The sequence below is a fragment of the Enterococcus saigonensis genome (genome assembly GCF_011397115.1).
GTDB classification, from domain to species: Bacteria; Bacillota; Bacilli; order Lactobacillales; family Enterococcaceae; genus Enterococcus_C; species Enterococcus_C saigonensis.
In genome coordinates this window covers 2010837-2068507 of the sequence record NZ_AP022822.1, presented here as the reverse complement: position 1 = coordinate 2068507, position 57671 = coordinate 2010837, and the positions used below count along the sequence as shown (strand labels likewise).

At 35.9% G+C, this 57671-nt stretch carries 51 protein-coding genes, 1 tRNA gene and 1 other annotated feature (2 of these 53 cut by a window edge); of the genes, 40 read left to right on the top strand and 12 right to left on the bottom strand.

The window, feature by feature from the left end; genetic code table 11:
* From EsVE80_RS09805 to EsVE80_RS09795, 3 genes are all read left to right on the top strand, one after another.
* Nucleotides 1-650 carry the 3' portion of a GntR family transcriptional regulator gene (locus EsVE80_RS09805; protein WP_173103544.1) on the top strand. Its footprint begins 79 nt before the window's first position, so 650 of the gene's 729 nt are visible here — the last part of the coding sequence; its start codon lies off the left edge, out of view; its stop codon occupies nucleotides 648-650.
* Between the two features lie 48 nt (nucleotides 651-698).
* Complete coding sequence (locus tag EsVE80_RS09800; RefSeq protein ID WP_173103543.1) at nucleotides 699-1877, top strand: SIS domain-containing protein; 1179 nt, start codon at nucleotides 699-701, stop codon at nucleotides 1875-1877.
* A 151-nt stretch (nucleotides 1878-2028) separates the two neighbouring features.
* Nucleotides 2029-2877 (top strand): alpha/beta fold hydrolase, encoded by an 849-nt coding sequence (locus EsVE80_RS09795; RefSeq protein WP_173103542.1) that lies wholly within the window; start codon nucleotides 2029-2031, stop codon nucleotides 2875-2877.
* Between the two features lie 112 nt (nucleotides 2878-2989).
* On the opposite strand, the gene EsVE80_RS09790 is transcribed toward EsVE80_RS09795, so the two are convergent.
* The gene (locus EsVE80_RS09790) at nucleotides 2990-3586 is read right to left on the bottom strand and encodes a TetR/AcrR family transcriptional regulator (RefSeq protein WP_173103541.1); all 597 of its coding nucleotides are present in this window, start codon (nucleotides 3584-3586) and stop codon (nucleotides 2990-2992) included.
* 174 nt (nucleotides 3587-3760) lie between these two features.
* Between EsVE80_RS09790 and EsVE80_RS09785 the strand changes: the two genes are divergently transcribed.
* Nucleotides 3761-4642, top strand: a complete 882-nt coding sequence (locus EsVE80_RS09785) for an ABC transporter ATP-binding protein (RefSeq protein ID WP_173103540.1) — start codon at nucleotides 3761-3763, stop codon at nucleotides 4640-4642.
* An 8-nt stretch (nucleotides 4643-4650) separates the two neighbouring features.
* Complete coding sequence (locus EsVE80_RS09780; protein ID WP_173103539.1) at nucleotides 4651-6264, top strand: ABC transporter permease; 1614 nt, start codon at nucleotides 4651-4653, stop codon at nucleotides 6262-6264.
* 83 nt (nucleotides 6265-6347) lie between these two features.
* On the opposite strand, the gene sdaAA is transcribed toward EsVE80_RS09780, so the two are convergent.
* Together sdaAA and sdaAB are read right to left on the bottom strand one after the other, a co-directional pair.
* Nucleotides 6348-7220, bottom strand: a complete 873-nt coding sequence (gene sdaAA / locus EsVE80_RS09775) for an L-serine ammonia-lyase, iron-sulfur-dependent, subunit alpha (protein ID WP_173103538.1) — start codon at nucleotides 7218-7220, stop codon at nucleotides 6348-6350.
* Between the two features lie 13 nt (nucleotides 7221-7233).
* On the bottom strand, nucleotides 7234-7899 hold the full coding sequence (gene sdaAB / locus EsVE80_RS09770; protein WP_173103537.1) for an L-serine ammonia-lyase, iron-sulfur-dependent subunit beta: 666 nt from the start codon (nucleotides 7897-7899) through the stop codon (nucleotides 7234-7236).
* 224 nt (nucleotides 7900-8123) lie between these two features.
* Between sdaAB and EsVE80_RS09765 the strand changes: the two genes are divergently transcribed.
* The 11 genes from EsVE80_RS09765 (at nucleotide 8124) to nagB (ending at nucleotide 21603) form a co-directional block, all read left to right on the top strand.
* A complete protein-coding gene (locus EsVE80_RS09765; RefSeq protein WP_173103536.1) occupies nucleotides 8124-8849 on the top strand; it encodes a glucosamine-6-phosphate deaminase in 726 nt (241 codons plus the stop codon).
* Between the two features lie 309 nt (nucleotides 8850-9158).
* A complete protein-coding gene (gene rplK / locus EsVE80_RS09760; protein WP_173103535.1) occupies nucleotides 9159-9581 on the top strand; it encodes a 50S ribosomal protein L11 in 423 nt (140 codons plus the stop codon).
* A 101-nt stretch (nucleotides 9582-9682) separates the two neighbouring features.
* Entirely contained in the window at nucleotides 9683-10372 is a 690-nt protein-coding gene (rplA, locus tag EsVE80_RS09755) for a 50S ribosomal protein L1 (protein WP_173103534.1), read from the top strand.
* Nucleotides 10373-10426: 54 nt separating this feature from the next.
* Nucleotides 10427-10558 (top strand) — a sequence feature (ribosomal protein L10 leader region).
* A 36-nt stretch (nucleotides 10559-10594) separates the two neighbouring features.
* Nucleotides 10595-11098: a 50S ribosomal protein L10 gene (gene rplJ / locus EsVE80_RS09750; RefSeq protein ID WP_173103533.1), complete on the top strand. Its 504-nt coding sequence runs from the start codon at nucleotides 10595-10597 to the stop codon at nucleotides 11096-11098.
* 56 nt (nucleotides 11099-11154) lie between these two features.
* Complete coding sequence (rplL, locus tag EsVE80_RS09745; protein WP_173103532.1) at nucleotides 11155-11523, top strand: 50S ribosomal protein L7/L12; 369 nt, start codon at nucleotides 11155-11157, stop codon at nucleotides 11521-11523.
* Nucleotides 11524-12080: 557 nt separating this feature from the next.
* A complete protein-coding gene (locus tag EsVE80_RS09740) occupies nucleotides 12081-15707 on the top strand; it encodes a SpaA isopeptide-forming pilin-related protein (RefSeq protein WP_173103531.1) in 3627 nt (1208 codons plus the stop codon).
* Nucleotides 15708-17174, top strand: a complete 1467-nt coding sequence (locus EsVE80_RS09735) for a SpaH/EbpB family LPXTG-anchored major pilin (RefSeq protein WP_173103530.1) — start codon at nucleotides 15708-15710, stop codon at nucleotides 17172-17174.
* Between the two features lie 16 nt (nucleotides 17175-17190).
* Nucleotides 17191-19089, top strand: coding sequence for a SpaH/EbpB family LPXTG-anchored major pilin (locus EsVE80_RS09730; RefSeq protein WP_173103529.1), 1899 nt, complete (start codon nucleotides 17191-17193; stop codon nucleotides 19087-19089).
* Between the two features lie 64 nt (nucleotides 19090-19153).
* On the top strand, nucleotides 19154-20338 hold the full coding sequence (locus tag EsVE80_RS14005) for a class C sortase (RefSeq protein ID WP_173103528.1): 1185 nt from the start codon (nucleotides 19154-19156) through the stop codon (nucleotides 20336-20338).
* A gap of 99 nt (nucleotides 20339-20437) precedes the next feature.
* The gene (locus tag EsVE80_RS09720) at nucleotides 20438-20623 is read left to right on the top strand and encodes a CsbD family protein (RefSeq protein WP_173103527.1); all 186 of its coding nucleotides are present in this window, start codon (nucleotides 20438-20440) and stop codon (nucleotides 20621-20623) included.
* Nucleotides 20624-20901: 278 nt separating this feature from the next.
* Nucleotides 20902-21603 carry a glucosamine-6-phosphate deaminase gene (gene nagB, locus EsVE80_RS09715; RefSeq protein WP_173103526.1) on the top strand — a complete coding sequence of 234 codons (702 nt, stop codon included), beginning with the start codon at nucleotides 20902-20904 and terminating at the stop codon, nucleotides 21601-21603.
* Nucleotides 21604-21974: 371 nt separating this feature from the next.
* Here nagB and nrdF read toward each other — a convergent pair whose 3' ends face one another.
* From nrdF to nrdH, 3 genes are all read right to left on the bottom strand, one after another.
* Nucleotides 21975-22937 carry a class 1b ribonucleoside-diphosphate reductase subunit beta gene (gene nrdF / locus EsVE80_RS09710; RefSeq protein ID WP_173104186.1) on the bottom strand — a complete coding sequence of 321 codons (963 nt, stop codon included), beginning with the start codon at nucleotides 22935-22937 and terminating at the stop codon, nucleotides 21975-21977.
* A gap of 79 nt (nucleotides 22938-23016) precedes the next feature.
* Nucleotides 23017-25179 (bottom strand): class 1b ribonucleoside-diphosphate reductase subunit alpha, encoded by a 2163-nt coding sequence (gene nrdE / locus EsVE80_RS09705; protein ID WP_173103525.1) that lies wholly within the window; start codon nucleotides 25177-25179, stop codon nucleotides 23017-23019.
* Nucleotides 25180-25361: 182 nt separating this feature from the next.
* Nucleotides 25362-25586: a glutaredoxin-like protein NrdH gene (gene nrdH, locus EsVE80_RS09700; RefSeq protein ID WP_173103524.1), complete on the bottom strand. Its 225-nt coding sequence runs from the start codon at nucleotides 25584-25586 to the stop codon at nucleotides 25362-25364.
* A 333-nt stretch (nucleotides 25587-25919) separates the two neighbouring features.
* Between nrdH and EsVE80_RS09695 the strand changes: the two genes are divergently transcribed.
* The 3 genes from EsVE80_RS09695 to EsVE80_RS09685 are packed head-to-tail and all read left to right on the top strand — an operon-like array spanning nucleotide 25920 to nucleotide 28680.
* Entirely contained in the window at nucleotides 25920-26390 is a 471-nt protein-coding gene (locus EsVE80_RS09695; RefSeq protein ID WP_173103523.1) for a FeoA family protein, read from the top strand.
* 10 nt (nucleotides 26391-26400) lie between these two features.
* Nucleotides 26401-28551, top strand: coding sequence for a ferrous iron transport protein B (gene feoB / locus EsVE80_RS09690; protein ID WP_173104185.1), 2151 nt, complete (start codon nucleotides 26401-26403; stop codon nucleotides 28549-28551).
* A gap of 3 nt (nucleotides 28552-28554) precedes the next feature.
* Nucleotides 28555-28680: a FeoB-associated Cys-rich membrane protein gene (locus EsVE80_RS09685; protein ID WP_173104184.1), complete on the top strand. Its 126-nt coding sequence runs from the start codon at nucleotides 28555-28557 to the stop codon at nucleotides 28678-28680.
* Nucleotides 28681-28803: 123 nt separating this feature from the next.
* Here EsVE80_RS09685 and EsVE80_RS09680 read toward each other — a convergent pair whose 3' ends face one another.
* Nucleotides 28804-29229 (bottom strand): GNAT family N-acetyltransferase, encoded by a 426-nt coding sequence (locus EsVE80_RS09680; RefSeq protein ID WP_173103522.1) that lies wholly within the window; start codon nucleotides 29227-29229, stop codon nucleotides 28804-28806.
* A gap of 472 nt (nucleotides 29230-29701) precedes the next feature.
* On the opposite strand from EsVE80_RS09680, the gene EsVE80_RS09675 reads away from it, so the two are divergent.
* From EsVE80_RS09675 to EsVE80_RS09655, 5 genes are all read left to right on the top strand, one after another.
* Nucleotides 29702-30535 carry a PRD domain-containing protein gene (locus EsVE80_RS09675; RefSeq protein WP_173103521.1) on the top strand — a complete coding sequence of 278 codons (834 nt, stop codon included), beginning with the start codon at nucleotides 29702-29704 and terminating at the stop codon, nucleotides 30533-30535.
* Nucleotides 30536-30558: 23 nt separating this feature from the next.
* Entirely contained in the window at nucleotides 30559-31959 is a 1401-nt protein-coding gene (gene lacG / locus EsVE80_RS09670) for a 6-phospho-beta-galactosidase (protein WP_173104183.1), read from the top strand.
* A gap of 69 nt (nucleotides 31960-32028) precedes the next feature.
* Complete coding sequence (locus EsVE80_RS09665; protein WP_173103520.1) at nucleotides 32029-32349, top strand: PTS lactose/cellobiose transporter subunit IIA; 321 nt, start codon at nucleotides 32029-32031, stop codon at nucleotides 32347-32349.
* A gap of 23 nt (nucleotides 32350-32372) precedes the next feature.
* Nucleotides 32373-34100: a PTS lactose transporter subunit IIBC gene (locus EsVE80_RS09660; RefSeq protein WP_173103519.1), complete on the top strand. Its 1728-nt coding sequence runs from the start codon at nucleotides 32373-32375 to the stop codon at nucleotides 34098-34100.
* A gap of 168 nt (nucleotides 34101-34268) precedes the next feature.
* Complete coding sequence (locus EsVE80_RS09655) at nucleotides 34269-36632, top strand: glycoside hydrolase family 2 TIM barrel-domain containing protein (RefSeq protein ID WP_173103518.1); 2364 nt, start codon at nucleotides 34269-34271, stop codon at nucleotides 36630-36632.
* A 151-nt stretch (nucleotides 36633-36783) separates the two neighbouring features.
* Here EsVE80_RS09655 and EsVE80_RS09650 read toward each other — a convergent pair.
* Nucleotides 36784-36856: transfer RNA gene (locus EsVE80_RS09650), tRNA-Lys, on the bottom strand.
* Between the two features lie 410 nt (nucleotides 36857-37266).
* Between EsVE80_RS09650 and EsVE80_RS09645 the strand changes: the two genes are divergently transcribed.
* The 7 genes from EsVE80_RS09645 to EsVE80_RS09615 all read left to right on the top strand — a co-directional run bounded on the left by EsVE80_RS09645 (nucleotide 37267) and on the right by EsVE80_RS09615 (nucleotide 44514).
* Entirely contained in the window at nucleotides 37267-37833 is a 567-nt protein-coding gene (locus EsVE80_RS09645; protein ID WP_173103517.1) for a DUF1836 domain-containing protein, read from the top strand.
* Nucleotides 37826-38683 carry a DegV family protein gene (locus EsVE80_RS09640; RefSeq protein WP_173103516.1) on the top strand — a complete coding sequence of 286 codons (858 nt, stop codon included), beginning with the start codon at nucleotides 37826-37828 and terminating at the stop codon, nucleotides 38681-38683. Before EsVE80_RS09645 ends, EsVE80_RS09640 begins: the two co-directional genes overlap by 8 nt.
* A gap of 199 nt (nucleotides 38684-38882) precedes the next feature.
* The gene (gene yycF, locus EsVE80_RS09635; protein WP_173103515.1) at nucleotides 38883-39587 is read left to right on the top strand and encodes a response regulator YycF; all 705 of its coding nucleotides are present in this window, start codon (nucleotides 38883-38885) and stop codon (nucleotides 39585-39587) included.
* Between the two features lie 4 nt (nucleotides 39588-39591).
* Entirely contained in the window at nucleotides 39592-41430 is a 1839-nt protein-coding gene (gene walK, locus EsVE80_RS09630; protein WP_173103514.1) for a cell wall metabolism sensor histidine kinase WalK, read from the top strand.
* Nucleotides 41427-42752 carry a YycH family regulatory protein gene (locus EsVE80_RS09625; protein WP_173103513.1) on the top strand — a complete coding sequence of 442 codons (1326 nt, stop codon included), beginning with the start codon at nucleotides 41427-41429 and terminating at the stop codon, nucleotides 42750-42752. Before walK ends, EsVE80_RS09625 begins: the two co-directional genes overlap by 4 nt.
* A complete protein-coding gene (locus EsVE80_RS09620) occupies nucleotides 42753-43622 on the top strand; it encodes a two-component system regulatory protein YycI (RefSeq protein WP_173103512.1) in 870 nt (289 codons plus the stop codon).
* A gap of 88 nt (nucleotides 43623-43710) precedes the next feature.
* Complete coding sequence (locus EsVE80_RS09615; RefSeq protein ID WP_173103511.1) at nucleotides 43711-44514, top strand: MBL fold metallo-hydrolase; 804 nt, start codon at nucleotides 43711-43713, stop codon at nucleotides 44512-44514.
* A 55-nt stretch (nucleotides 44515-44569) separates the two neighbouring features.
* Here EsVE80_RS09615 and EsVE80_RS09610 read toward each other — a convergent pair whose 3' ends face one another.
* Nucleotides 44570-45214, bottom strand: coding sequence for an NAD(P)-dependent oxidoreductase (locus EsVE80_RS09610; RefSeq protein ID WP_173103510.1), 645 nt, complete (start codon nucleotides 45212-45214; stop codon nucleotides 44570-44572).
* A 104-nt stretch (nucleotides 45215-45318) separates the two neighbouring features.
* A complete protein-coding gene (locus EsVE80_RS09605; protein ID WP_173103509.1) occupies nucleotides 45319-45945 on the bottom strand; it encodes a CPBP family intramembrane glutamic endopeptidase in 627 nt (208 codons plus the stop codon).
* 203 nt (nucleotides 45946-46148) lie between these two features.
* Between EsVE80_RS09605 and groES the strand changes: the two genes are divergently transcribed.
* Both groES and groL read left to right on the top strand, forming a co-directional pair.
* Complete coding sequence (groES, locus tag EsVE80_RS09600) at nucleotides 46149-46433, top strand: co-chaperone GroES (RefSeq protein WP_173103508.1); 285 nt, start codon at nucleotides 46149-46151, stop codon at nucleotides 46431-46433.
* Between the two features lie 45 nt (nucleotides 46434-46478).
* A complete protein-coding gene (groL, locus tag EsVE80_RS09595; protein WP_173103507.1) occupies nucleotides 46479-48107 on the top strand; it encodes a chaperonin GroEL in 1629 nt (542 codons plus the stop codon).
* 107 nt (nucleotides 48108-48214) lie between these two features.
* Here groL and EsVE80_RS09590 read toward each other — a convergent pair whose 3' ends face one another.
* The gene (locus EsVE80_RS09590) at nucleotides 48215-48988 is read right to left on the bottom strand and encodes a MerR family transcriptional regulator (RefSeq protein ID WP_173103506.1); all 774 of its coding nucleotides are present in this window, start codon (nucleotides 48986-48988) and stop codon (nucleotides 48215-48217) included.
* A 301-nt stretch (nucleotides 48989-49289) separates the two neighbouring features.
* Here EsVE80_RS09590 and EsVE80_RS09585 point away from each other — a divergent pair, with 301 nt between their 5' ends.
* The 6 genes from EsVE80_RS09585 to EsVE80_RS09560 all read left to right on the top strand — a co-directional run bounded on the left by EsVE80_RS09585 (nucleotide 49290) and on the right by EsVE80_RS09560 (nucleotide 56341).
* Nucleotides 49290-49646, top strand: a complete 357-nt coding sequence (locus tag EsVE80_RS09585) for a DUF1827 family protein (RefSeq protein ID WP_173103505.1) — start codon at nucleotides 49290-49292, stop codon at nucleotides 49644-49646.
* Between the two features lie 207 nt (nucleotides 49647-49853).
* Nucleotides 49854-51335, top strand: coding sequence for a nicotinate phosphoribosyltransferase (locus EsVE80_RS09580; RefSeq protein ID WP_173103504.1), 1482 nt, complete (start codon nucleotides 49854-49856; stop codon nucleotides 51333-51335).
* Complete coding sequence (nadE, locus tag EsVE80_RS09575; RefSeq protein ID WP_173103503.1) at nucleotides 51335-52156, top strand: ammonia-dependent NAD(+) synthetase; 822 nt, start codon at nucleotides 51335-51337, stop codon at nucleotides 52154-52156. The genes EsVE80_RS09580 and nadE overlap by 1 nt, the downstream gene beginning before the upstream one ends.
* A 260-nt stretch (nucleotides 52157-52416) precedes the next feature.
* Nucleotides 52417-54210 carry an LTA synthase family protein gene (locus tag EsVE80_RS09570; protein WP_173103502.1) on the top strand — a complete coding sequence of 598 codons (1794 nt, stop codon included), beginning with the start codon at nucleotides 52417-52419 and terminating at the stop codon, nucleotides 54208-54210.
* Nucleotides 54211-54233: 23 nt separating this feature from the next.
* Nucleotides 54234-54980 carry a tRNA lysidine(34) synthetase gene (locus EsVE80_RS09565; RefSeq protein ID WP_173103501.1) on the top strand — a complete coding sequence of 249 codons (747 nt, stop codon included), beginning with the start codon at nucleotides 54234-54236 and terminating at the stop codon, nucleotides 54978-54980.
* Nucleotides 54981-55228: 248 nt separating this feature from the next.
* Complete coding sequence (locus tag EsVE80_RS09560; RefSeq protein WP_173103500.1) at nucleotides 55229-56341, top strand: glycerate kinase family protein; 1113 nt, start codon at nucleotides 55229-55231, stop codon at nucleotides 56339-56341.
* 122 nt (nucleotides 56342-56463) lie between these two features.
* Here the strand turns inward: EsVE80_RS09560 and EsVE80_RS09555 are convergent, their stop codons facing one another.
* A complete protein-coding gene (locus EsVE80_RS09555; RefSeq protein WP_173103499.1) occupies nucleotides 56464-57300 on the bottom strand; it encodes a LysR family transcriptional regulator in 837 nt (278 codons plus the stop codon).
* 146 nt (nucleotides 57301-57446) lie between these two features.
* Between EsVE80_RS09555 and EsVE80_RS09550 the strand changes: the two genes are divergently transcribed.
* Nucleotides 57447-57671: the 5' end (the start) of a TDT family transporter gene (locus tag EsVE80_RS09550; RefSeq protein ID WP_173103498.1), read on the top strand. The gene runs 741 nt beyond the window's last position; the window shows 225 of its 966 coding nt (coding positions 1-225); the start codon lies at nucleotides 57447-57449; its stop codon lies beyond the right edge, outside the window.

Genomic DNA, 57671 nt, shown 5'->3' with positions numbered 1-57671 from the left:
CGAATATGATGCTGCCTTCTGAACGGGAACTATCAGATGTGTATGGTTTAAGCCGCACCACTGTTCGTTTGGCGTTACAAGAATTGGAAAAAATTGGCTATATTTATCGCCAACATGGCAAGGGAACTTTTGTATCCGACTTGAAAGAGTCCAGTTTTAATTTGCAAAGTATGTATAGTTTTACTGAGCAGATGAAATCTTTGGGACGCCATCCTGAGACAAATGTTTTGGATTTTGAAACCATTGAAGCAAATAAATTTTTGGCAAACAAATTTAATGTCAAATTAGGAACAAAGTTAATAAAAATGAAACGTTTAAGAAGTGCCGATGGCGAACCCTTAATGCTAGAGAGAACTTATTTACCATTAAGTAAGTTTTTGTCTCTGACAAAAGAGGATTTAAATCATAAAGCATTGTACGATATTTTTCGTGAAGACTACAACGAGGTAGTTAAAGTGGCAGAAGAAGAACTTTTTGCTAATATTGCACGTCCAAAAGATGCACCATTTTTGGATATTCGTGAAGGCGCACCAGTTTTGACTTTAATGCGCAAAACTTATAATCAAGCGAATGAAATAATCGAGTTTACTTATAGTGTTGCCCGTGCGGATCATTTTCGCTATAAGATTGTGCACCACAATGGTAATTAGATAATTAACAAAAGTAAGACGGAATTTGTAAATTAAAGGAGGATTATAATGTTTCAATTGACAACAGCGGAGTTAAATAAAATGGGAGCAGAAATTACTACCCGCGAAATTAAACAGCAGCCCGAATTGTGGCAAGAAGCTTTTCATTACTACAAAGAAAATCAGGAAAGAATCAATACGTTTTTATCAGAGGTAAAAGATACTGCTCATGGTAAAATCCGTATTGTTTTTACCGGTGCTGGCACTTCGCAATATGTAGGAGATACGGTAAAACCTTACTTAAGTAAAGTGGGAGATAGTCGTAAGTTTATTTTTGAAAGTATTGGAACTACAGATATAGTTGCTTCACCAGCAGAATATTTACACCCAGATGACTGGACTATATTAGTATCGTTTGCTCGTAGTGGTAATTCACCTGAAAGTGTAGCGGCAGTGGATGTGGCTAATAAATTTGTTAAAAATCTACGTCATATTACGATTACATGTGCACCAGAAGGACAATTAGCAAAAGCGGCAGTGGAAGATGCGCATAATTTGTTATTGATGATGCCAGATCGTGCCAACGACCAAGGTTTTGCTATGACCGGTAGTTTTTCTTGTATGGCGCTAACTGCGTTGTTAGTTTTTGATGAAAGCCATGACCTCGCTCAAAAAGAAGAATACGTAAAAGCAATGGCAACATTAGGAAATGAAGCAATTGGTAGAGAAACGGAAGTACAAAAAATTATTGACTTAGATTTTGAACGTATCGTTTATCTTGGTTCTGGCAGTTTATCTGGTTTAACGCGAGAAGCTTCCTTAAAAGTATTAGAACTAACTGCTGGTAAAATGGCAACAATCTTTGATTCTTCCATGGGTTTTCGTCATGGTCCCAAATCATTCATTAACGATAAAACAATTATGTTTGTTTTTGTGAATAATGATGAGTATACGCGTCAATATGATATTGACATTTTAGAAGAGGTTCATGCAGATAAAATTGCACCATCTGTTTTAGGGATTACACAAAAAACAAATACATTAAATTTCAGTGGCGATAATTTTGTTTTTGAAACGAGTGATGTAAAACTACCAGATGGGTATGCGGCACTACCATTTTTAATTGTCGCTCAAACGGTTTCATTACTTTCTTCAATTAAAGTTGGAAATACACCGGATACGCCTTCACCAACAGGAACTGTTAATCGAGTTGTTAAAGGGGTAACCATTCATTCTTTTGAAGGGTAAACTTTATGGCGAATCTGACTCTAGTGTTCTTTCACTAGGGTCTTTTTTGTCTTGGAAAAGTACATATGAAGTATAAGTAAAGGATTTTTTATTACTAGTTTTTTCACCAATTGATTATATGGCGTATAATGCAAGTAGAGGAAGTGAAGCGATGAAAAAAATAATTGCGTTTGTTGTTTTTCTACTTATTTTAACTGGTTGTAGCGGTAATCAAAAAACAACGTCCCCTTCAGCTAAGACTCAAAGAAAGTTAGAAATTAATCTTACTAGTAAAAAAACAAAAGTACCAACGCTGTTTGTTCATGGTTATAGTGGTACTAAAAACTCCTTTGGGGGTATGTTAAAACGCTTTGAAAAAAATGGCTGGGGTAAAAAAGAATTAATAATGACTGTTACCTCAATTGGTTCAATTAGTACCACTGGAAGCCTCAGTGGTAAAGAGGATAATCCTATGATACAAGTTATCTTTCAAGACAATAAAAATACGGAGTGGTCACAAACCAAGTGGTTATACAATTGCTTGGCCTTTTTGAAAAAAAGAGGGGTTGAAGAAGTAAACTTGGTAGGTCATTCAATGGGAGGTGTTTCAGGCTTGCGGTATCTAATGAGCTACCCGAATGATATTTCGCAGCCCAAAGTTTTAAAATTTGCAGCAATTGGGGCACCATTTAACGATTTTTTAGATACAAGTAGTGCTCAAAACATAGCAGATCTATTAAAAAATGGTCCTAGTGAAGTTTCCAGTCGCTACCAAGATTACGAAAATTTGGCAGTCAATTTAGCTCAAGATACGAAGTTTTTACTTTTAGCTGGTCAATTGGATAAAAATACTTTTAACGATGAAATGGTACCAACTACGAGTGCATTAGCAGTAAATTCTTTATTAAAACAGACAAATGTTGTTACTACGAAAATCTTTTATGGACCCAAAGCACAACATAGTCAGCTCCACGAGAATGAAGCAGTGGATCAGGAAGTCGCTAATTTTTTATGGCCGTAATAAAGTGAAAAGCAAGAATTAGTTGGACATTATTGTGAATAGAAGTTCTGCAGGCGGATAAATTAAGCAAAATAAAAGGACAAGTCACACCCTTTGGCAGTGATTTGTCCTTTTATTTTTTTGGCGCTAATCCTTTTAGTAAAACTTCACTCCACTCTTTGATATAAGGTAACGCACGACTATAGATTGAAGGGTCCGCTATTCCAACAATCATTGATTCGGTGTAAATAAAGAGGAATTCATCGGTATATTTTGGATCAATAACGCCTTCTTTTCGACCTTGTTGGAATAAAGAAAAAAGAATCTCGTTGCTTTTATGCGTATAACTTTCCATGAACGCTGCTAATTCTTTGTCTTCTGTTTGCGAATAACATGCCATTAAATCCAGATAAAACTGCTGACTCACGCGGTCTAAACGATTGATTTTTAACTGTGTTAAGGCCGCAAAAGTGTCATTAAATGATTTTTCCTCTTGTAAAACAAGATCTGCTTCTCTTGCCATCTCTGCCATGAAGTTTTTGAAGACAGCTTTAATTAGATTTTCTTTTGAGTGGAAATATTTAAAAATTGTTGCTTTTGAAATTTTTGTTGCAGCGGTTACTTTATCGATCGTTAAAGCTTTACTACCTTCAGAATTATTCATTATTTCAAAAGCTGCAGCTAAAACATCTTGCTTTTTTTTTGCACTTCTTTTCTCAAAGCCGTTCAAATTGGCACCACCTTTTGTGATAAAGTACTACTTATATTATAGTAAATTAATTTTAAACTGCAAATTAAAAACAAGTTCAAAAGTATAGGTTTTTAATTGACATTTCTCATCAATATGCATAATATTGAACTCGTAGAAAGAAAATAGTTCAATTTTTAAAAAGGAGTCTTAAAAATGACGCAGTTGATTGAAATTACTAACTTACAAAAAAGTTTTGGAAAATTTCAAGCATTAAAAGATGTAAGTTTTACGGTTGCTCCAGGAGAAGTAGTGGGGTTTATTGGACCAAATGGCGCCGGAAAATCTACCACAATACGAACAATTTTAGGTATATTAAAAAAAGATGCAGGTCATGTTCAAGTATTTGGTAAAGATGCTTGGAAAGATAGTATAGAGATTCACAAGCGGCTGTCTTATGTTCCTGGTGATGTTGCTTTGTGGGGAAATCTAACAGGCGGTGAAATTATCGATTTATTCATGAAGTTACATGGTGGTGGTAATGTGCGAAAACGTGATGAATTGATTGGAAAATTTGAATTGGATCCTCGAAAAAAAGCTAAAAGCTATTCAAAAGGGAATCGCCAAAAAGTTGGATTAATTGCAGCTTTATCAGTTGATTCTGATCTTTATATTTTAGATGAACCGACTTCAGGACTAGATCCATTGATGGAAGCAGTATTCCAAGAAGAAGTAGAAAAAATCAAAAATGATGGCAAAGCGATTCTATTATCTTCACATATTTTAAGTGAAGTTGAACGATTAGCAGATAAAGTTGTTATTATTCGAGAAGGAAAGGTTGTCGAAACAGGAACGCTACAACAATTACGTCATTTGACACGTTCCACAGTTACATTGGTCGCAAAGGGCGATTTGACAAATTTAGCTGATGTTGCGGGTGTTTATGATTTCACTCAAAAAGGGATGGAAGTAAAATTTGCCATCGATAATAAAACGCTAAATACGATTTTAGCCACGGTGGCAAAATTGGACGTTGAAAAATTTGAAGTTGTACCGCCGACACTGGAAGATTTGTTTATTCGACATTATGAAGGGTGATGGCAAGGATGGCAGAGAAATTTTCGCAATGGACTTTATTATTCTTTCAGTTTTTTAAACGAGATTGGAAAAAAATTATTGTTTGGTTAATAGGATTAGGTGTATTTAGTGGCGGTTTTGTCTCAGCTTTTGAAGAACTTTCAAAAGGGCAAGGGTTAGCGGGAATGTTTCACACGATGCAAAATCCGGCTATGATTGCAATGATTGGGACAACACCGATAAATGACGCAAAAGTATATACTGTTGGTGCAATGTACGCCAATGAAATGTTACTGTTTTGTGGGATATTTGCAATGGTAATAGCAGCTTTACATGTTATTAGCCATACAAGAAAAGAAGAAGAACAAGGGCTAACAGAGCTGATTCGGTCTTTTCGAGTGGGACGTCAAGCCAACTCGTTGGCTGTTTTACTAGAAACAGTTTTAATTAATCTAATTTTAGGCATAATTATCGCAGGATTGATGGCATCGTTTGGTGCTACTAGTATTGATTTCAAAGGTAGCGTGTTATTTGGGTTATCCATAGCCTTAGCCGGTATCTTAGGAGCTGCTTTAGGCTTGTTATTTGCCCAAATTATGCCAACAGCAGCTGGCGCAACAGGAGCTAGTTTAAGTGTTATCGGCCTATTTTATATGATACGAGCGATGACAGATATCAGTAATGGAGATTTATCAAAATTAAATCCTCTGGGTTGGATCTATTTAACTTATCCATTTACAGAAAATAATTGGTTTTATCTTGTCATCGGCCTTATTTTTAGCTTTATAGTGCTACTGTTTAGCTTCTTTTTAGAAGGAAGACGCGATTACAATGCGGGCTATTTACCAGAAAAGGAAGGACGAAAAAATGCTAATCGAGCACTTTTGTCTGTGCCAGGCTGGTATATACGAATTAATATTGGCATGATAATTAGTTGGCTTATTGGTTTTGCGGTGATGGGAGCTGCCTATGGTTCGATTTATCAAGATATGCAAAGTTTCATGGAAGGTAACGAATTAGTAAAACAAATGTTTGTTCATTCAGGTGGCAGTTTAGCTGAGTCATTTACAGGAACAATTATGATGGTAATGATAGCGCTAGTAGTCATTTTACCGGTTGCTATTACAAATAAACTATTTACAGAAGAAAATAGTGGCCGTATGAGTCAAATGTTTTCAACCAAAGTCTCTCGCTTAAAATTATATACTACTAGTATTTTATTAGCCGTAGTCAGTGGTATAACAGGTATTTTTCTTAGTTCAGCATCTTTAGGGGTAACTGCAGTTAGCGTTATGAAAAAAAATGCAACGATGCCAATACAAGAATTTTTTGAAGCGGGATTTAATTTTCTACCGATTGTTTTGTTCTTTACAGGCATAGCTGCCTTTTGCTTAGGGGTTGCTCCTAAATTAGGGAAAGTTGTGTATGCTTATCTTGGGTATTCTTTTGCACTTAGTTATTTTGGTGGTATTTTAGATTTACCAAATTGGTTTAGTCATACTTCGGCATTAAAATGGTTGCCACAATTACCAGTTGCAGATTTCAATTTTACACGATTTATCGTGATAACATTAATTAGTTGTGGCTTATTCCTACTTGGCTTTATTGGTTACAGCCGCCGTGATTTACAAGAATCTGCTTAGTTTAATCAAAAAAGCATTGCGTTTGCAATTACACAAACACAATGCTTTTTTGCTGTATTCGATACAAAAAGAAGTAGTAACAGTTATTGTTGCTTAGCAAAAATTTCTTTTTGTAGACGCTGGGCAGTAGGGGTCATAGCTAACCCGCCTTCTGCTGTTTCCTTAAAAATAGAAGGCATTTGACGTCCAACTTGATACATTGCAGCCACTACTTCATCAGGTGGAATAACACTTTGGATACCTGCTAACGCCATATCAGCGGAAATAAATGCTTGAGAAGACCCCAGTGCATTCCGTTTCACACAAGGTACTTCTACTAAACCAGCAACAGGATCACAAATTAACCCCATCATATTTTTTAAAGTAATCGCAACTGCTTGAGCCGCTTGATGCGCACTGCCTCCGTTAGCACAAACCAAAGCCGCCGCAGCCATTGCGCTGGCAGAACCCACCTCTGCCTGACAACCTCCTTCAGCACCAGAAATTGAAGCATTATTGGCAATCACTAATCCAAAAGCCCCTGCGGTAAAAAGGAAGTTTACTTGTTCTTCGTGACTTAAATTTAATCGCTCACGCACTGCCAGTAAGACACCCGCGACAACTCCAGCGCTACCAGCAGTAGGTGTGGCGCAGATTAATCCCATTTTCGCATTCACTTCATTGACGGCGATACCATTTCTGACAGCTTTCAAAATGGTTTCACCACTTAAAAAATTACCGCTAGTTAGATAATCGTCCATCTTTTTTGCGTCGCCGCCAGTTAAACCCGTGACAGAAGTAACACCCATCACCCCTTCAGCAACAGAATTTTCCATCACAGTTAAGTTTCGTTCCATTAATGCAATAATCTGTTCTTTTTGACGCCCAGTAACTTCCATTTCAGTAGCAATCATTAAATCTGCAACAGAAGGATAATTTTTAGCTTGTTCTACTAAATCTGCAATTGTATAAAACATCCGATAATACTCCTTAATCAAAATAATTAACAGTATACATATATTCCAAGGATTTTAATTGCGCACAAATACCAGGTTGTGGCTCATCTACTTCAATAATCATAATAGCTTTTTCGCCCTTGGATTCTCGCGTGACGGTCATCGTACCGATATTTACACCTTGTTTAGACAAGATATTGGTAACTTTGGCAATCATGCCTGGCACATCTTGATGAACCGTAATAAAGGTGGGTGTTCCCATAGATAAGGAAATTTTAAAACCGTTTAATTCCGAGATTTGAATATTTCCACCACCAATTGATTTACCACTAACTGATAGGGTTCGATCACCTTTATGAAGAATCATCTTAACTGAGTTAGGATGTTCTGCCTTTTCACTTTTAGGAATAAAATAAACTTCCATGCCTTTTTCGTAGGCAATTTTTAAAGATTCCGCCAAACGTGTGTCATCTGGTTCCATTCCTAGTAAACCACCTACTAAGGCGATATCTGTACCATGCCCGCGATATGTTTTGGCAAAAGATTCATATAAATAAATGTCGACACTTTCAGGCTGTTCGCCGAAAATACTGCGAATGACTTTCCCGATTCTAGCTGCTCCAGCAGTATGGGAACTGCTGGGTCCAACCATAACAGGTCCGATAATGTCAAAAACACTACGATATTTTAGCTGTTCCATTGAAGGCACCTCGTTTCACTTTCTGCACTTGTAGTCTAACACAAAAATAACAATTTTTAAGCTCGTTTTTCTTATAAAAAAGATAAGTTTTTTGAAATATCAATCCGGCTTAGTTGCGCAATAATAGCAAAAAAAATCAGAAACTACAATTTATTTACATGGAATATCTGTTTTGCGCTATAATTAATTTATAAAACGTTTTCAAAAATGAAGGAGTGGTGTTAATGAAGTTAATTATTGAAAAAGATTACGAAACTATGAGTCAAACTACCGCCAATATTTTATTGGGATTGATGAGTGAAGATCACCGGGTCAATTTGGCTATTACAGCTGGCAATACGCCTAAACGTCTTTATGAAATTATGGTGCCGCAAGTAAAAGGGCGACCTTATTTTGAGAATGTTCATTATTATAATTTTGACGAAATCCCAATTGTGGGCAGTCAAGGCTATGGCATTACTATGCGTAATTTAAATGATTTGTATTTTTCACCCGCTAATATCAAAAAAGAGCAGTTACATCCTTTAGACGAAACCAATTGGCAAACACAAGATGCACGCTTAAAGGAAGCTGGTGGCTTAGATTTAATTTTAATGGGTATTGGTGAAGATGGTCATTTTTGTGGCAACATGCCTGGCTGGACAAAATTTGGTGCTACGACCTATGCTGTTGATATTTCACAAGCACAAGCAGCAAAAGAAGCTCTTGCAGCAGAAGTAGATGGAGATTTAAGGAAAGTCCCCAATGAATTTTACACGATGGGTCCAAAGAGCGTAATGGCGGCAAAGCGGCTCGTCATGTTTGCTAACGGAAAGAAGAAAGCTGCGATTGTTAAAAAAGCATTCTTTGGCGCAGTGACAGAAGCTGTTCCTGCTTCTATTTTACAGTTACATCCGAATTTGACACTCATTTTAGATACAGAGGCGGCTAGTGAATTAGCTGATAGATAATAAATTTGTTATAGATATCGAATTTATCAAACTAACTTCTAGAGACAATAAGTCAAAATCTTGAGAAATTTGAAAAATTATTTATCAAGATTTTGGCTTATTGCAAGAGAGTAGACTAAGTTTGTTAATCTTTTTTTGTTGCAATCTTTGCATTTTTTGTTATAATATTTCAGTGTGCGTAATTCGCGCTTATTTTGCGACACGCATTTTTTAATTGTGTTCTTTACTTTTAAGTAGTGACACAAGTACGTGGGAGGAGAAATATTCATCTCCAATTAACCACATCACGGACTCAAGGAGGTATGTCTCGTGGCAAAGAAAGTTGAAAAAATCGTTAAATTGCAAATTCCTGCAGGTAAAGCAACACCAGCTCCACCAGTAGGTCCTGCGCTAGGTCAAGCGGGTATCAATATCATGGGCTTCACAAAAGAATTTAATGCCCGTACTGCTGATCAAGCAGGTTTAATCATTCCAGTTGTGATTTCTGTATATGAAGACCGTTCATTTACATTTGTCACAAAAACACCACCAGCTGCAGTATTGTTGAAAAAAGCTGCCGGTGTAGAAAAAGGTTCAGGCGAACCAAACAAAACAAAAGTTGCAAAAGTTACGCGGGATCAAGTTAAAGAAATCGCTGAAACTAAAATGGCTGACCTAAACGCTGCTGACGTAGAAGCTGCTATGCGCATGGTCGAAGGTACTGCACGAAGCATGGGGATTACTGTAGAATAATTCTACACCCTGAGGAAGTAGCTTCTCAGTTTACTCGCTATTGAAAAATACGAGACACGTGGGAGGTTCTACCGTTATAACCACATCAAGGAGGAAACAAAATGGCTAAAAAAAGCAAAAAAATGCAAGAAGCATTGAAAAAAGTTGATACAACTAAAGCTTACTCAGTTGAAGAAGCTATTGCATTAGCAAAAGAAACAAATATCGCAAAATTCGACGCAACGGTTGAAGTAGCATACAAATTAAACGTTGATCCTAAAAAAGCGGATCAACAAATTCGTGGTGCTGTTGTATTACCAAACGGTACTGGTAAAACACAAACTGTTTTAGTTTTTGCTAAAGGCGAAAAAGCAAAAGAAGCAGAAGCAGCTGGTGCTGACTTTGTTGGCGACGACGACATGGTTCAAAAAATCCAAGGTGGATGGTTTGACTTTGACGTAGTTGTGGCAACACCAGATATGATGGCTACTGTTGGTAAATTAGGTCGTGTCTTAGGTCCTAAAGGTTTAATGCCTAACCCTAAAACAGGTACTGTTACAATGGACGTTACAAAAGCTGTTAACGAAGTAAAAGCTGGTAAAGTTACTTACCGTGTTGATAAAGCTGGTAATGTACATGTACCAATTGGTAAAGTTTCATTTGAAGATAACAAATTAGTTGAAAACTTCAAAACTATTAATGATGTGTTAGTGAAAGCTAAACCATCAGCTGCAAAAGGTCAATATATCAAAAACATTTCAGTGACAACAACATTTGGCCCTGGTGTTCATGTTGATCAAGCTTCATTTTAATTAAACGTAATTTAAACGTTGACTTGACTACCTTATCTGTGGTAAGGTAGTCAAGGTTAATAATTAACTGTACCGAAGACAGTAGGTGACGCAAGTCTTAATTTCCTACCGAGGACATTTATTGAAGAACATTCAATAGTCCCTCTATGTCTACGGTGACAAGGAGAGGCTTTTTTCTTTGCCTTAAATTCTTGTTCATCAAAATCAGGAGGTGAAATACAAGTGAGTGAAGCAGCAATCGCTAAAAAAGCGCAAATCGTTGACGAAGTTGCTGAAAAATTCAATGCAGCTGCATCTGTAGTAATCGCTGATTACCGTGGATTAACTGTTGAAGAAGTAACCAACTTACGTAAACAATTGCGTGAAGCAGGCGTTGAAATGAAAGTTATCAAAAATTCTATTCTTTCTCGCGCTGCAAAACAAGCCGGCTTAGAAGGTTTAGACGAAGTTTTCACAGGTCCTACTGCCGTTGCATTTAGTAACGACGATGTAGTTGCACCAGCGAAAATCATGGATGAATTTTCAAAAGACGCAAAAGCATTAGAATTAAAAGGCGGTATCATCGAAGGTAAAGTGGCTTCTTTAGAAGAAATCACAGCTTTGGCAAAATTACCAAACCGCGAAGGACTACTATCTATGTTGCTATCTGTACTACAAGCGCCAGTCCGCAATGTGGCTTACGCTGTCAACGCAGTGGCAGAAAGCAAAGATGGAGATGCAGCCTAAGCGCCGCATAATCTAAATAAAAAAATTACACAACTTAAATTGGAGGAAAATCAATCATGGCATTGAATATCGAAAACATTGTCGAAGAGCTAAAAGGCGCGACAATCTTAGAATTAAACGACTTAGTTAAAGCTATCGAAGAAGAATTTGGCGTATCTGCAGCAGCTCCTGTAGCTGTAGCTGCAGCTGGTGCTGGTGCAGCGGCTGAAGAACAAACAGAATTTACTGTTGAATTAACTTCAGCTGGCGACCAAAAAGTTAAAGTGATTAAAGCAGTTCGTGAAGCAACTGGCTTAGGCTTGAAAGAAGCTAAAGCATTAGTTGATGGCGCTCCTGCACCAATCAAAGAAGCAGTTTCTAAAGAAGAAGCTGAAGAATTGAAAGGCAAACTTGAAGAAGTTGGCGCATCTGTAACAGTTAAATAATTGATGATTATTTAAAAGCCGGGATCTTTTTAGGATCTCGGCTTTTTTTATTTTTGAAAATTGATGGACTAAATTCATAATTTAAAGAAATAGTCATTTAAATTATTGGAATTGTAAAACCATTTTAAATTATTAAGTGATGATAGCGAAGAAGATGATAATTAAGCAGATGTGATAAAACAGAATAAAAAAATAATATATAAATTAATTTATTTGTTATTTATTCTTTCGTATTTATAAAATAAATAGCTTATTTAAATGTAGATTATCAATTAATTTCATAATTCTTCAAAATAATACTTTAAATAGGTATTGTAATTATGGTGTTTTGTGAAGTATGATAGATAACGTTTTGCCTTTTTGAATTTCATTAAAAAACCTAATACTGTATGAACAATTTCTACATTAGAATTAGTAAAATAACTGATAATTTCTTTCTTTTTTTTAAAACAGCCGTTTTGTCATTATTCTAAAAAAAAATATTTTTTTGTGAAATTGTGAATATGTGTTTTCCTCCCTAGAATGAGGGTATCGTACTAGTCAAAGGGGTGGAAACGATGGAAAAAAAAGGATGGAAAAGGAAATGGTTTGTTTTTTGGGGATTAGTTACTATCTTATTACCTTTTGTGCAGTCATTTGCTAATGGCTATACAGCTATTGCGTTAACAACCAATGATGATAAGACTGAACAACAATTATTTGATAATGAATATGGAAAGGCAGCTGTTTATTATCAAACCCAAGAAGACCACATTGATTGGCAAATCAACATACATAAAAATGACAATAAAGGTCCAACACGATTGGTTTATTCAATGACAGATGTAGCAAAGAAAACGGCTATTGTGCCCACACTTGTCAAAGAAGAGCAATCAACCAATTTATTTGAAGTGAAAACAAATCAGAATGCTGCTGATTACGGTCACGTAGTGGAAAAAGAAGCTTCTATTACAATTAAAAATGATTTAATTAAATTTACAACACCAGTAGTTGAGGGAGTAAATTTAAAAATTATGTTCACTGATAATACCGCAGAAAATAAAGAAGAAACAGTATTTTCTAAAGAATATCCTATTACTGTAGCTAAAGAAAATGAAACAGAATCTACAACAGAACAAACTACTTCATCTTCAACTACTTCTAATTCTACTGTTTCTTCTAGTGAAACAGCAGAAGAAACGAGTGAAGATGTGACAAATTTAGGCGACGTGGATGAAGAGACGTTCAACTCAGCGAAAAAAGAAGCTGAGAAGAAATACGCAGAAATAGGAACTCCGCAGACGATTACACGAAGTGCCGCGGTGACAGATACATCAATTTCTAATGGAGCACAACCTAAATATAAAACTATTTCTTATGACTATCCATCTAACAAACTGATAAATAATGCGCCATCAGGGGTGTTTGTTAACGATAAGGTGGCAGATCCAAATAACCAAAATTTATCTGATGTGGAAATATCAAAAAATGTTGCCAATTATAGTTATAAAGATAACAATGCAGACAAAGATGGACTTTGCTATCAAGATCATGGCGGCGATGTTGTGCTTAATGGAAATAAGTATGCAGCACATACGTATTTGCATAAAAGTATTAAAGAAACAGATACGCAAGGCTTATTTGATGTAACTATAAAAGTTAAAGGGGACTCTTATAATCCGCCCAAACCATTAGATATTGTTTTAGTTTTTGATAGGTCATACAGTATGTATTCAAATAAGCGAATTGATGCAGCAAAATTAGCTGCAAAATCTTTTGTTGAATCTATGCTAATGGCAAATTTGGATGAGAACAATAAACCATATGCAACACCTCCGATAAATATATCACTGGTGACGTTCGACACGAACGCTAATCAAAAAACGATACTTACTTCTGACAAAACTACATTGGAGAATCAAATTAATGCTATTCCAGGGCAAAATGGTAGTCGGGGGGGGAATACCAATTTACAAGCTGGTATCATCGTTGGCGGAAAAGTTTTAGAAAAAGGTAGACCTGGAGTCGACAAGATTATGGTACTACTAAATGATGGAGCGCCATCTCAAACATATATTGCTGAGGGGATTGATACTACTAAAAAAATTCCTATTCTTCAAAAGGATAATATATCGTCTCCTGTGTCAATACCTGGGGATTATGTACGTTTTCCTGTCCAAGAATATCCAGGAATTTTGAATAACTTTCAAGGAGTTCATGTAACTGGCGATGGAACAAAGACAATGTTTAGTTTGGGGGCACCAGCAAAAGGACCTGGATTTCACTTATATGATAGGGACAGTAGCAATCCTTTTGATAAAAAAGACGTGGAAACTCCGTTTCAGAGTTATAAGATTCAAGTTGGTGGAGTTACTGATGTTGTAAATGATCATATTTGGCCTACAATATCGCAGGCAAAACTCGAACAAAGTAAAGGGACTACCATCTATACTTTAGGAATTGAATTAACAAAAGATGAATCAAATCCTAATGGTGTTAAATTACGTAATAGAGGCGGCGATGTACCAACATTATCTACACCTAATCAGGCAATCAATACCCTTAAAAATTTAGCAACACCTTCTGATACCGATGCCTATTATACTTCTGCAGACAAAGTAGCTGAACTAAGCCAAAAGCTGCAAAAAGTATCAGATGACATTAACAAAACAATCAATAAAGGGACGATTGTGGATCAGCTAAGCGAGAATGTTATATATCAGCCAGGAACTATAAAGACTGAAGTGAAGACAAAGAGTGGGACGACTCAACCGACACCATCTTTGGCAAATGAAAGTATAAGTGATCAGCTTACTAAGGGACCAACAAAAATAACCTTAGGTGATTTAACACTAGGTAAAGATGAAACAGCTACGATTACCTATCAAGTTCGCATCAATACGGAACGACCAGATTTTAAACCTGATTATTTCTATCTTGTTGATAATCCTATTTCTCCACCTACGTTACAACCTTTAGGAGACCGACTAACGACTTTGCCGTTTCCCATTCAGTCGGTTAAAGCTCCCGGCGTTAAATTGAATATTACGAAAAAGTGGGAAGGGGACAAAAATGATAGTGGTCTTCGTCCAGCTAGTATTTTATTTGACGTAAGTCGTAAGGCAGATGGGTCAAATGAAGTAGAGTATCCATTTGCGGGTCGCTACTTTAAGCTTAGCGGCGAAAAAGGCCAAAATAGTTGGTCTCAAACTGATATTACACAAGTCCAAGATGAGAATAATAAGAATTATTACCTACCTCAATTTAATAATGTTGGGAAGGACTTTACTTACTCAGTAGACGAACAAAAAATACCAGGATATGAAATGACTGTCCAGTCTAAGCAAGATGACAATTTATTTGAATTCACCAATACTTTAAATACAGTAAATTTGAAATTACAAAAGCAAGGGGATAACGGTCAAGTTTTAGCTGACACACACTTTAGTTTAAGCAAAGACAATAAAGTGATTCTATCAGACGTAACAACAGATAAAAATGGTGTCGTTACGATTAAAAGTTTGACGCCAGGGAATTATCAATTAAAAGAAACAAAAGCACAAGCAGGGTATAACCGAGATAATCTACTAATTAACTTTGAAGTAACCCCAGATAAAAAAATTGAACTTGCTGAAAATACCGATAAAAGAGTGGTGCAATCAAAAAATGGGCTAAGTTTAACCATCACCAACCACTTAAAAGCCTTCAATCTTAATTTAACTAAAATAGATAATGTATCTAAAAAGCCAATTAAAGGTGCTGTTTTTAGTTTATCAGATAGTAAGGTAGATCCTAAAAATACGGTTATGTCTAATCCTACAGATAGTGATGGAAAAATAGTCTTTAATTTCAATGAAAAATTGTCAGCTTTACAAGCGGGTAAAACCTACTATTTAAAAGAAGAAACTGCGCCAGAGGGATATAACAAATTGACTGGCTATTTTGAAATAAGTATTGATTCAGCTGGTAAGGTCACTGTTGATTATATAGGAGACGCTTCATATCCGGCTATTCAACCTAGCGTTTCATTAGGAGCTGAAGAAGAAAATAATACCATTACTTTTTCTATCGAAAACAAACCTAAAGTCCCACTTCCTGCTACGGGTGGCATGGGTGTATGGCTAATTTACGGTGTTGGAGCTTTGGCTCTCGTTGTGGCTGGCGGTTATTACTTCTTACGCAATAAAAGTAAGGGGGAAGCTTAAATGAAAAAAATTCTAGTTACCCTTACCAGTATTATTTTATGCTTGCCTTTGTTGATGGGGATGACTCCTGCCAATCAAAATAAGGCGACTCAAATTCAAGTTGTGTTACACAAGATTGCATTTCCAGAAGGAGAGCTACCACAGGATACAAAAAATACAGGGAAAATTGACGATCAACATGCTGAATTGTTAAAAAATTATCACGGCTTAAATAATGTAACCTTTGATGTTTTTGATGTTTCACGTAAGTTCTATGATTTACGCCAACAAGGTTTGACGGTGGAGCAAGCGCAAGAGCAACTTGCAAAACTTGGTCCGAATAAAGAGCGAGTTGCTACAGGCGTGACACAAAATGTTGGCGGAGAAGATGGCACATTAGCTTTTTCACTATCGTCTACTTCTACACAAGCTGATGGTAAAGATGCAGTTTATCTATTTCACGAGGCGAAAGCGCCTGATTATATTAAGGAAAAGTCCAAAGATCTAGTGGTGGTATTACCAATTTATGACGGTGATAAAGTCATGAGTAAAATTCATTTGTATCCAAAAAATGAGCGGAAAACGACAATTCCACCTCGATTCACAAAAGTCGTGACAGACGGCAAGGCAAATTATAATTTTGGCGATAAAATTTCGTTTACCGTTACTACGACGGTTCCGGCAGATTTAACAGATTACAAGTTTTATAAAGTCACTGACCAAGCAGACGAAGTGTTACATTTTAATCCGGAATCCTTATCTGTAACAATTGATGGGAAAGATATTTCTGCCCTCTTTGAAAAAACAATTCGGCAACATGGCTTTGAACTCAACTTTAACGATATGAAGAAATTGGAACCCTACGAAGGCAAGACGATTGTGGTCACGTATACAGATACGTTAATGAGCCATGACAAAGTTGATGCCAAAATTGTGAATACAGCTTCTCTGGATACAGATTTTGACAAGATTGTGAAAGAAGTCGATGTAAAAACGGGCGGAAAACGTTTTGTGAAAGTTGATGCACTCGATAGCAGTAAAAAGTTAGCTAATGCAGAATTTGTGGTATTAAACAGAAAAGGTAATTACTTGAATCAGGAAAAAAACGGTTTTACTTGGACAAATGATGTAACTAATCACAATGTAGTGAAATTAATTTCCGATAAAAACGGCCAATTTGAAATTCGCGGACTTGCTTACGGTACGTACCAATTAGAAGAAATTAAAGCACCAACTGGTTATGTGCGAAGCAAAGAAAAAATTTTCTTCAAAGTAAGTGAGACAAGTTACAATCAAAAAGCCGGTGTACTTAAGGTTGTCAATACTCAAGAACGCAGAAAAATTCCGAAAACGAAAAAACCACATACGGGTATTTTTCCAAAAACAAATGATGTCTTTAACAGCAAGTTGATTTGGTTAGGTGTATTTATACTTTTTGGTGTCGTAATTGCGTATATTCGCAATAAAAAGGAAAAAAATGAAGAATAAAAAGGGGTTCAAGAAGATGAAAATCAAGACAAAACTATTTGGCGCATTAGCTACACTAGCGCTACTATTACCATTGGGATTAGGCTCAAGCCAAGTGGCGAAAGCGGATGAAACAAGTACAACAGATGACACTCAAACTGTTGTATTGCATAAATTACAATACACAAGTTTGCCTTCTGAAAATATCGATAATACAGGTGATCCAATAACTAACTTACCTAGCGACTCGAAACCATTAAAGGGAGTTAAGTTTGTCGCTTATGATGTGACTAAGCAGTATTATGAACTAAGAAATGGAAATGAAACAGTTCCCAAACTAAATGCCGAGGATGCGTATGCAAAACTTCAAACAACGAATATCAAGGATATCAGTGGTTTGGAATTCATGAAAGAATTTTCTGTAACTGATGATAGAGGAGAAGCTTTTGCAGATTTACCACTGAAATCAGAATATACAATCAATAGTAAAAAACAAGATGCTATTTATTTAATTGTTGAAAATTATGCCCCAAGTAACGTAAATCAAGCGAAATCGGCAAATATGGTTTTAGCGTTGCCTGTATACAACGAAGATGGTACTACTAAAAAAGAAACCGTTCATTTGTATCCTAAAAATGAGGTTTACGGTAAAGAACTATCTTTTACTAAATATGGGGTTAAAGATGGAAAAAATAAACCATTAGCTGGAGCTAAATTCCGTTTGAAAGATAGTAACGGCAGTTATCTTCAAGAACAACACGATAGCAATGGATTTCCTTCATTCTCAGATGTATCGAAAGCTAAAATCTTTGTTTCGAATGATGAAGGTGTGGTTAGTACAGATGGCTACAACCTTTCACCAGGAACGTATACTTTTGAAGAATATGCAGATGAAAATGGTATCACAGTAACAGACGATAGTGGTACTTATCATGCTAGCAAGAATGCAACATCAATTGTGACAGCTACTGTTGTAGATAATAGTGGCACATTAAGTGTTGGCTATGATTATTATAATGCTGATGGTTCACCAGCTGAGGGAGCGCCTGCCTCTGCTTATAACTATGCTACACCAACTCCTGAAAAATCAGTAGATGATATTGATGTTGATTATACACAAGTGCTAAATTATACAGCAAAATTAACAATTCCAGATGATATTTCTATTTCTGAGTATACTAAATTTGATTTAGTTGATAGACCAGATGATGACTTAAATGTAAAGACGGATACTGTAATCGCTAAATTAAATGACACTGCTTTAGAAACTAAAGCAGTTAAAGAAGGAAACGGATTTAGGCTTTCGTTTTTTAATAGTGAGCCAGATAAAGCAACTATTAAAGCGAATGCTGGTAAAACAATTGAAGTGACTTATAAAATGTCTGTCATACCGGGTGCAGATCTACAAACAGATATCACCAATGATATTACATTTGATAATAATTTCCACCCTGAAACTTCCACTAAAGTTATTGTGAAATCTTATGGTAAAAAGTTTGTCAAAAAAGATGCGAATACGGAGAAGACACTTAAAGGTGCAAACTTTGTCGTAAAAAATTCTAAGGATAAATTTGCTGAGTTTGATGAATATAGTAACTTCGTAGGCTGGGTTGATAAGGCTACTGAAAATTCAACAATCACTTCAGGAACAGATGGTTCCTTTGAAGTAAGAGGTCTAGCAACTGGACAGTATACTTTGGTTGAAACGAAAGCACCTGTTGGTTATCATTTACCAAGTGATCCTACCTTTAGTTTTGAGGTATCTGAAACAAGTTATAGTAATGAGAAAGAAATCTTAGACGTTCCAAACACACAATCTGGTGTACTCCCTTCCACTGGTGGTAAAGGGATCTACGCTTTCATCGCAATTGGGACAATCGCGGTAGCGGGTGCGGTATTCTACTTCACACGCGGACGTAAACAAACGGAAGCGTAAACGAACTGAACTGGGACAGAAGCCGTGGTGGTTTCTGTCCTGATTTTGCTATAAGGAGCGTCTCATGAAAAAAGCAGCGAAGAGGACAACGAAAAAAAGAACATTTTTGGATATTTTGATGGTTTTGTTGCTGATTTTTGGGATTGGGGCGCTGTCTTATCCTTTTATCAGTGACACGCTGAATACTTTTTTGGATCAGCAGATTATCAATTATTATCAAGCCAAAGCAAATGCCGAGAATGAAGAGGCGATGCAAGCGGCACAAGAAAAGATGGAGCAAAAAAATAAGGAATTGGCAGAAAAAGGTAGTAATCCTGGCGCTGATCCTTGGTCTGATGCGACAAAGAAGAAAAAGGTGCCGAAAAATCCACCCAAAGATTATTATCAAACCCATACGATTGGTGTCATTAATATTCCTAAGATAAAAATTAAACTGCCAATTTTTGATACAACGAATGATTTATTTTTAGCAAAGGGAACTTCGCTATTGGAAGGGACTTCTTATCCAACGGGCGGCAAAAGTACCCATGCTGTCATTTCTGGACATCGGGGGTTACCAGAAGCGAAGTTATTCACGGATTTACCGGAATTAAAAAATGGGGATCAATTCTTTATTGAGATTAATAAAGAAATCCATGCTTATGAAGTGGATCAAATAAAAGTAGTAGAACCGACGAACACGGATTACTTGCAGATTGAAAAGGACAAGGACTATGTCACGCTGTTGACCTGTACGCCTTATATGATCAACAGTCACCGGTTATTAGTGCGGGGACATCGCATTGCCTATGTGCCTAAAATGGCAGCTGAGCTGAAAAAAGCTGACCACTATCAATTGTTGCGAATTATTGGAATTGTGGTCGGAGGATTATTACTTATCGCACTTTTAGTCGCCGCAGTTATTAAGCATGCCAAAACATTAGCCATTGCCAAAAAGCGCTATTTATTGAAATTTTCTATCTTGCAAGATCAAAACCCGATAACGGGAATGACTTTTGCGGTTTATGATCGCAAAGGAAAGCATCAAATTAACCGTGACGGTAAACCGTTAGAGGCAACCAGTGATGAAGCGGGTATCATTCAAATTGAGGCGATGAAAGGTGGAAAATACGTTCTGAAATCGACTACGGGCAATTTGAAAATTCAAATTAAAAAAGTGACAGATGAAAGGTTCACCTTGCTTACCAAAAAGAGTCCATGGCAAAAGACAAATAATTATACGCTTGAAAATAATTCGAATTTTAAATAATTTAATTTATAATTTGACACATATGAAGCTCTTTCATTGGGCAGTTGACCATATTTTTGCTACACTTGAAGAGTAGTAAAGAATAAGGAGGCTATATCAATGGATAAAGATCAAGTTAAAGGTAAAGTAAATGAAACAGCAGGTAAAGCAACAGGTGATGATTCACAAGAATTAAAAGGTAAGCTACAACAAGAAGCCGGTAAAATTAAAGAAAAAGCTGAAGATTTAAAAGATGATGTAGCTGGCGAAATCAATAAATTATTTGATAAGAAAGATAAAAAATAATAAATTTTGACTTACAGGTTGTTATGATCTGTAAGTTTTTTTGTATTTTAATGAAGATTTACAAGAAAATTGTTATGTTTTTTACTTATAAATTTGATTCCATAGCTAATATTTTTTGTCCTAAAGCAAGGTGCTTTTTGCGAAGGAAAAATTTTGAACTAATAATGTTTGAGTATTTCTTAAAAAAGGTGGGATTTGGTCTAGACTTTTGTTGCCTGCATAAAAAATTGATGCTATAATTGGGCTATACCAAACAAGCGTAGAAAGAGGTTATCGAAATGGAAATTATCCGCGTAAAAGATGCCGCTGCTGGCGGAAAAAGAGCCTTTGAAATTATTCAACAAGCCATGAAAGATGGTATTCATACATTAGGTCTAGCGACCGGGAGTACACCGATCACATTGTACCAAGAAATGATAGCAAGTGATTTAGATTTTTCAGAAATGACTTCTATTAATTTGGATGAATACGTTGGGTTAGGTGGAGAAGATAAGCAAAGTTATCGCTATTTCATGAACGAAAATTTATTTAATCAAAAACCATTTAAAGAAACTTTTGTTCCAAATGGAAAAGCAGAAGACTTAGCGGCTGAATGCAAACGTTACGATGACGTAATTGCCACCCATCCAATTGATATCCAAATTCTAGGAATTGGTCGCAACGGTCATATTGGGTTTAACGAACCCGGTACACCATTAGACAGCCAAACTTCTGTGGTTGATTTAACAGAATCAACGATTGAAGCAAATAAACGTTTCTTCGATAAAGTGGAAGATGTACCAACAAAAGCTGTTTCAATGGGGATTGGTTCTATTTTACAAGGTAAAAAAATGATTTTGATGGCCTATGGAGAAGATAAAGCAGATGCAATTGCCGGCATGGTAAATGGTCCGGTTACACCTGACTTACCCGCTTCTGCTCTACAAAATCACGCTGATGTGGTCGTGATCGTCGATGACGCGGCTGCTAGCAAATTATAAAAAAAGTTAATTAAATAAAGCACTTCATTATTAGTAAGATACATTCCTTTGTGGCGAAATCTTACCATATGAAGTGCTTTTTTTTATTAAAAGGTTGATAAATTTGCTGCTGTCTGACTGTCTGGGATTTAAATTTACGCACAAACGCTCAAGTTTTTTATTAAATAAATAGGGTAAAAACTAAGATTAACAAACCGCCAAAAAGCTTCCACCAATTGCTGCGCAAGTTCCCAGTAAACTCAATTTGTCAGATAAGTCTGTAGATATTTTTTAGTGAAGCACGAAAAAAACGCTAAACTATTTTTCCTAAGTGCTTGCGTCAAATTTAAGCAAATACTTAGGTCATAAGTTTAGCGGTACTCTTTTAAGAATTAGAAATTAAAATTATAGTCATCATCTTCCATTGCTTCAACTTGACCTAACAGATAACCATTGCCAACTTGAGAGAAGAAGTCGTGGTTACTTGTTCCAGTTGAAATTCCATTCATGACAATTGGATTTACGTCATCAGCAGTATCAGGAAAGAGGGGATCTTGCCCTAAATTCATTAAAGCTTTATTGGCATTGTAACGTAAAAAAGTTTTTACTTCCTCGGTCCAGCCAATTTCATCATATAATTCTTCTGTATAACGTTCTTCATTTTCATATAATTCGTATAATAAATCATACATCCAGTTTTTCAATTCTTCTTGTTTCGTTTCATCCAGTTCATTAAAACCTAGTTGAAATTTATAGCCGATATAAGTTCCGTGAACGGATTCATCGCGAATGATTAATTTAATGATTTCAGCAACATTGGCTAATTTGTTGTTTCCTAAGTAATACAAAGGTGTATAAAAGCCAGAATAAAATAGAAATGTTTCCAAAAAGACACTCGCAATTTTCTTTTCTAATGGTGTGCCGTTTTTGTAAATTTCATTAATTCGTTCAGCTTTCTTTTGTAAATATGAATTGGTGTTAGTCCATTCAAAGATTTCATCAATTTCAGATTTTGTATTTAATGTCGAAAAAATGGATGAATAACTTTTTGCATGCACAGATTCCATAAACTGAATATTGTTTAGCACTGCTTCTTCATGGGGCGTACGAACGTCTTTACGTAATTGATCCATGCCACTTTCAGATTGAACGGTGTCTAGTAAGGTAAGACCACCAAAGACGTGCCCTACGGTTTGTTTTTCAAGTTCTGACAATGTCCGCCAGTCATCCAAGTCATTTGATAAGGGGATCCGGGTATCCAACCAAAATTGTTCGGTAAGTTTTTCCCAAGTAGATTTATCAATAATATCTTCAATTTCATTCCAATTAATGGCTTCATAATAAGTTGCCATGATTTGCCTCCTAATTCCAATTAATTAGCTTCCTTAACACGCCGTTAAAGAAGCTAAACATTTTTTCATTATAAGCGAGAGATTAAATGACACAACTTTCACATTGATTGCTCCCAATTTCCTCTGCATCATCAGTAAAGGTTCGGACGTAATAAATGGATTTGATGCCTTTATGAAAAGCGTAGTGACGTAAAATATTCAAATCGCGAGTAGTTTGTTTAGTCGTAGCCGTTTTCCATTCATAAAGTCCTTTTGGAATGTCAGAACGCATAAACAGTGTTAAGCTCATCCCTTGATCAATATGTTGTTGGGCTGCAGCATAGACGTCGATGACTTTACGCATGTCCATGTCATATGCAGATGTGTAATAAGGTAATGTTTCATTTGAAAGGTAAGGTGCTGGATAGTAAATTTTACCGATTTTCTTTTCTTGGCGTTCTTCAATCATTCGCGTAATTGGATGTAGACTAGCACTGGTATCATTAATATAAGAGATAGAACCATTTGGTGCTACTGCCAATCGATTTTGATGGTACAAACCATCTTTTTGAATGGCTGCCTTTAATTTGGCCCAATCTTCACCTGTTGGAATGAAAATACCAGCGAATAATTCTTTGACTTTGGCTGATTGTGGTAAATGATTTTCGGCAATATATTTGTCAAAGTAACTGCCATCAGCATAAGTTGATTTTTCAAAATTATGAAACGATTGCTGACGTTCTTTGGCAATTTGATTACTTTCAACTAACGTCCAGTAGTTTAATAGCATGAAATAAATATCGGTAAATTCAACAGATTCTTTCGAACCGTACACTAAGTGATTTTTGGCAAAGAAAGTGTGTAGTCCCATACCACCTAATCCAATCGTGTGGGCTTGTTCATTTCCATGAGCAATGGAAGGAACTACATCGATATGAGAATTATCTGTTACATAGGTTAAGGCGCGAGTCATTGCCCGGACAGATTTACCAAAATCAGGACTTGCCATTAAGTTGACGATATTTGTTGATCCCAAATTACAAGAGATGTCAGTGCCCAAGACTTCATATTCTTGCCGTCCATTTAAAACAGAAGGAGTTTGGACTTGCAATACTTCTGAACACAAATTACTCATGATAATTTTGCCATCAATAGGGTTTTCACGATTGGCTGTATCTATATTGACAATATAAGGATAACCAGATTCTTGTTGTAATTTAGAAATCTCGTTTTCCAACTCCCGCGCTTTAATTTTTTGTTTGCGAATATTAGGGTTTTTGACTAAGTTATCGTATTCTTTTGTAATGTCAACATAAGAAAAAGGTACTCCGTATTCTTTTTCTACGCTATATGGACTAAATAAATACATTTCTTCATTTTTACGAGTTAATTCGTAAAATTTATCAGGAACTAAAACGCCCAAAGATAGTGTTTTTACACGGATTTTTTCATCAGCATTTTCTTTTTTAGCAGATAAAAAGGCCATGATGTCTGGATGGAATACATTTAAATAAACGACTCCTGCACCTTGACGTTGACCGAGTTGATTAGAATAACTAAAAGAATCTTCGAATAATTTCATAACTGGCATGACACCACTTGCCGCTCCTTCATAACCTTTAATTGGAGCTCCTGCTTCGCGCAAGTTTGATAATGTAATGCCAACACCACCGCCAATGCGTGAGAGTTGCAATGCAGAATTTAAGCCACGACCAATGGAATTCATATCGTCAGTAACTTGAATTAAAAAACAAGAAACTAATTCACCACGACGTTTGCGTCCAGCGTTTAAAAAAGAAGGAGTCGCTGGTTGGTAGCGTTGATGAATCATTTCATCCGCTAAAGTTAATGCCAATTCTTCATCACCATCTGCGAAATACAAGGCATTAATAGCTACGCGATCTTCATAATTTTCTAAATAAAAAGCACCATCATTCGTTTTTAAGGCGTATTGTGAATAAAATTTATAGGCTGCCATAAAGGATTTGAAGGTGAACTGTTGGGCTAATAAAAAGTCATATAGTGTTGTCAGAAATTCAGCGGAATATTTAGCTAGAAACGCTGCTTCCAAATAGTCATGCGCTACAAGGTAGTCCAGCTTTTCATTAAATGTAGCAAATTGTTTGGTATTTGGTAGCACATTTTCGTTAAAAAAAGCTTGTAGAGCTTCTTGGTCTTTATTTAATGGAATTTGGCCATTAACTGGACGGTTAATTTCATTATTTAGTTTGTAGTAACTAACATCTTTTAATTCTTTTAAACTCATGGAAGAACCAACTTTCTTTTTTAGACTCAAAAAATAAAAAAATTGCGAAAAAAAGGAGGTGTCTCCGTTGCAATAAAATAATAGGCCATATACTGGTGGAAATATTTCGTTATCCTTTATAAGAAAACTTGCCAGTTTGGTTGCTACTATTTTGCCTAGGATACAACCTCGGTTAAAATTGCTTAAGAAGCAAGACTGCGTAATTGGTCCGGTCTAAAACCGATGATAGTTGTTTCACCTGCAGTTGTTACCGGCACACTTTTGAAACCTTGTTCTTTTAGAAAGTTTAATGCATTGGGTTCTTCATCTATATTAATTTCGTTAAAACTGACGTGATTTTCAGTTAAAAAGCGTTTCGTCATTTTACATTGCATACAGTTGTTTTTCGAAAATAATGTAATTGTCATAATACTGCCTCCTTCAATTTCTTTATATTCTCAGTATAGAGAAGTAAATCAAAAAGTCAAACGAAAAACACTAGATATTGTGTTTTGTAATAATAAACACACTATACATTGTGGTTTTGAGATGGGTAGGAGGTAAAGATAGCACAAGGACAAGTTTTCTTTTCTGTTTTCATGACAATAAAATAAAATGGTCTAGGTCTAAATTAGAATAATTATTAATATGTGAAATATATTACAATATTTTAAATTTCATTGACTTTACTACCGGTAGACTTTATTCTAAATGAGAATAATTATCAATCGCAATTAATTCCTGTCAGTAAAGGAGTATTCATGAAAAAATTAGCAGAAGTAAAGGCAAATCAACCTTTCGTTGTGAAAGAAGTAACTGCCTCAGTAGAAGTGCAAAAACATCTGCAAAACTTAGGTTTGTTGCCCGGCAGTCAAGTTGTTTTATTGAAAAGTAAAGGACAAGATGGCATTGTTCTAGTTCAAAATGCGCGTCTTGCATTAGACCAAAGTTTATTAGAAGCAATTTTAGTAGAACCGGCTACTGAAAAAAGAGAAATATTATCTTTGGATCAACTAGGAGTAGGAGATAAAGGCAAGGTAATTAAAATTTTTGGTGAAGGGGCTGTCAAACGACGGTTAATGGATATGGGATTAACCAAAAATGTATTAATAACCGTACGTAAATTAGCTCCATTAGGTGATCCGATTGAAATTAATTTGCGAGGATATGAATTATCTTTGAGAAAAAGTGAAGCAGAATATATCTTAGTGGCCTTAAGCGAGGAGGGATAGTGTGGAATGTTTGCAGTTTGCTCTAGCAGGAAATCCTAATAGCGGGAAAACAAGTACCTTTAACCAATTAACTGGTTCCATGCAATCTGTGGGAAACTGGCCGGGTGTGACGGTTGAACGCAAATCCGGTAACCTAAAAAAACAAAAAAATATTACGATTCAGGATTTACCTGGGATTTATTCCTTATCACCATATACACCAGAAGAAATTGTCGCAAGAGATTACTTATTAACAGGTTCACCCAATGCGATTATCAACATTGTGGATGCGACTAATTTAGAACGAAATTTGTACTTGACCACGCAATTAATGGAAACTGGAATTCCAGTAGTTGTGGGCTTGAATATGATGGATTTAATCAGAAAAAGTGGCAAAACTATTAATTTAGATAAATTAGCTTATGGCTTGGGTATACCGGTAGTTAGCATGAGTGCTTTAAAAAAACAAGGTTTGCAAGAGTTAATTCATAAGAGTAGCCAAATAGCAAAGACATTTCCTCCAGAGGCGATCTACCCCACTTACGATGAGCGCTTAGAGGCCGCCTTAAGTGAAATAATTGATGTTTTAGGCAATACCGTCCCACCAAAACAAGCACGTTTTTATGCGACTAAACTGTTTGAAAAAGATGAATTGGCAACAGAAAATTTAGATTTAAGTAAAATTCAGCGCAAAGAGATTAATGAAATTATCGCCATCACGGAAAAAATATTTGATGATACAAGTGATGCTATTTTAGTTAACGAACGATATGAGTTTATCTCCCGCTTGATGGCGTTGTGTACGATTAGTGAAAAGGAATTACGGTTAACGATTAGTGATAAAATTGATCAAATTGTTACCAATCGTTTTTTAGCAATCCCAATTTTTGGTTTTGTTATGTGGGGAATTTATTACTTAGCGATTCAGACAATTGGTGTGATGGGCACTGATTGGGTAAATGATGTCTTATTTGGAACCGTCGTACCTGATTTTGTCACGACACAGCTAGCAGCATGGCATGTTGCCGCTTGGATGCAAGATTTAATTTTAAATGGAATTATTGCAGGTGTTGGAGCCGTATTAGGTTTTGTACCACAATTATTGGTTCTTTTTTTCTGTTTATCGCTGTTAGAAGATTGTGGTTATATGGCTCGAATTGCTTTTGTAATGGATCGTTTGTTTCGCAAGTTTGGGTTATCTGGTAAATCTTTTATTCCCATGTTGATTGCAACAGGTTGTGGTGTACCAGGAGTTATGGCCAGTCGTACCATTGAAAATGAAAAAGATCGCCGTATGACGGTTATGGTAACAACGTTTATGCCGTGTTCAGCCAAGTTACCAATTATCGCGCTTGTTGCGGGTGCGTTTTTTCCACAAGCAAGTTGGGTGGCCCCGTCAGCATACTTTATTGGGGTGACCGCAATTGTTTTATCCGGTATTGCATTGAAAAAGACGCGTTTATTTGCCGGTGATCCGGCACCGTTTATTATGGAGTTACCAGCTTATCACTTGCCACAAGTAAAAAATGTGTTCCGCCAAACTTTTGATCGTGGCTTTTCTTTTATTAAAAAAGCCGGGACTATTATTTTTGTTTCTAGTATTATTTTGTGGTTTATGTCCAATTATAGCTTTACCTTAAAAGCGGTTAGTGGCGATCAAAGTATTTTGGCGCATTTGGGGCGTGTGATTGCACCGTTGTTTGCACCGTTAGGCTGGGGAAATTGGCAAGGAGCGGTTGCAACGATTACCGGACTTATTGCTAAGGAAAATGTCATCAATACATTTGGAATTTTATTTAGTCATTTAGATGAAGTTTCTGAAAATGGAGCTGAAATTTGGGGTCCCTTGCAGGCAGCTTTCACACCAGTCGCAGCTTACTCATTTCTCGTGTTCAATTTATTATGTGCGCCTTGTTTTGCTGCAATTGGAGCGATTCATCGGGAAATGGGGGATGCAAAATGGACGTGGATTGCAGTGGGATATCAATGTGGTTTAGCGTATGCAGTAAGTTTTGTAGTCTATCAATTTGGTCATGTTATCTTTGAAGGCGGTGCGCTAAATATTGCTACGTTGATAGCTGTGGCTGTTCTAACTTATGGGATTTTCTTATTAATTCGTAAGACGCCGCAACCTAAAAATACTGTTATTACAATGCATCAGTTAAAAGGAGAAGTGAAATAAATGGTGGCGACAATAATTTTAAGTATTTTGATTTTTGGTGCAGCTGCTTTTGTGGTTTATCGTCAAGTAAAAAAAGGTAGTAGTTGTCAAGACTGTAAAACGAGTTGTCCCGTGAAAAAGGCGGAATAAACGTATATCTCTCATACAAATAAAAGAAGTTTTGTGTCCTTTTGGATTACAAAACTTCTTTTTGTCTTTTATCACAACTAGGAAATTGTCCCGCTCACTATCTTTTCAATCAAAAGCAAAAATTTATTTTGTAATTCGTTTGTATAAGTAGTATTTGGTAATACCGCGCATTGGTGTGTCAGGGAGTTCACCAAAAATAGAAAAGCCGTTTTTTTGATAAAACGCTACTGCTTGATAACTCTTTGTCGTTAAAGTCAGGTTAATTACGCCTTCTTCTTGGGCCCAATCACTTAGGGCTTGTAAAAGGCGAGAGCCAATTCCTTGATTTTGAAATTCTGGTTTAACAGCTAATAAACTAACGTGAAGGTTTTCAAAATCTTGCTTCGCAATTAGCCCGCCGACTAATTCATCTGTTAAGGTTGCTGCAATAGCTAATTTTTCAAGTTTTTTTGGTAGTTCATCATGAAACTGTTCTTTATATTGCGCAGCAAAAACTTCACTCAATAAGGGTTCAATTATTTCTGTTTGACTGGTTTCAATTCGAATCATATCAATTCCTCCTGTCTCTACGCCATTAGTATAGCAGTTTGTTTAGAAAGAATGTAATAGTAAGCAAATTTCTTTAAGGGAAAGTAAAATTTCGTAAAATGATAAAAAATAGAGACAATAAGCGTTTTTTTTTGGTTGGCTTACTGTGTTATTCAATGTACATATTTTTTGTGCATTGGAATAAAATCGTTGATGTGATAAAGATTATTCACTGATAAAAAAACTATTTTCTAATTGTGATGTTTGAATATGTTTGTTAAAAGTGTTTTTTTGAAATAAATACGACGGAATATGTTAGAAAGGGTTTACAAGTGTTTGGTTTTGTGTTACGATACTTGTGAAGTTAATATGTAGTGGATTGTTACTATTCGATTAGGCAAAAACCGCGAATGCTAGGTGAGTACCAGTGTCTTTACATGGTATGATAATCCTATCATTTGCGGTTTTTTTATTGGTAGTTAGGAGGAAGAGAATGTATCGCATTATTCAAGTATTAAATAATAATGTCGCCATTATTCGAATAGAAAACGATGAGCAGGCCATTGCAATGGGAAAAGGAATTGTCTTCCAAAAGAAAAAAGGCGATTTACTAAAAAAAGAAGATATTAGTAAGCTTTTCATGTTGCGTAATAAAGAGTCTCAGCAAAATTTTTCTTCACTGTTAAAAGATCTACCTTTAAATTTTATTACTACCGGTTATGAGGTAATCGATGCGGCAATTCGTAAGTTTAATTACCCAGTTCAAGAATATATCTATGTGACTTTAACAGACCATATTTATTGGAGCTATCAGAATCAGCAGAAAGGGAATTACGAAATTAGTCGCTTACCGGATATGAGTAAAGAATATCCGATAGAGTATGCAATTGGTAAAATGGCGGTTGCCATCATTGATGAACGACTAAATGCGCACTTTCCTGATGATGAAATTGGCCGGATTGCTCTTCACTTTATTAATGCAAAACGAGAAGGCGAACCACAGATAGATGAGGTTTTTGATCCGCGTCAAGATATTATTAAATTGGTAGAAAAAATATTATTAAAAAAAGGTATTGTACGAACAGAAGAAAATAAAAATTTTTATGATCGCTTAATGATTCATTTGAACTATTTTGCAGACAGACTCGATCAGCCAGAAGAACAAGTCATCTTTTCTAAAAATTTGGAAACAAATATCAAAACAGATTATCCTTGCGCTTATGAAATTGGTAATGAAATTTATCAATTAATCAGCGATTATGCTGGACGTAAATTAAGTGATAGCGAACGAGTGTATCTGGCAATTCATATTCAACGACTACTATGAAAGAAGGTTTAGTGATGAAAGAAATGAGAACCCTACCAAAAGATTTTATCATGGGTGGTGCAACCGCTGCATATCAAGCAGAAGGTGCAACAAAATTGGACGGTAAAGGACTAGTTGCTTGGGATACGTGGTTAGAAGAAAAAGGTAGGTATACCGCAGAACCTGCCAGTGATTTTTATCATCAATATCCTGTTGATTTAAAATTGTGTCGTAAATTCAAGATTGATAGCTTGCGAATGTCCATCGCTTGGAGCCGAATTTTCCCTAATGGTTATGGTGAGGTCAATCAAGCTGGAGTGGATTATTATCATCGTGTTTTTGCGGAGTGCAAAAAACAAGGAGTCATCCCTTTTGTTACCATCCATCATTTTGATACACCTAAAACATTATTTGACAATGGTGACTTTTTAAATCGAGAAAATGTTGAACACTTTGTCAATTATGCCAAGTTTTGTTTTGAAGAGTTTAAAGAAGTTCATTACTGGAGCACGTTTAATGAAATTTATCCTGTTGCGACTAATCAGTATTTAACAGGAATCTTCCCACCAGAAATAAAATTTGATTTAAAAAAAGTTGTCACTTGTTTGCATAATATGATGTGGGCTCATGCGCGTGCTGTAAATATTTTCAAAGAAGGCAATTACTCGGGCGAAATCGGAGTAGTGCACTCGCTAGAACCTAAATATCCTTATTCCCAAGCCAAAGAAGATATTCATGCTGCTGCTAAAGATGATGCATTATCAATCGCTTTTTTACTTGATGCCACTTACAAAGGACGTTACTCTGACAAAACAATGGCACTGGTAAACGAAATATTAGCTGCTAATGATACACAAGTTGAGTTTGCAGAATCAGATTTTATCGCAATGGAAAAAGCAGCAACACAAACAGATTTTTTGGGAATTAATAACTATCAAAGTCATTGGGTACAGCATTATGACAAAGAAAGTGCAATCGGTTTTAACGGTACTGGTGAAAAAGGAACCAGTTTTTATCGGATTAAAGGAATCGGAGAGCGGATTCAACGAGATGATATCCCTAAAAATGATTGGGACTGGGCGATATATCCAGAAGGTTTATATGATTTATTAGTTCGAATAAAAGCGGACTATCCCAATTATGGAAAAATCTATATTACTGAAAATGGTTTAGGGTTCAAAGATAATTTCAATGATGGTGTGATTATGGATGAACCTCGAATTGAATATTTACGTGGGAATTTTAATTCTATTTCAAAAGCCATTGATGCTGGTGTAGATGTTAAAGGGTACTTCATTTGGTCTTTAATGGATGTGTTCTCTTGGGCAAATGGTTACAACAAACGATACGGTTTATTCTATGTAGACTTTGAGACTCAAAAACGTTATCCAAAAGAATCTGCTTATTGGTATAAATTTGTCAGCGAAAATAAAGTTATTATTTAGACGCTAGTTTATGCAAAAAAGATTGTATCAAAAATGAATTCAGAATATTGAAAAAACGGAGTGGAAGAGATGAATAAAGAAGAACTACAAATGCTGGGCTTTGAAATTGTCGCTTATGCTGGTGATGCCCGTAGTAGCTTGTTAACAATTATTAAAGAAGCTCGTGCTGGCAATTTTGAAAATGTTGCGTCCCTAATGGCTGATGCCGAAGAAAATTTGAACTTGGCTCACAATGCCCAAACTAAATGCTTAGCTGCTGAAGCAGAAGGTGAAAACTTAGATATTGGGTTTATTTTCGTGCATGGGCAAGATCATTTGATGACAACGATTTTGTTAAAAGAATTAACAGAAAATTTTGTTGACTTATACAAAGAAAAATATAACAAATAAAAGAAGGATAGGGAGGAAATGAAATGAACGCCATCATTAAACAAATTGAAAAGCACCAAGCAACTTTTCAAAAAATTTCGAGAAATATTTACTTATCAGCAATTAAAGATGGTTTTTTAGCGGCAATGCCTGTTATCTTATTTTCAAGTATTTTTATTTTAATAGCAGCAATTCCACCAATTTTTGGAATTACACTACCTGCAGATTTTGAAACTTGGTTATGGAAAATTTATGACTTTACAATGGGACTAGTAGGGATGTTAGTTGCAGGGACAACAGCACGTTGTTTAGCTGGATCTATGAACCGTAAAATGCCTGACGGTAAAGTGATTAACGAGACTTCTGTTATGTTAGCTTCAATTTGTGGCATGCTTTTACTTGCTGTAAATAAAACAGACGGTGCTTTTGTTTCCGATTATATGGGGACAAAAGGATTATTATCTGCTTTTGTAGCAGCTTTCATTACCGTTAATATGTATAAATTTTGTATTAAACGTGATATTACAATCAAAATGCCACCAGAAGTACCAGGGAGTATTTCACAAAACTTCCGCGATGTTTTCCCATTTTCATTTTCAGTTTTGAGTTGTGCTATTATCGATTTGATTTCCCGGTATTTTATTGCTGCTCCATTTGGCGAAATGTTTTCCAAATTACTATCACCGCTTTTTTCAGCAGCGGAGTCGTATCCAGGTATGGCCTTGATTTGGTTTTTAATTCCAATGTTTTGGTTTGTCGGTGTTCACGGCCCATCAGTTGTAAAACCGGGCTTATCTTCAGCTTTATACGGAAATACAGAAGAAAATTTGAAATTATTCCAAAATGGCGAACATCCATTTCATTCACTAACTGAGAACTTTGGTAATTTTATTGGAGAATTAGGTGGGACAGGAGCAACCTTTATCGTACCAATTATCTTCATTTTGTTAATGCGCTCTAAACAATTAAAAGCAGTGGGGAAAGCTTCCATTATTCCAGTCATGTTTGCGGTTAATGAACCATTACTTTTTGCTGCGCCTATTATTTTGAATCCTTATTTCTTAATCCCGTTTTGTATCGCACCAGTTGCGAATGTTATTATTGGTAAGTTGTTTATTGATATTTTAGGCATGAATGGTTTCATGTATGTTTTACCATGGGCGACACCTGGACCAATAGGAACAGTACTATCAACTAATTTCCAACCTATTTCATTTGTATTAGCTGCAACATTATTAGTAGTAGACTTCTTCATTTATCTACCATTTTGTAAAGCTTACGATAAAGTGTTGGTTGAACAAGAAGCAAAACGTGTAGAAGAAATTGATGAAGTAGAAACAATTGCACCGGAATTAAACACAGCCAGTGCGGCGGCAGTTGTTGATGGCAATGAGACAGTTATTGTTGAAACAGAGCCAGCTGTTAGTACCAATGCTAGTGGTAAAGGTTATGATGAAGATTTAAATGTTTTAGTTTTATGTGCAGGAGCAGGAACGAGTGCAATGTTAGCTAATGCCTTGAAAAAAGGAGCTGCAGAAACAGGAAATCACATTAACGCTGCAGCGGGATCGTATGGGTCTCATTATGATATTATGAACAATTATGATGTTATCGTTTTAGCACCACAAGTAAACAGCTACTATGAAGATATTAAAACAGATACTGATAAACTAGGTATTAAGTTAATAGCAACAAAAGGCGCACAATATATTAATTTAACCCGCGATCCAAAAGGGGCTGTGGACTTTGTTCTAGGAGAATTAAACAAATAATTGCTGAGATTTTTTCTTAGTTTGGGTAGAACAGCACAATGGTTCTACCCTTTTTTAAACTAACAGGCTGCTATAAAAAAGAGTAGTTTGCTAAATCTAGCAAATATTTTATGAAATAACTGTAAGTAATAAAACATTTGGCGATTTTACTAATGGAGGACAATGTAAATGGAAAAATATCTCATTAGCGATTGGCGTTTTTATTTAGGTGACAACGAGATCGCTTGGCAAAAAGATTTTAATGATGAAAATTGGCAAAAAGTTACGGTGCCCCACGACTGGAGTATTACTCAGGACTTTACGAAAGATGCTTCTAGTGGTACAGGTTATTTACCAGGCGGAATTGGTTGGTATCGCGCTTATATTACGACAACAGAAATTGGGGCGTTTACCAATAAGATTGTGCAATTGCGTTTTGACGGTGTTTATAAAAACTGCCAAGTCTGGGTAAATGGTTATCATGTTGGAAATTGGGCATCGGGATACAGCTCATTTCAATTTGATTTAACTGAGATTTTGCAATACAACACAAATGATGAAATTGTGATTGCAGTTAGAGTTGATCACACAGATATAGCAGACTCTCGTTGGTACAACGGTAGTGGTATCTCTCGGCCTGTCACTATTGTCACTCACAATCCTGTGATGGTAGATCGTTATGGCGTTACTTTTGAAACAACGCGTTTGCATGGAAATGATGCTATGATTAAAACAAAAATAGCAGTAAGCAATTTCACTGGGGAAAAAACGACGGCAGAGGTAAAGCAAACTTTAACAGATGCACAAGGAAATACTGCAATTGTTGGAAAAAAAGAAGTTGTTTTAACAATAGGAGCAATAGTTAATTTGAACTTTGAAGCGACTGTGGAAGATGCTCAATTATGGCAGCCACAAACGCCTAATTTATATACGTTAACGACGTGTGTTAGAAGTAACGGTAAAGCAAACTATTATCATGAAAAAGTTGGTATTCGTACGTGTACATTTAGTCCAAATGATGGGTTCATTTTAAATGATACAGACAAAGTAAAATTAAAAGGGGTCTGTTTGCATGAAGATGCGGGATGTTTTGGTACAGCAGTTCCTAAAGCAGTGTGGCTCCGCCGCTTGTTAAAATTAAAAGAAGTTGGCTGTAACGCCATTCGAATGGCCCACAATCCTCATGCGCAGGTGTTATATGATTTGTGTGATGAACTAGGTTTCTTTGTTTTTGATGAAGCGTTTGATGAATGGGAAAATCCGAAAAATAAATGGTGGCAAGGCCACAATGTTTATCCACCAAAATATGAAGGTTATGCCAAAGACTTCCCTGTTTGGCACAAAAAAGATTTAATTGATATGGTACAACGTAATAAAAACCATCCAGCGATTATAGCATGGAGTATAGGAAATGAAATTGATTATCCTAACGATCCTTATGCCAATGATTTGTTCAATGAAATGGAAGGCAACAATGATGCCAATAAACCAGCAGAAGAACGAATTTATAATCCTAATCGCCCAGATACCCGTCGTCTAACGACTATTGCTAAACAACTAAGTGAAATTGTCCATAAAGAAGATCAAACACGACCAACCACACTGGCTGCGGCTTTTCCAGAATTGTCGTCTCAAACCGGTTTGGTCGATAGTGTAGACGTGATCGGGTATAATTATAAAGAACACTTATATAAAGAACACCATCGTCTATTTCCTCATAAAGCTTTTGTTGGCAGCGAAAATCGCCACAGCTATCAAAACTGGCTAGCAGTCAAAGAAAATGACTATATTGCGGGTCAATTTTTATGGACAGGTATCGATTATTTAGGAGAATCTCGGGGTGTCTGGCCAAAACATGGCACTTATCGCGGTTTATTAGATATGTGTGGTTATGAAACGATGATGTTTTATAAACGTAAAAGCTGGTGGTCTAAAGAGTTAACAGCACGTCTATTTACACGCCCCGCAATGCAAAAATCTGAAGATCCTTGGGAAGCTGTTTATCGCAAATGGAATTATAACCAAGGTGAACAGATTGAAATTCGTTTGTATACGAATGCTGACAAATTTGAACTAAAAGTAAATGATGAGACAATTGTTTTAACTTTTGATGAAGTGGAGGGGTATTATTCTGCAATTGTTCCGTACGTGGCAGGAGCATTAGTTTTGACAGCAGAAAAAGACGGTAGAAAAATTATAGATACCTTAAAACCTGTCGGACAAGCGCAGCGGATAAAAGCTAGGGTGTGGCAAGCTCCAGCAAGTTTTAAAAACTTTTTGCTAGAAGGTGAAGGAATTAAACAAATTGAATTATCTTTAGTTGATTGCCAAGGAAATTTAACTGATGCGAATCAGATTATCAGTTTTAAAGGGGAAAATTGTGAATTTCTTGGTTTTGAAAATGGTGATATGGATGACATTACCAATTATGCTGAAAAATATCGGCGTACACGCAATGGACGAGCGGTTTGTTACGTGAAAGTAGTGGATGATACGAAAGCGAGCGTCACATTCTCTGTAGCAGGATGCCATGATTTAGTAGTCCAACTATAAAATTTTCATCCAGCGATTAAAAGGTAATACCCAAGAGTTCTTTTTAATCGCTGTTATTTTGTTGTAATAAAAAAAATACCACCGCGTACAGTCTCTTCGAAACGTCTAAAAGACGCCGAGATCATACCGGTGGTGTGGGTTTGGCACCCAATGGGCCGTGAGGGGCTCGAACCCGCGACCCGCTGATTAAGAGTCAGCTGCTCTACCAACTGAGCTAACGGCCCAAATACTTTCACAAAAGTACTTTTTTATGTTAGCACTCTGTTTTTAAAATTGCAAGAATAAAAAGAAAATATTTTTATCTAAAATTAATTAATCGCAAGAAAAACTTTACAGAGGAAGAAAATTTCATTCACACTTTTTTCACATTTTCTGGGTACTATACAAGAGTACCAACAATAACCTGTCTTTTTTAAGACAAACCCTAACACTTTTTCATTTTTACTCCTGCCTGTCGGTTCCCCGCCGACAGGTCTTTTTTTGGTTGAAATTTATTATTACGATTCGATTTTCATAAGATAACTTCTAAAATTTTCCTTTAATCACTAGTTTTGCTACAGAAAATATGATATGTTTTATCTAGTTTTCAAAACTACTTTATATAATTATTAGAATTTTTTTAGAGGGATTAAGAATGAATGCTATTTTTCAAAATGAAGCTTTAAAAAAGTGGGGCGAAGAGATTAAGGAGTTCCATTTGCCACGTTGGGATCAATTACCTGACTTGGAATTATATATGGATCAAGTAATTCAATTGGTGGACCAATATCTATCACCAGTAACAACCGGCGATAAGCACCCACTTTTAACCAAATCGATGGTGAATAATTACGTTAAATTGGGATTAATTCCCCCACCTATAAAAAAACGTTACACGAGGACTCACGTTGCGTTTTTATTAGCCATTACAGCATTAAAGCAAGTCTTAACAATTCCAGAAATAAAAGAGGCAATCGTTTTTCAAGGAAGAACTGATGGAATCCGAGAAGCTTACGATTTTTTTTGTCGCGAACAAGAAAGTGCAATTCACTTGATTGCCCGCCAAGCACAAGGAAAAGGTGTAAGTTACCCTACAGAACCGATTCCGTTTGCTTACTTAGCTGCTCGAACAGCTACGATTGCTTTTGCCAATAAAATTTTAGCTGAAAAGGTTATTAGTTGTGAGATTGATTATTTACGAAAAGGAGAAAATAATGACTAAAGAAAAAATTGCATTACTAGTTGATTCTGGAACAGATGTACCGCAAGAAATAATTGATGCCCATCATATGTACACTATTCCTTTAAAAATTATTTATAAAGATCGCGAATATACCGATAAAGTAGATATTACGCCAGAAGAAATTTATGCGAAATTAAGTCAAGAGATTCCATCAACTTCTCTACCAGATGGCGATACGATTAACAAAATTTTTGATCAAATAAAAAAAGATGGCTATACACACGTCCTAGCTATTACAATTTCAGGTGGTTTAAGTGGTACAAATAACGCTGTTCGTCTTTTAGGGGAACATTATGAAGGTTTGACTACGTATGCTTTTGATACTAAAAATATTGGAATTGGTGCAGGATTACAAGCGATTCGCGCAACAGATCTTTTACAGGCAGGATTATCCTTTTCAGAACTCATTACACAGTTGGAAAAAGAAGTCTTGCAAAATAAAGTCTATTTCAATGTAGCTACTTTAGAGTATCTGCAAAAGGGCGGGCGAATTGGTTTGGTAGCTTCAATTTTAGGAAATGCATTAAAATTGAATCCAATTATTTCATGTAATGATGAAGGGATTTATTACACCGTGGCTAAAGCGAGAGGACGTAAGAAAAGTTTGGAAAAATCTTTGAGTTTGATTCGTGCAGCAGTAGGAAATCACCAAAAGATACGTTTGGCGATAGCCCATGGCGATGCGTTGGAAGAAGCAAAAATGATGATGGAAGTTTTAAAAAAAGAATTTCCTCAAGTAAAAGAATTTTTCTTTGGACAAATTTCTCCTGCATTAGTGGTGCATACCGGACCAGGATTGTTGGGTTTTGGGATTCAAGCGTTGGATTGAAAATTATAAAAGACAAAGGCTTAACAATTGAAAAAGAATTTTATCAGCAATGTTAGAAGATAAAATTCTTATTCTTTTGTTAAGCTTTTTAGTTTCAAAAGGTTGATAGAGCAGTAAATTTCCCATTTAATGAAATGCCTGTCAAAATGAGTTATAATAGTGTAGACAAATTTAAAGAAGCATAAAGAGGTGTCTTCTAATGAAGAAAATATTAGTTGTTGACGATGAGAAACCAATTTCAGATATCGTCAAATTCAATTTAACCAAGGAAGGTTATGAGGTACACACTGCTTTTGATGGAGAAGAAGCTCTGGAAAAAGTGAAAGAAGTCGAGCCGGACTTGATTTTATTGGATTTAATGTTGCCCAAAATTGATGGATTAGAAGTAGCGCGGGAAGTTCGCAAAAACTATGATATGCCAATTATCATGGTGACAGCTAAAGATTCTGAAATCGATAAAGTTTTAGGCTTGGAATTAGGGGCAGATGATTATGTAACCAAGCCTTTTTCTAACCGTGAACTCGTAGCGCGAGTTAAAGCTAACTTACGACGTGGATCTACTGCGGCTAAAGAAGTTGAAGAAGCACCAAACTCCGAACTTGTTATTGGGGATTTGACTATTCAACCAGAAGCATACATGGTTATGAAAAATGGTGAGGCTATTGAATTAACCCATCGGGAATTTGAGTTGTTACATTATTTGGCAAAACATATTGGCCAAGTAATGACTAGAGAGCACTTATTACAAACTGTATGGGGTTATGATTATTTTGGAGATGTTCGCACCGTTGACGTAACAGTCCGACGCTTACGAGAAAAAATTGAAGATAATCCAAGTCATCCCAATTATTTAGTGACACGAAGAGGCGTAGGTTACTACTTGCGCAATCCGGAACAGGAGTAATGGAATGAATAAGAAAGTTCGCTTTTTTCAATCGGTGAACTTTAAAATCGCCCTGGCATTTATCTTGATCTTAATTATTTCGATCGAGATTATCGGGGCGTATTTTATTCGCGGATTGGAAAATAAAACGATCGAAAGTTTTACCACCAGTATGAACCGACAAGCAGCAAGCTTATCTGGCACGCTTGGCTCAGAACTGAGCAAGGATAATGATAAAGACACAGATGCAGCAGATGCGTCAATCCAGCGAATAATTGATACGAATAAAAGTGGCGATATCATTGAAATTAGGGTAGTGGATGAAAAAGGTATCGTCAGGGCAACTACGAATGTTTCAGACCGTAGTGCTCGAGGTAAAAAAAATGATTATCGCGATATTGATGATCTAGCGGTAAAATCCGAAATGGCTATTGATGATGCAACTGGAAATCGAGTCTATATAAATGTGCAGCCGATTCAATCTCCCACCGGGGATAGTATTATTGGTGCAGTTTATATTAAAAGTGATATTGAAAAACAATACTTAGAAATTCAAAATACAGCTCTGATTTTTGTGACAGCTTCAATTATAGCTGCCGCGATTTCAATTGTAGTAGCTGTATTGGTGTCTCGGTCAATTACGCAGCCGATTGGCGAAATGCGAGAACAAGCAAGAAGAATTGCTAGAGGTGATTATAGCCGTAAGGTCGCTGTTTATGGGAAAGATGAATTAGGGCAGCTGGCAGAAACATTTAATCAGTTGGGTGATCGAATTGAAGAAACCCAAGAAGCCATGGAAGCCGAACGAAATCGCTTAGATAGTGTCCTTTCGCATATGACAGATGGCGTTATTGCTACTGATAGACGTGGCAAGGTGATTACGATTAATGAAATGGCAATAAATCTTTTGAATGTGACAAGTGAAGAAGCTGTAGGTCACTCTATCCTAGAGCTTTTGGATATTGAAGAAGATTACACTTTGCGTAAATTATTAGAAAATCCCGATGAAATGTTAATTTCTCGGGAAGCAGTAGATGGTAGTGAGATTATTTTACGAACGGATTTTTCAATGATTCGACGAGAATCAGGGTTTATCAGCGGGTTGGTAGCAGTCATGCATGATGTTACTGAACAGGAGAAAACAGAGCAAGAACGGCGTGAGTTTGTTTCAAACGTTTCCCATGAATTGCGCACGCCATTAACTAGTATGCGAAGTTACATTGAAGCTTTAAGTGAAGGGGCTTGGCAAGATAAAGAGATTGCTCCTAATTTCTTAAAAGTGACTTTAGATGAAACAGATCGTATGATTCGCATGATTAATGATCTTTTGAACTTATCGCGGATGGATAATGGTAGAAACACTATGCAATTAGAATATATCAACTTTAATGAACTAGTAAATTTTGTTTTGGATCGTTTTGATATGATGATGAATTCTCAAGACCAAAAGAAAAAATACAAAATTCGTCGAGAGTTCACTAAACGAGAATTATGGGTTGAGGTGGACACAGATAAAATGATGCAAGTGATTGATAATATCATGAATAACGCCATTAAATATTCGCCAGATGGCGGTACTATTATCGTTCGTTTGATGGAAACCCATAATAATATTGTGTTGAGCATCCAAGATCAAGGATTAGGTATTCCGAAAAAAGATCTTCAAAAAGTATTTGATCGTTTTTATCGTGTAGATAAAGCAAGAGCTCGAAAACAAGGTGGGACTGGCTTAGGTTTAGCCATTTCAAAAGAAGTAATTAAGTCTCATGGCGGTACTATTTGGGCTGAAAGTAAAGAAAACAAAGGCTCAACTTTCTTTATTACATTACCTTATGAACCATATGAGGGGGAATGGTGGGAATGAAAATATCCGAGCGTATTATTCGTATCGGCTTAATTTTTTTAATCGCATTAAGTTTTTATCTTTCTTATATGATTTGGTTAAGTCCGACTGCTCGTAGTAACTTACAAACCAATAAACAGGCTGAAAGAGTTGTAAGTACAACTCAAAATATTCGAAAAGCAACCGACATTTTTTTGCCATTGCGCCTAGTATGGATAAATGGCGAGGGAAACATTAAGCAAACCTCTACTGATACAATTATTAGTGATATTCAAGATTTAGTGAATAAAGCAAGTTTTGGTACCCCAGAAAAAAAGAGCTATGATAATGATGCAGCTTTCTTTGCAGATGTGGATATTAAAAATGGTGTTGAGCTTTCTTATTTTGGTCCATTTTTAGTGAAAGAATACGTGGAAATGTTCAATTTAGATTTAGCGCTGGATAAACTGCAAGATGTTCATTTTACCAAAGCTCAGATTGATTTTGGTAGCCATCAAATTCGGTTTGTCAATATGCGGCGTCATCAAATTGTAGAAGTACCAATAACCATTGATGAGTTGAAAATTACACAAATAGTAAGTCAAGCGGCTGAAAAGAATTGGATGCAAATGAATGAAGAAAATCGTATCAGTAGTATGCAATACAATACGCAAACTCCTGTTAAATTGAAACGGTATAGTTATATTGCCTCCAATTTATCTTATACAACCTTTCGTGACGCCTTTTTTACTAATCCGCAAGATGTAAAAATGAACGAAGAAACGAGTAATCTCGTATTGTATGACGGTACTGAAAATATGAGTATTCAAGAAGATAAGCAACTCATTGATTTTCGTGGTGAAATTGATTTAAGCGGTGGGGAAGGTGATATTTATTCGCAAAGTTTCAGCTATATTACCCGCCTTGGTGCCAACTTAGGAAACCTACGTTATTTTGATCGCGATAAAGATGAAATTACTTATCGCATTTTTGTCGAGGGTTATCCCGTATTTGGGGATGCCTATCAAGGAGAAGTCAATTTAAAGGTAAATAGCGAAAGCAAAACCGACAACGGTGCTTTGCCAGTCCAAATTCTATCAAGTATGAATGCCATTCAAGTACCGATTCCCTCAGATGAAGTTGTAGAATTGCCCCCTAGCCACACAATTATTGAAAATTTAGCTTATATGGGGGTAGATCAAAGTTTGATTCAATCGTTAGTCATTGCTTATGTACGTCAAGATTTATCTGCCACTAGCGGTGTCGTTGATTTAGTACCAATGTGGTATATTCGCTATGATGGTAATTGGTATTCCTATGATAGTCTAATAGCTAAAATTCAGCAAGAAGCGGGGGCGGATTAATTGGATTTTAAAAAAATCGAATGGATCTTCTTCTTAGCATTTCTTGGAGTGAATATCTTTTTATTCAACATTTACCATGCTACTAAAAATGAAGAAGGAAATGTTTCTAGTACAAATCAGAAAATCGACATTGTGCAACGTTTAGAAGCTGATGAAATTAGCATTAAAGGGGAATTATCTTCTAAGGTAAAAGAGGGATATTATTTAGCAGCAGTCCCCACCAATATGGCTGATGCTGTTGGTAGTGCAAAAGAAAAAAATGGTGCGGCATTTAACAATGGTTTGAATTTTTCAGGAGAAAATCAGAGTCAATTTATCTATACGCCAAGTACAAATTTTTACATTAAAGATAGTAAAGAGACCAAAGAAAATGTGAATTCTTTTTTGAAGGATTCAAGTGAAGTTTTATTTGGGCAAGAATATATGTATGTGCCTCATGAATCATTAACTAATCCAGAATATCCAGAAATTATTTGTGCGCAAAGTTTTGAAGGGATTCCCTTTTATGATGATACAAGTAAAATGGAAATAATTTTAGAAGAAAACGATGGCTTATTACGGGTTTCCCGTTATATGCAGACGCATTTATCTGCAATTGAAAAGCTTCGGGAAAAGATGGCGTTGTACAGTGAAAAAGATGCCGTCAATACACTTTACATCAATAATAAATTACCGGCAAAATCAAAAATTTTATGGCGTCAGTTGTCTTATGTAATGATCTTACAAGTTCGTGGCAAAAACGTTTATGTACCTGCATGGTTAGTAGCTGTGGGAACTGGAAAAAATAATATTCAAATTGAAACAGTTAATGCTTTTACTAATCGTATCATTACAAATAATACGTTACAAAAAGTGGAAAATACTAATTAAGGTATGTATAATAAATTCATTTAGAAGGTGATGGTACAAGTTCAATCACGCTCTAATTTATTAGTTTAGTTGAAGGGAAGTCTAGCAGATGGTAGAAGCTGCTTTAAAAATCAGTGTTTTAGCCAGTGGCAGTTCTGGTAATTCTTTGTATATTGAAAGTGAAAAAAAACGATTGCTGGTTGATGCCGGTCTTTCTGGCAAGAAAATTACATCATTGCTGGCAGAAGTTGGCAAAAATCCTGCTGACTTAGATGCAATCTTGGTAACGCATGAACATCGCGACCATATTCATGGAGTAGGTGTTTTGGCGCGGAAATACGGACTAGATATTTACGCCAATGAAGGAACTTGGCAAGCAATGGAAGGAATGCTGGGCAAAATTGATGTCGCACAAAAACACATTTTTGAAATGGGTAAAGTATTAACGTTCGGTGATATGGATGTTGAAAGTTTTGGTGTTTCCCATGATGCAGCTGCGCCACAATTTTATCGTTTTCATAAAGATGGCAAATCGTTTGTCATGCTGACAGATACAGGCTATTGTAGCGATCATGTCCGCGGAATTATTCGCGATGCAGACGCCTATTTAGTAGAAAGTAATCATGATTTGGAAATGTTACGAATGGGTCCTTATCCTTGGAGTTTAAAACAACGAATTTTAGGAGATCGGGGACATTTGTCAAATGAAGATGGTGCCTTGGTTATGACTGATATTATTGGGGATAACACCAAACGGATTTATTTGGGACATTTAAGTAAAGAAAACAACATGAAAGAGCTTGCCCATTTGACTATGAAAAATGTTTTAAAAGAACATGATCTAGGTGTAGATTATAACTTTAAAATTTATGATACAGATCCAGATCAAGCAAGTGAATTATTTGCGCTTTAAGCGATTTAATGAGTAGAAAAACCACGACGGTTAAAGTCGTGGTTTTTCTTTACGTTTACGCTGAATAATTTGAGCTGTCTCCAGCAATACTTATATGAATATTCTTTTGTGGGTGTTTGATTAAATCCATTATTCCTTTGGCGTAATCCGCCATGCTGACCTCACTTTTTCCAGCAGAGTCTTTTTCTAAGATATCTTTATTAATCTGATATTTACCAGTATAAGGTGCTTTGTAAATAAAATTAGCCGCAGGTGAAACATATGTCCAAGTACTATTTGATACTTTCTTTAATTCAGCCAATGCTTGTGCCATATTTGACGCAGTTGGATAAATTGGCGAATTAGCTGGGATGGTATCCAATAAGCGTTTGGAGCGTTCAGCGCTTAAATATAAAGAAGATGCGCCGCCGACAACGATCAACCATACTGCTGTTCCACTTAAAATTTTCGCTAAATGAAGCAAACTTGTTTGGTGGAGTTCTTCTTTTCCTAGCGGGGCATTAAAGGCATCAATAACAACATCAAAAGCAGTCAAATCTGTCGTCGTTAATGCAAAAAGATCTTTTTTTAAGACTGGAACCGAAACTTGCAATTTTTCTGGGCTACGAACGATTGCAGTAACGTCGTGATTATCTGCTAATGCTGCTTTTACAAGGTGGCTGCCAACGTGCCCGGTAGCACCAATAATTCCAATTTTCATCAAAACGCCTCCTCAATTTATAAAAAAACTATTACAGCATTCATTTTAGCGGTAAGCCTCTTTTTTTGCTAAAAAAACGCCTCCTAAAAAAGGAGACGAAAAAATTAAGTTGCAAAACGTAGTACTTGAATAGCCAAAACCAAAATATTAGAGCCGCAGTGACTAATAATAGCAGTTTTTAAGGAACCACTCTTAACATAAAGTAAAGATAAAACATATCCTAAAATGAAATAAATAAAGATATCACTATCAACATGGACTAACGCAAAAGCTGTTGCACTAAATAAAATTGCAAATCGCAAAGAAAAATATTCGCTAAAAAAACCAATACAAGCTCGGCGAAAAACAAACTCTTCTATAATTGGGCCGCAAATAGTAGCAATCATTGCAAAAATTGGTCTTTGCCATAAAACATCTAGCATGTTAAGACCACGATTGAAGTTATTTTGAAAACTAAAAAAAGTTTCAATATACCCCCCAACACCTACTAGTAAGATAATTGATAATATTCCAATAAAACTAATGAGAAGGTCTTTTTTAGGACTAACACTTTTACTTTCAAAAGATAAAGGACGAACTTTTTGATATAAAATGATTAAAATTCCCGTACCAATTAGATAAGATAAACTGGCAGTTAGTGTCGTGCCATTGTGTAGTTTGATCATATCAGGAATAAAAAAAATTAATGCATAACACAAAACGGATAAAAAACTGTACTTAATTTGTGACATTTATTTTGTCCTCCAGTTATTTAATTAGTATACCGGAATCACTTTCTTAAGACAATGAGTTCAAAAAAAAGACAAAATTTCTTTGATAAAAAAACAAGGGAAAAAACTTGCATTGTAAGGTTAAAATGAGTAATATAGTTCTTGTAGGTTAGCACTCTTACATATAGAGTGCTAATACATGAAAATTGATGGAGGGATATATCGTGTTAAAACCATTAGGTGATCGCGTGATCATTGAAGTCGCAAAAGAAGAAGAAAAATCTGTAGGTGGAATCGTGTTAGCATCAGCTGCACAAGAAAAACCACAAACAGGTACAGTTGTTGCCGTTGGTGAAGGTCGCTTTTTAGAAAATGGTGAAAAAGCCGCAATCCCAGTTGCTGTGGGAGATCAAGTAATGTTTGAAAAATATGCTGGATCAGAAGTGAAGTATGACGGCAAAGAGTATTTAATCGTTAATGGTAAAGATATTATTGCTATTGTAGAGTAATCACAAATAAAATCATCATAAAAAATTAAAATGAGGTGTTTTAGCATGGCAAAAGATATTAAATTTGCAGAAGACGCACGGGCCGCTATGGTGCGTGGGGTAGATAAATTAGCTGATACAGTAAAAGTAACCTTAGGGCCTAAAGGTCGTAACGTTGTTTTGGAAAAATCATATGGTTCACCATTAATTACTAATGATGGTGTTACAATTGCAAAAGAAATTGAATTAGAAGATCATTTTGAAAACATGGGAGCAAAACTTGTTTCTGAAGTTGCGTCTAAAACAAATGATATTGCTGGTGACGGTACAACAACTGCAACAGTTCTAACACAAGCAATTGTTAGAGAAGGAATTAAAAACGTTACAGCAGGAGCTAATCCTCTAGGCATTCGTCGTGGAATTGAATTGGCTACAAAGACAGCAGTAGCACAATTACACAACATTTCTTCAATCGTTGACTCAAAAGAAGCCATTGCTCAAGTAGGTGCTGTTTCTTCAGGTAGCGAATTAGTAGGAAACTACATTGCTGATGCAATGGAAAAAGTTGGTAACGATGGGGTTATCACAATTGAAGAATCTAAAGGGATTGAAACCGAACTAGATGTTGTAGAAGGTATGCAATTTGATCGTGGTTACTTATCACAATATATGGTAACAGATAACGATAAAATGGAAGCTGTTCTAGATAACCCTTATATTTTAATTACGGATAAAAAAATCTCTAATATTCAAGATATCTTGCCGTTGTTAGAACAAATTTTACAACAATCAAAACCATTGTTAATTATTGCTGACGATGTTGATGGGGAAGCATTACCAACACTTGTTTTAAACAAAATCCGTGGTACTTTCAACGTTGTTGCAGTAAAAGCTCCAGGATTTGGTGATCGCCGCAAAGCAATGCTAGAAGATATCGCTGTTTTAACTGGTGGTACTGTCATCACAGAAGACTTAGGTCTTGAATTAAAAGATGCAACAATTGAAAGTTTAGGTCAAGCAAGCAAAGTGGTTGTGGATAAAGACAACACAACAATTGTTGAAGGCGCTGGTGAAAAAGATGCAATTGCAGCCCGTGTACAATTAATTAAAAACCAAATTGCCGAAACAACGTCTGATTTTGACCGTGAAAAATTACAAGAACGACTAGCAAAATTAGCTGGTGGTGTAGCTGTAATTAAAGTTGGTGCGCCAACTGAAACAGAATTAAAAGAAATGAAGTTACGTATTGAAGACGCCTTGAATGCGACTCGTGCCGCTGTTGAAGAAGGTATGGTTTCTGGTGGTGGTACTGCCTTAGTAAATGTGATTGCACAAGTTGCTGCCATTGAAGCAGAAGGCGATATTGCAACAGGCGTGAAAATTGTGGAACGTGCTTTAGAAGAACCAGTACGTCAGATTGCTGAAAATGCAGGATATGAAGGCTCTGTTATCATCGATAAATTAAAACATGCTGAAATCGGGATGGGCTTTAACGCTGCTAATGGCGAATGGGTAAACATGGTAGAAGCTGGTATCGTTGACCCAACTAAAGTAACACGCTCAGCATTGCAAAATGCTGCATCTGTTGCTGCTTTATTGTTAACGACTGAAGCTGTCGTTGCGGATAAACCAGAACCACAAGCAGCACCTGCTGCACCAGGAATGGATCCTGCTGCAATGGGCGGTATGATGTAATTTGTAGTATTAAAAAGTGATGATCCGCAAAGGATCATCACTTTTTTATCTTGTCATTACGTGAAAAGGATAAATACTAAGGCATTTTTAGTGCAAATTTATTTTATTTAAAAAAGAAAGTCATTTGTATAATGATAAATGATATCTCGCATAACACCTATTATATCGCTCGCAACACGATCGTTATAATAGGTTGCAAAACGTTGATCTTCCACATACATGTCGGCAAGACTGCGGTGATAGTTTTGATTATAAAATGGGGCCGCAATTTGCAGCCAAGTTTTATGAGCGTTAAAAACATTTTGGGCAATTGTACTGTCCAGGTTAATTGTTTCAGATTGAGATAAAATTTTTAAATTAGCAAATAAATCACTTTCTGCCTTTTGTAACTGCTCGTATTGTTCCACTGTAAGGTGGGACCATTTATCATTGGCAGCATTGACTATTTCATTGCCATATTTTTCACGGATTTCTTGACCATATTGTGCCTCATTGGTTGCAATCTTTTCGGCTTTAAACGCTGCAAATTTTTCGCTATCGTTCATATAATTTCCTCCTTTGTAATAAACCAATGTTTGAGAAAGAGCCTGAATCATTTTAGTTAACTGGGTTTGTTGCGTCAAAAGAAGATGGTATTGTTCTTCCAGCAAGTTTAAACGCTTTTCTTGAGGTAGATTCATTGCATCTTTAATTTTTGTTAAAGTAAAGCCGAAACTTTTGAAAAATAAAATTTGCTGTAATTCATCCACTGCACGTTCATCATAATAGCGGTATTCCGTGTTTTTCTGGCGTTTTGCTTTTAGCAGGCCAATTTGATCGTAATACCGTAGTGTGCGGGTGGAAATCTTTGCAAGTTTAGCTAATTCATTAATGGTGTACATGGGTGCTCCTCCCAGCTTTTGCTTGTTCAACTTCATTTCTCCACTATAGAATAAACTTTGACGTTGCGTCAAAGTCAAGTTTTTTTGCGGAAGATTTTTTGCTAGATATTATATTCGGAAAATGGTTATAAATTGAAACGAATGAACAAATATTTTTTGTAAGTAAAAGAGATAAGAATACGATGCTTTGGAGGTTTAGACAAACTTTCTTCACTAAAGTTGAAATTGAAATGTGTTATACTATCATTAAGTAGAAGTCAAAAAAGTGTTAGTGCCTGATGAAATTGAAAGGAAAGATGTTATGAAAATAATCGAAACGCCTGTAAATAAAAATTTAAACTTAGAAACATTTTATCCTAATATTACTAAATTTGTTTTTGGAAAAACGGCAATTAAGTATTATAAATTGTATTCTGCAGATCGCATACAAATTATTTATGCGGATACCTATGATAAAATTCGGTTAATTTTAATTAATGACCGCAAAAAAATTCGAAAAGAAGAAGTAGATACGATTATCCATCGCTTATTGAAAGTGGAACGGCACGCGGTTCAGGTAGATGTTAACATTAAACAAAAGATGCAAGATGCAGGTAGTAAATTTTCCAAGCCGCGCAAAGACATTATCTTAGTTGAGTATACTGTTTTGGAAAATTAAATATTCTGTGGTTTAAATTGTGATAAGCTTAATGCTGTTATCACATAGTAACCGCAAAACTACATTTTATTTAAAAGGGGAGGTAAGAGAAATGTTGGCTCTTACACCTCTTTTTTGCTTTCAATGAAAGAAAAAGTGCGATTTTTCTATCTTTTTATGAATTTTTGATATAATGGAAGGCATAAAATATCTTGAGGAGATTAACTGATGCAAAAATTATATCCTGACGACAGCTTAACGCTGCATACAGATTTATATCAATTGAATATGATGAAGACATATTGGGAGTTGGGGCGCGCCGACCGTCACGCTGTTTTTGAGTGTTATTTTCGTGAGATGCCTTTTAAAACTGGCTATGCGATTTTTGCAGGCTTAGAGCGTTTTGTCCGCTATTTAGAAAACTTACGTTTTACGGAAAGTGATATCGCTTATTTAAGAGAAGTTACAGGTTATCCGGAAGAATTTTTAGATTATTTAGTGGATTTTAAATTTAGCTGTACCGTTCGTTCAGCCTTAGAAGGCGATTTGGTCTTTAGTAATGAACCAATCGTGCAAATTGAAGGGCCTTTAGCACAAGCACAGTTAATAGAAACAGCTTTATTAAATATGGTGAATTTTCAAACTTTAATCGCCACTAAAGCTGCACGCATTAAATCTGTTATTGGGGATGATCCTTTATTGGAATTTGGTTCTCGGCGGGCCCAAGAAGTTGATGCAGCTTTTTGGGGTACTCGCGCAGCTTTTATTGGGGGAGCGGATGCAACAAGCAACGTGCGAGCAGGTAAAATCTTTGGTATTCCTGCTAGTGGCACCCATGCTCACTCTTTAGTCCAATCTTATGGCAATGATTACGATGCGTTTATGGCTTATGCAAAAACACACAAAGATTGTGTATTTTTAGTAGATACTTATGATACTTTGAAACTAGGTGTGCCAGCGGCAATTAAAGTAGCCAAGGAAATGGGCGATAAGATTAATTTCTTAGGTGTTCGCATCGATTCAGGTGATATGGCCTACATTTCAAAAAAAGTTCGTGAACAATTGGATGAAGCAGGTTTTACTCAGGCTAAAGTTTATGCTTCAAATGACTTAGATGAAAATACTATTTTAAGTTTGAAAATGCAAAAAGCAAAAATTGATGTGTGGGGTGTAGGGACGAAATTAATCACGGCCTATGACCAACCGGCATTAGGTGCTGTTTATAAATTAGTTTCTATTGAAGATGATCACGGTCAAATGGTAGATACTATTAAACTTTCCTCAAATGCAGAAAAAGTAACAACGCCTGGTAAAAAACAAGTTTGGCGGATTAATCGAAATAAAGATGGCAAATCTGAAGGAGATTACATTACATTGTGGGATGAAGACCCACGGGAAGAAGAAGAAATCTTTATGTTTCATCCTGTGCATACGTTCATTAATAAAACTGTTCGTGATTTTAGTGCCCGGCCTGTATTACAAGAAATTTTTAATAAAGGCAAATTAGTCTATGAACTGCCAGATTTGAACCACATTAAAGCTTATGCCCATGAATGTCTAGATTCTTTATGGGATGAATACAAACGTGATTTGAACCCACAACAGTATCCAGTAGATTTATCAACGGATTGTTGGAACCACAAAATGGCGATTATGGAAAAGGTTCGTAAATCTGTTGCAGCTGTAACCAAAGAGGAGGGACGTTTTTAATGTCTTTACAAACAGAAATCATTGAAACACTGGGCGTTAAACCTGTCATTGATCCACAGGCAGAAATTAGAGTAAGTGTTGAATTTTTAAAAGCCTATTTAAAACGCAACACCTTTTTAAAATCACTTGTTTTAGGTATTAGTGGGGGACAAGATTCCAGCTTAGCAGGAAGGTTAGCTCAATTAGCTATTACAGAATTACGCGCGGAAACAGGACAAGAGTATCAATTTATCGCAGTGCGTTTGCCATATGGTACGCAAGCTGATGAAGCAGATGCGCAACAGGCATTAGAATTTATACAACCAGATGTTTCCTTAGTGGTGAATATTAAGGCGGCTGTTGATGGGCAAACGGCTGCATTACAAGCAGCTGGTGTTGAAATTTCAGATTTTAATAAAGGAAATATCAAAGCCCGTCAACGTATGATTACGCAATATGCTATCGCCGGAGCCTATAGCGGTGCAGTAATTGGCACAGACCATGCGGCGGAAAATATTACCGGCTTTTTTACCAAATTTGGTGATGGTGGCGCTGATATCTTACCTCTATTTCGTTTAAATAAGCGTCAAGGAAAACTTTTACTAAAAGAGTTAGGCGCACCAGAAGCATTGTATTTGAAAGTTCCTACGGCAGATTTAGAAGATGATAAACCTCTTATTGCCGATGAAGTTGCATTAGGAGTTACGTATGATGAAATTGATGATTATTTAGAAGGAAAAACAGTTTCAAAAAAAGCGCAAACCACAATTGAATCCTGGTGGGCAAAAGGACAACATAAGCGTCATTTACCGATTACTGTTTTTGATAACTTCTGGAAGTAAAATAAGAGTATGATGGACTAAATTAGTTTTTAATTAAAATCCTACCCTCACTTTTGCTATATAACTTTGTTTATTTTATACTAAAAGTGGAGTTTTGGGGAAGACTCCGTCAACAACGGCTAGAGGATACCAGTTTGGTTCCTCTTTTTTTTGTCTTTTTTAAATTTCCACTAGTTTCTTTACACTAGTAAAGCAAACCGCTAAAATAAAGGCTACTACAATTAATTTTATAATAATATTAACGAATAGAAGGTTTCTTCATGAAAAAAATAAAGTATCTATTAGCTGGTATAGCTATTTTTTTGTTAATTCTTATCAGTAATTTATATTTACAGTGGTGTCAAAATAATTTGTCAGTAGATTTAGCTTTAAAATTTGCTTTTTCGTGGCACACGACTAAGTTTTTCCTAGGAAGCTTAGTATTGTTGGCAGTCTATGGTGTTTTTGCTACAGTTGCGGGTTCGCTTTTATTTGGTAGTCTATTTTATAGTATTGCAATTGGTCTGTTGGGTTTTGCAGATTACCAGAAAATGGCGGCACGGCAAGAACCTATTTATCCTGATGACTTAAAGATGATAGGGCAACTGGCTGTTTTAAAGGATATGGTAGGTTGGCCAATTTTCATTTTTGCGCTGAGTGCGATTATCTTGGCACTTGCAGCATTAGGTTACAGTATTTATCGCAGCCGCAAATTATCTCGTGGTGGACAAATTATGCGTGGCGTAGTCTTTTTAGTTAGTTTGCTCTTTTTATTGTATGCGAGTCATTTTAATTCTAACGATAATTTATTGCGAAAAGCGTACAATAAAACGGCATTGTGGATTCCTTATTCACAAAAGATGAATTATTATAATGTCGGTTTTGTCGGAGGATTTTTATATAATTTGCGAGTCGATGCCATGACAAAACCAAAAGATTATTCTGAAGAAAAAGTTGCAGAAATTGTAAAAAAATACCAAGGTGAAAAAGGCAGCGAAGAAAAACCGAATATTATTTATGTCATGTCAGAAAGTTTTTCAGATCCAGCCCATTTAGAAGGCGTACAATATACTGGTGAACCGTTGGCTGATTATTATGCTGTGGCCAACAAAACCTATAGTGGCAAAATGTTATCACAAAATTATGGCGGGGGCACCGCAAATATTGAATTTGAAGCATTGACTAGCTTTAGTATGGAACCGTTAAATGCGCAGATGACAACTCCTTATACCCTATTAGTACCCAAATTAAAACAGTTGCCTTCGCTCGTCTCTTTAACAAAACAAAATGGCTATCAGGCAACAGCAATTCATCCTTATGATACGTCTATGTATAAACGTAAAGATGTTTATTCGATTTTAGGATTTGACCGCTTCTTAGATCAAGATACGATGAAATATCGTAATAAGATTGAAAATAATCCGTATATCTCCGATGAATCAGCCTACGATGAAATTTTATCTCTTTTAAAAGATGCGAAACAGCCTCAATTTGTTCATTTGGTTACGATGCAAACACATATGCCTTATGGCGATAAATATGGGAATATTCCCTACCATGTGGCAACTGAAGGAAATACAAATGCAATTGCCAATTATTTACAAGACGTGGCTTATAGTGCAAAAGCACTGCAGAATTTTACAGAAGCAGTTAAAAAATTACCACGTCGTACACTTATAGTTTTTTGGGGGGACCATTTACCGGGAATTTACTCAGATACAATTCAGAAGAAAAACGATGGTACAAATTTGCATGAGACACAATTCTTAATTTTTGATTCCGCAGGAAAATTGGTAAAAAGTGGACAGCATGAGGCAATCACAAGTCCGTTTTATTTTGCGCCTAATTTATTTTCTCAAGCAGGGTTAGGTACCCCACCTTACTATGAAATGCTTTTGAAGTTGGAAAAAGCATTACCAGCTTTTGAAAAAAATATGTACTTCAAACAAGGAAGCTGGCAGAAAAATTTAACACTGACTGGCGCTGCGAAAACTACGTATGAAGATTATCGGATGATACAATACGATGTTTTAGCGGGGAAACAATATAGTTTAAAAACTAATTTTTTTAAATAGCTTTTTAGTGAGAGGAAGTTAATATGAGCTTTAAGAAAAAAGATAATCAACTTTATTACAATCCTATCCGTCGCGCCATTTTAAACCATCAATTAATTGAACCAGGAGATAGAGTGGCGATTGGCTTAAGTGGTGGAAAAGATAGCACTAGCTTATTGTATTTTCTTGATACCATCGCCAAGCAAGAACGCCTTGGTTTTTCCTTTGAAATTGTCCCAATTAGTTTAGATATGGGTTTTGAAGAGGTTAATTTACAACCGTTAATAAAATTTTGTCAAACTCTAGGCTATCCGTTAGAAATTGTGCCCACTAAGATTGCAGAAGTTGTTTTTGATGTACGAAAAGAGGCATCCCCTTGTTCACTCTGTGCAAAGTTACGTCGGGGGATATTGTATAACAAAGCCCGTGAACTTGGCTGCAATAAAGTAGCTTTGGGCCATCATTTGGACGATGCAATTGAAACATACTTTATGAATTTTCTTTTTCACGGGAAGTTAAATAGTTTTGAACCAAAAAGTTATTTATCTAAAACAGAACTTACGTTAATTCGTCCACTGTTATACGTAACTGAACAAGACATTATTCGCTTTGTCAAAAGAGAAGAACTACCGGTTATTTTTAACCCTTGTCCAGCAGATAAGAAAACAAAGCGAGAAGAAATTAAGCTTTTTGTGAAGGACATTGCGAAAACTTATCCAGATGTAAGGCAAAAATTTTTAATGGGAATGGAACAAGGTACAGCAAAAGATTTCTGGCCATTAGCAAAATAATTTTAAAAAGTGCTGAAATTTATCATTCGTTTTATGATAAGTTTCAGCACTTTTTATAGGGACGTTTTTCAAGTTCGTTCGATTAATAAAAATAAAATATTGGCGAAGTTAAATTAAAAACGGCAAATACAGTCAAATCTTTGCTTTAATAACTGCTTTTTTCTACAATAAAAGAAAAAACTATCGAAGCTAAGGTATTTTTTATGCACCAAATAATTTTTTAGCCGAAGATACAAGGAGCAGATTTTATGAAAGTATTTGTGGCAATTGATTCATTTAAGGGTAGTGCTACTTCACAAGAATTAAATGATGCTGTTTGTCAAACCTTAGCCAAAATGAGTGTGACAAGTTGTAATGTGCCAATTGCTGACGGTGGTGAAGGAACGTTGGCAGTTTTAACAGATACTTTTTTGGGTAGTAAAGTGGAAGTAAATACAATAGATTTATTAGGGCAACCTATAAAAGGAAGCTATTGGTTGACAGAAATTGATGGGGTAAAAACAGCAATTATTGAATCTGCGCAAATACTTGGTTTAACACAAATCACACCAAGTGAAGAAACAATTCAAAAAGCTCACTCTTATGGTTTAGGCTTAGTAATCTCAGCTGCCTTAAAAGATGCAGAACAAGTCTATGTTTCCTTAGGTGGTAGTGGCGTTAATGATGGCGGGTTAGGATTATTAGCGGCGCTCAGTAATCAAGAAATTCCGCCAAAAAATCCCTTATTGCTAGGGAAAGATTTCCTAGCAACATTAAGTTTACCTAATTTGGGAAATAAAAAAGTAATCGGTCTCACGGATGTAAATAATTTTTACACAGGAAGCCAAGGTTTTACAAATGTTTTTGGTCCTCAAAAAGGTGGTACCGACGAGATCTTAGCGCGCTTAGAAAAAGGAGCAAACCTTGTCTGGCAAAATTTCAAAGCTAAGTTGGACTTGAATTCTTTTTCTGGCAGTGGTGCAGCTGGAGGAATAGGTGGTGGCTTATTGTTAGCAGGCGGAGTGTTGCAGCCGGGTTTTCCTACCATTGCCCAAATGCTACAGATTGATAAGAAAATGTCTGACTGTGATTTTGTAATCACTGGGGAAGGAAATTTTGACGAACAGACTGCTCAAGGAAAAGTACCTTTAGGTGTTGCGCGCTTAGCGCGGCGCTATCAATTGCCAGTTGTTGCATTTTGCGGCGCACGTCCAGATAAAATATTGGCGATTGAATATCACTTTGATGGTGTATTTTCTATTCAAAGCCGGCCAAGTTCTTTACAAACAGCGATGTTAAAAAAAATAACGCTCCAAAATATTGCACTCTTAACAGAAAATGTAATGAAGCTATATTTGGCTGGTAAAAATAGACACATGTAATCTATTATTGACTATACCTTTTCTATTTTTGGGTTTACTAGGAGAGATAAATAAAGTTAAAAATTAAAATTGACAGAAAATCTGCTTTAATAAAGATTTTCTGTCAATTTTTTGTTTTAAGCTTAAAGAATTTTATTTTCTATTAAATGGGGAACTAAAATCTCAATATATGCTGCAATCTCGCGCAATACGTCTTTAAAGATGGCTTTATGAGTCAATAAATAAAAGTGACGCAAATGATGTTCGTGGATTTCTTCATAGGAAATATCTTGAGGAATAGCTAGTTTTGAGATAATTGAACGTCCAAAACCTTCTCGTAATAATGCCAAAATTGCTTCATTATTATCCACATACAAAATTTTAGGTATTAAATTATTTTCTCGCAAATAAATTTCATTGTAAAAGCGCAGACCCGACTCGTTTTCACGTAAGAGCCAATAAGGTGAATCTTTTTTTCCAGCTAAGACCAATTCATCTTCATAAATTGCCATTTGATTGATGGCTTCATTACGTTCTGGTTTTTCAATAAAACCAATACTAACTTTATTTTGGGCCATTTGTTGTCCAACTTCCTCTGAATTCATTAATTTAATAGAAAAATCAACGTTAGGAAATTGTTTTACTAAATAAGGAATTAATTTAGGAACAAAATAGACAGCACACGTATGGGAACATCCTACAATACATTGCAAACGAAAGTTTTCTTGGTTTTTAAGCCGTTGACTGGTATCATCCCACTCTTCAATAATTTGTAAAGCGCGGGGATACAAGAAAATTGCTTCTTTTGTTGGAATAATTTCTTGTTTTCCGTTGCGGATAAACAATTTTACTTGTAGATGTTCTTCTAATTTTTTGATTTGTGCTGAGATAGTAGGTTGTGACAAAAATAGATCTTCAGCAGTATGGGTAAAATTTCTTGTCTCGTAGACAGAAACAAAGGTGTGTAACAAATGTAACATTAGAGGACCTCCGTTTTTAATTAAAAAAGCTGATGATAAGTATTTATACTATTTATTTTTCTTTTAGCTAAAAGATTACTATACTAATAACGAACTCACTAGTGAGAAAACAAACAATCTTTTCATTACGATTAGGAGGAAGAAAAGTGCGAGAATTTTTAAAAATCATTCCCATCCCCATTTGCGGATTAATATTAGGTTTAGCGACTTGTGGAAACGTCTTAAAAACATATGGCTTAAATTTTCTTGGAAACAGTTTAGGTCTGATTGCAGGAAGTCTATTTATTGCGGTATTATTGAAGGTCGTCCTTACTTTTGGACACGCTCATGCCAGCCTGCAAGATCCCATTGTTGCTTCTGTTTCTCCCACT

Coding starts and splice junctions, on each gene's coding strand:
- EsVE80_RS09680 (WP_173103522.1), bottom strand. CDS start 29,229: ATGATTCGAATTGAAACCAGTCAAACAGAAATAATTGAACCCTTATTG.
- EsVE80_RS09580 (WP_173103504.1), top strand. CDS start 49,854: ATGCAAAAATTATATCCTGACGACAGCTTAACGCTGCATACAGATTTA.
- EsVE80_RS09730 (WP_173103529.1), top strand. CDS start 17,191: ATGAAAATCAAGACAAAACTATTTGGCGCATTAGCTACACTAGCGCTA.
- EsVE80_RS09555 (WP_173103499.1), bottom strand. CDS start 57,300: ATGTTACATTTGTTACACACCTTTGTTTCTGTCTACGAGACAAGAAAT.
- rplL (WP_173103532.1), top strand. CDS start 11,155: ATGGCATTGAATATCGAAAACATTGTCGAAGAGCTAAAAGGCGCGACA.
- nadE (WP_173103503.1), top strand. CDS start 51,335: ATGTCTTTACAAACAGAAATCATTGAAACACTGGGCGTTAAACCTGTC.
- EsVE80_RS09695 (WP_173103523.1), top strand. CDS start 25,920: ATGAAAAAATTAGCAGAAGTAAAGGCAAATCAACCTTTCGTTGTGAAA.
- EsVE80_RS09800 (WP_173103543.1), top strand. CDS start 699: ATGTTTCAATTGACAACAGCGGAGTTAAATAAAATGGGAGCAGAAATT.
- walK (WP_173103514.1), top strand. CDS start 39,592: ATGAATAAGAAAGTTCGCTTTTTTCAATCGGTGAACTTTAAAATCGCC.
- nagB (WP_173103526.1), top strand. CDS start 20,902: ATGGAAATTATCCGCGTAAAAGATGCCGCTGCTGGCGGAAAAAGAGCC.
- EsVE80_RS09570 (WP_173103502.1), top strand. CDS start 52,417: ATGAAAAAAATAAAGTATCTATTAGCTGGTATAGCTATTTTTTTGTTA.
- groL (WP_173103507.1), top strand. CDS start 46,479: ATGGCAAAAGATATTAAATTTGCAGAAGACGCACGGGCCGCTATGGTG.
- EsVE80_RS14005 (WP_173103528.1), top strand. CDS start 19,154: ATGAAAAAAGCAGCGAAGAGGACAACGAAAAAAAGAACATTTTTGGAT.
- EsVE80_RS09735 (WP_173103530.1), top strand. CDS start 15,708: ATGAAAAAAATTCTAGTTACCCTTACCAGTATTATTTTATGCTTGCCT.
- EsVE80_RS09645 (WP_173103517.1), top strand. CDS start 37,267: ATGAATGCTATTTTTCAAAATGAAGCTTTAAAAAAGTGGGGCGAAGAG.
- EsVE80_RS09660 (WP_173103519.1), top strand. CDS start 32,373: ATGAACGCCATCATTAAACAAATTGAAAAGCACCAAGCAACTTTTCAA.
- sdaAA (WP_173103538.1), bottom strand. CDS start 7,220: ATGTTTTATACAATTGCAGATTTAGTAGAACAAGCTAAAAATTATCCT.
- EsVE80_RS09560 (WP_173103500.1), top strand. CDS start 55,229: ATGAAAGTATTTGTGGCAATTGATTCATTTAAGGGTAGTGCTACTTCA.
- EsVE80_RS09655 (WP_173103518.1), top strand. CDS start 34,269: ATGGAAAAATATCTCATTAGCGATTGGCGTTTTTATTTAGGTGACAAC.
- nrdE (WP_173103525.1), bottom strand. CDS start 25,179: ATGAGTTTAAAAGAATTAAAAGATGTTAGTTACTACAAACTAAATAAT.
- EsVE80_RS09675 (WP_173103521.1), top strand. CDS start 29,702: ATGTATCGCATTATTCAAGTATTAAATAATAATGTCGCCATTATTCGA.
- EsVE80_RS09765 (WP_173103536.1), top strand. CDS start 8,124: ATGAAGTTAATTATTGAAAAAGATTACGAAACTATGAGTCAAACTACC.
- lacG (WP_173104183.1), top strand. CDS start 30,559: ATGAGAACCCTACCAAAAGATTTTATCATGGGTGGTGCAACCGCTGCA.
- sdaAB (WP_173103537.1), bottom strand. CDS start 7,899: ATGGAACAGCTAAAATATCGTAGTGTTTTTGACATTATCGGACCTGTT.
- EsVE80_RS09780 (WP_173103539.1), top strand. CDS start 4,651: ATGGCAGAGAAATTTTCGCAATGGACTTTATTATTCTTTCAGTTTTTT.
- EsVE80_RS09565 (WP_173103501.1), top strand. CDS start 54,234: ATGAGCTTTAAGAAAAAAGATAATCAACTTTATTACAATCCTATCCGT.
- EsVE80_RS09665 (WP_173103520.1), top strand. CDS start 32,029: ATGAATAAAGAAGAACTACAAATGCTGGGCTTTGAAATTGTCGCTTAT.
- EsVE80_RS09720 (WP_173103527.1), top strand. CDS start 20,438: ATGGATAAAGATCAAGTTAAAGGTAAAGTAAATGAAACAGCAGGTAAA.
- EsVE80_RS09795 (WP_173103542.1), top strand. CDS start 2,029: ATGAAAAAAATAATTGCGTTTGTTGTTTTTCTACTTATTTTAACTGGT.
- EsVE80_RS09605 (WP_173103509.1), bottom strand. CDS start 45,945: ATGTCACAAATTAAGTACAGTTTTTTATCCGTTTTGTGTTATGCATTA.
- EsVE80_RS09785 (WP_173103540.1), top strand. CDS start 3,761: ATGACGCAGTTGATTGAAATTACTAACTTACAAAAAAGTTTTGGAAAA.
- EsVE80_RS09640 (WP_173103516.1), top strand. CDS start 37,826: ATGACTAAAGAAAAAATTGCATTACTAGTTGATTCTGGAACAGATGTA.
- EsVE80_RS09625 (WP_173103513.1), top strand. CDS start 41,427: ATGAAAATATCCGAGCGTATTATTCGTATCGGCTTAATTTTTTTAATC.
- yycF (WP_173103515.1), top strand. CDS start 38,883: ATGAAGAAAATATTAGTTGTTGACGATGAGAAACCAATTTCAGATATC.
- nrdH (WP_173103524.1), bottom strand. CDS start 25,586: ATGACAATTACATTATTTTCGAAAAACAACTGTATGCAATGTAAAATG.
- EsVE80_RS09590 (WP_173103506.1), bottom strand. CDS start 48,988: ATGTACACCATTAATGAATTAGCTAAACTTGCAAAGATTTCCACCCGC.
- EsVE80_RS09585 (WP_173103505.1), top strand. CDS start 49,290: ATGAAAATAATCGAAACGCCTGTAAATAAAAATTTAAACTTAGAAACA.
- rplA (WP_173103534.1), top strand. CDS start 9,683: ATGGCTAAAAAAAGCAAAAAAATGCAAGAAGCATTGAAAAAAGTTGAT.
- EsVE80_RS09610 (WP_173103510.1), bottom strand. CDS start 45,214: ATGAAAATTGGAATTATTGGTGCTACCGGGCACGTTGGCAGCCACCTT.
- EsVE80_RS09740 (WP_173103531.1), top strand. CDS start 12,081: ATGGAAAAAAAAGGATGGAAAAGGAAATGGTTTGTTTTTTGGGGATTA.
- EsVE80_RS09615 (WP_173103511.1), top strand. CDS start 43,711: ATGGTAGAAGCTGCTTTAAAAATCAGTGTTTTAGCCAGTGGCAGTTCT.